Source organism: Stenotrophomonas sp. G106K1, from assembly GCF_037969685.1.
Lineage (GTDB): Bacteria > Pseudomonadota > Gammaproteobacteria > Xanthomonadales > Xanthomonadaceae > Stenotrophomonas > Stenotrophomonas lactitubi.
Genome location: NZ_JBBPFR010000028.1, coordinates 1 through 57,385 on the forward strand (window position 1 = coordinate 1; position 57,385 = coordinate 57,385).

A 57,385-nucleotide genomic window follows, 5' to 3' on the forward strand; every position below is an offset into this window, starting at 1 on the left:
TCGCACTTCGTCTTCTCGTTCCAGGCTGCCGCGCAACGACGACAACGCTTAGCCTGCCGAGAGTTCCGGCTGGGTGGTGTCACAACGTCCATTGCAGCGGCCCGCCAACTCCAGACGATCTTCCAGCTCGATGATCTCGAACTCGTCAACCAGCAGGACTTCAGTCTGGGAAGTGGTTTCATTGTTCATGATGCAGGATTCCTCAAGTTCCATTCAAAGGATGGCGGGACGGAGCCGCCCCACCGCTGGTGGCACACTCACCTCGACCCTCCCTCGCCTCTGCGTGCCCTGAGACGGGGACTTCGCTGCCGTTGCAGGCAGCAAACCTGTTCAACGTCGCGCGCTCAGCACCAGCAGGTCGCGGCCGACCATGGCTCGCAGCCACGCGGCGCCTCGGGCCGCAACTTCCTGCGGAATGCCATCGCCCCGGACCGCCTGCGACATGTCTTCGTCAAAGAATTCTGCGGCATCGGCCGGAACCTTGTAGCCCCGCATGCTGAGCGCGTCGAGCAGCATCACATCACCCGAGCTTCCCAGTGCGGTTGCGCGTCTCGGATTGACGGCCACGCGCGCATGCCCTTCAAGCACCTGGCGCACGATGATCTCCGCCGCCCCCGCATCCATCTCGCCGTGCGGTTCGGGCACACGCCACTGATGGAAGAGGTCCCCACCACACCACTCTCCGGCGAATTCACTCAGATCATCGGCCAGCAACCCGTACAGCGACTGGGCAGCGTCAGCCACGAACACTGTCGCTTCGCGTCCGGACAGACGACCGCCCGGATCAAGCACCGTGCCGAATCGACAGACGCGACTGTCTCCCTCGGAATGTGCGATGACGGGAAGGATCGGCGTGCCAAACTTTGCCGCCATGGTCAGCAGGCCATCTTTGACCATGACGTTGCGGCCATGCATGGTCACCTGCGTTCGACGCTCAGTGCCCCGCGGGCCATCCATGCCTGTATTGCCGTCCAGAGTGGAGTACACCAGCCCCTTACGCCCCAAAGCTCGTGCAATTGCCAAGGCGCCACCAGGCACTTCAACGTTGATGTAATGGAAGTACTGCCACATGGCCGCCCCCGGCGTCGCGGCCTGGGCAGCGTGATAATCCCGCCAGGCGTCTGTAGCCAGCGGCAAATGCATGTGCAGCCCCGCGTTGGCAAGGTCCGAGGCGATGTGCCGCATATGCCCTTGATGAAATGAGGCGACCAGCAGACCACGTCCGAGTGCAAGCAGTGATTGGACGCGTTCGACCAGGCCACCCTGCAGGTGCGGCGGCGGAGGCAGCACACCCTGCCCAGGGAGATAGTGCTGGTAATACTCCCATCCAAGCCACAGCTTGGACAGCACCGCGGACCGTGCGGTGGCCTCGACGCGCTGCGGCGACCAAAGCGTGCCGAACAACGATATCAGGTTCATCCGGTAGGCATTCAGACCATAGGATGCAAGGTCGGTATCGGTCATCGCGTGGATGGCCGCGTGCATCATCGAGTGTGTCGCGCCCTTGGCAAGCAGGTCTTCGTAGTGCGTCCGTGCATCGCTCATAGTACGTTCCTTCGCCATGGCGTCAGTTGGCCGCATCAACGAGCTCGCGCTCGGGTGTGGCGCCCGCATAAGTGGGAAGAGGCAGCGGCAGCAGATCTACCGCACTGCGCTGCTGCGCCTGCTTGGCCTCGAAGAAATCCACCATCTCCTGTTTGGCGGTCCTGCGAATGCCCGGACAGGGACGGCGGCCGGTATCGAAGCGGATCTGGGGACAGTGAATACCCTGACATGCCGGCAACATATGGCAGCTCTGACAGCCGGTGTCGCGTTCGAAAGCCGGCTCGGTCCACAACGCGAACTTGTCCTGATCCAGTTGCAGCGTGCCGTCGCGTGACAGCGTCCCGACGATGTTGCGGTCGCGCTTGTCGAGGTCGATGGTGCACTTCATCAGATCGCCATGGGCACCCACGATGAAGTTGTATGGTCTGGCGGCATAGCAGACCTGCGATCCAACACCAGCTCCGGGCATCCAGCCGCTGGTCACCCTCAGCCCGAGCGTGCGCGCGGCCGCTTTCAACTTCATGCGGTAATGCTGCGCCTCATCGCGCCCGCAAACGGCCAGATCCGCGTCGTTGTCACCGCCCCAGCGCCCGACCGAATGGAACGAAATGGTAAAGCGGTTGTCGCCGGCGAAGGCTGCACGCAGTTTCTCGAGCATGGGCTCGAGTTTCGGAGCATTTTCGCTGGTGAAATTGACCCGGATGACGACGCTGTAATCTTCCGGGCGCCGTGACAGGCTGACCAGGTTTTTGTAGATGGTATCGAAAGTCCCGCTCCCATCGCGAGCCGGTCGCATCTTGTCGTGGTCCTCGGCCAGACCGTCCAACGTGATCTGGAAGTCGGTGATCTCCGCCGCCAGCAGCCGCTGTGCCACGTCGTCAGTCAACAAGAAGCCGTTGGTCGTCATGTGGCTGAAGTATGAAATCCCATGCTCCTGCGCGATTTCGGCGAAGAAGGGCGCGAGCTCGTCGATGGCCTCCATGCCATACAGCGGTTCGCCGCCGAACCAGTTGACGGTCAACTCGCGCAAGGTCTTGGCGCGGGCTCTTACAAGATTACGGATTCCTTCACGCACCTCGGGCAGCATGGTGCCGCGCCGGAAATCCTCATAGCAGTAAGTACACCGGAAATTGCAGTCTTCCGATGGCAGCAGGATCAGCTCGAGCTTGTCGGTGCGGTGACTTTCTTTGCCGAACGCGTGTTGCACGCGCCGAAGTTCGTCCGCACTCTCAGGGACGAGGTAGCCTCGGTCAGTGAGATAAGCAACCAGCCGCGACGCATCCGATGCAACACCCCGGCGCGAGATGAGCTCGAGCACGGCGTCACGTTGCGTTGGCTTGAACGCATTCATGTTGCCTGTGTAGGTATTCCAAAGCAGCAACCAGCCCTCAGCCGTGGTGGCCTGGACATTGAATCTGGACGGGCTACAACGCTCCACGCTTGAAGCGATCGCATCGCTGACTAGCAGGATGGGAATCGCGTCAAGGGGCGACTTGACAAGTACGTTGACCGGATTGCTCATGGAAGTCCTTTCTCGTTGCGTCCGACACGCGCACGCAAAAGCGACGCGGACAGGGGCTGCGGTCGACTACCAAACACATTTTATTCACGGCGTTGCTGGCCAAAGCACGCAGACGGCGACGATTCTGGGCAAGCCGTCGGGCGTTATCGCGGCGTGAAGGAGAAACCTAAGGAATTACGACGATTTGTAACGGATACTGCGGGACGTCCCGATCATGTTCAACCGTTCCATGGCTCGTAAAGCTGAGCAGTGACTGAATTTATACATATATTTCGAACGGTGTAAACCCTGTTGCCTCGCTTTTTTTTTGGGGGGGGTGACACGGGGCACTTCACAGATTCCCGCAGCAGGAATGAGGTCCTCGATCACCGATGAATACCCACGACGATTGGATACGCATGCATTCTGCGCGGGAGCAGGACGATTCCGGCATCACCTGTCAAAGCATCTGCACTGGATGCGTAATACGGCGTCCGATCTCGCTGAGGCCACTCAGCAGGCGAACGCAACGGCTTGATCTCCGAGCCGCCAACTCTGCGTTCTGCGCGACCGTCATCATCGCGCCCAGCGCCTTCAGCCTTTGCAGCCCCAGTTGTCCGCTAAATAAGTTGTTGCCACCAAGGAAAAGAAGCAGCTCGCCAGCGAATCCACGTGACAGGTGAGCTCGCCACCAAGCGTTTCGCTTGCCGGCTCATCTTCGGTTTCCCATCACCAGGGTTCATGCCAATGTGCGTGTGTTCGCCGGATCTCATCGCCCCTCGGACTGATACTCTGGCTGCCAAGCATCACCGCCAGGTCACAGTTTTATGCGTCTTTCGATAAACACCATGATGCTGTTTATGGCCCTGACGGCGGCGCGATCGAACATTGGGCACGAGTCGACCACCGCCATGTCCTCCATACAACTTCCCGATGCAGTTGTACCGGCTGCACTGGATCGCGTGCTGCGCGACTACGAGAAGGCGTGGCGCAACGGTGATGCCAAGGCACTGGCTGCGCTGTTCGCCGAGGACGGATTCATTCTGCAGGGCAACCAGCCGCCCGTGCGTGGGCGCGCGGCGATCGAGGCGGCGTATGCCGGCCAGGGAAGCAGCCCGTTGCGGCTGCGTGCGCTGGCCTATGCCGCTGAGGAAACCACCGGTTACATCATTGGTGCCTACACCTACGGCAACAACGTGGGCGATACCGGGAAGTTCACGCTGACGTTGAAGCGCGTGGGCGATGGACCATGGCTGATCTTCTCTGACATGGACAACACCAACGCGCCGCCGCGGTCGCGATGATGGGCGCTACGGGTTCCACAGTAGATCCACGCCATGCGTGGATGGGTTTCGCGCACGCAAAAAAAAAACCCGGCGCTGGGCCGGGGGTTTTTCGATTCACTTGAACAGCGTGTCCGGATATTCCGGTTTCTGTTCGCGTGCCAACAGCGCACGCAATCCTTCTTCCGGAGTCTGCTCGCCATGCAGCACCGCGCGCACGCGGTCGGAGATGGGCAGGTCGATGCCATGACGGCGCGCCTGTCGCATCACTTCGTCGGCGGTCTGCACCGACTCGACCACCTGGCCGATCTCGCGGATGGCGTCCTGCAGCGTCTGCCCGCGGCCCAGGGCCAGGCCCAGGCGGCGGTTGCGCGACAGGTCGCCGGTGCAGGTCAGCACCAGGTCGCCCAGGCCCGCCAGGCCCATCAGCGTTTCCGGCTTGGCGCCAATCGCTGCCGCCAGGCGCAGCATCTCGTTGAGGCCACGGGTGATCAGGCCGGCACGGGCGTTGAGGCCCAGCTGCATGCCATCGGCGACGCCGGTGGCCACGGCCAGTACGTTCTTCATCGCACCGCCCAGTTCGGCACCGACCATGTCGTCGCCGGTGTAAGCGCGGAACGCCGGGCCGTGCATCGCCTCGGCCACGGTCTGCGCGAACTCGGGCACCTCGCCGTGCACAGTGATCGCGGTCGGCAGGCCCAGAGTCACTTCCTTGGCGAACGACGGCCCGGTGACAACGGCCAGCGGCACGTCCTCGCCCAGCACTTCGCGCGCCACTTCATGCAGGAAGCGGCCAGAGCCAGGCTCGAAACCCTTGGTGGCCCAGGCCACACCGGCACCGGCCGGACGCAGCGGTGCCAGCGCGCGCACGGTTTCACCGAATGCATGCGACGGGGTCACCACCAGGATCCAGGCGGCACCCTCCACCGCCGACGCGAGGTCGGTAGTGGCGCGCAGCGATTCCGGCAACGGAATGCCTGGCAGGTAGCGCGGATTCTCGTGGCGCTGGTCGATGGCCTCGACCACGGCGGCATCGCGCCCCCACAGCACGGTCTGGCGACCGTGGCGGGCGAGCAGCGTCGCCAGCGCGGTTCCCCAGGAACCGGCGCCGAGTACGGCAATCTTGTCAGCGGTAGTGCTCATCCGTGACGTCGCGGCCGGGATCAGGCGTTGCCGGCCGGCTCGGAGTCAGCCAGCGACGGTGCGTCGCCCTGCTCCTGGCGCTGGCGCAGGGTTTCTGCGTACAGGCCTTCGAAGTTGATCGGCTGCAGGAAGAACGGCGGGAAGCCGCCGGCCTGGATCAGGTCGCTGACCAGCTGGCGCACGTACGGGAACAGGATGTTCGGGCACTGGGTGCCGAGCAGCACGTCGATCGACTGCGGGTCCAGGCCGACCAAGCCAAACACGCCGGCCTGCTTCACTTCGGCCACGTACGCGGTGCGCTCGCCGGCCTGGCAGGTCAGGGTCACGGCCAGCACGACTTCAAAGGCATTCTCGCCCAGACGCTGGACCTGCTGGTTCAGGTTGAGCTGCAGTTCCGGCTGCACCTGGTCGTTGAAGATCGACGGAGCATTCGGCGACTCGAAGGAAACGTCCTTGACGTAGATCTTCTCGACGGTGAACGCGGGGCCGGTGGCGGCATCGACCGGCGCGACAGCGCCGTTGGTGGTCTCTTCGGACATTTCCAGTAACTCCAGTGAATGCAATGAAAACGATGGTCGAATTACTGCGATGGGGGCGGCGGAGGGCGCAAACAAGGCCACATCCGCCACCGCCTGCGATCAGTTGCGGCCCTTGACCAGCGGCAGTTCTGCCTGCTGCCACGCAGGGATGCCGCCGTCGAGCACGAAGACCTTCTCGAAGCCGGCCTTCTTCAGCGCCTTGGCGGCGGTCTCGGAGGCGTTGCCGCTGCGGCACACCAATACCACCGGGGCCTGCTTGGCGTTGGCCACCAGCTTGTGTTCGGGGCCGAACGCGCTGGCCTGGGCACTGCGGCTGCCGGCGATGTGGCCCTTTTCGAAATCGGCGCTGGGCGACAGATCCACCACCACCGTGCCGCCCGCGTTGATCAGCTGGGTCAGTTCGGCGGGCTTGATGCCCTTGAAGCCCCGGAACAGGCGGCGGATTTCGGTGACGATGAGGGCCACGGTCAGGCCGACCAGGGCCGCGGACAGCATCGGGTTTCGGCCTGCGAAGGCCAGCAACTCTTCGTAATTCACTCAGGTCACGGGTCGATTAAGCGGGCGCCGATTGTCGCACAAGCCGGACGCGCCCCGTCACTGCCCCTGCCAGAGGTCCGGCAGGCCCGCGCTTTGCCACCAGCGCTTGGCTTCCGGATCCCAGCGCCAGCGCTCGGTGACCACCACGGTGCGCTCGGCCTGGGTGTTCTGGTTGATCACCCCGATTTCCACCCGGCGCTCGACCACGCCACCCTCCAGCGCTGCCGTGCTGCGCTCGCGGTAGGACGATACGCGCAGCTGGGCATAGCGGTTGAGCTCGAATTCGGTTGGCGGCTTGGACTTGCGCAGCTGCGGGTCCAGATAGGCGATGGCGTCATCCATGCTGCCCCAGCGGATGGTGGCGCCGTAGGCGATCTGGGTCTCTTCCAGCAGCTTGCGCTGCTTGCGGCTGAGGTCGTCGGCGGCAGCACCGGCAGCGGCGCTGAGCAGCAGCAGGGAACACAGGAGGATCTGGATGAGGCGGCGCATCGGTGGGTTCCGCAGGGCGTCAGCCTGCCATCCTACCCTTTGGCGAAGGCAACGAAACGACCGCTGAATTCAGCCGCGGCCTTGCCATCGGCGCCGGGCTGGGTGGCGACGATGCTGATGCGGGCCTTGCCGCGCTGGCGGAAGGTGGCCAGGAAGGTGTCCCAGGCGCCGCTTCCGGTGGCTTCGGCGTGGGCATGCAGGTCTTCATAGACCGGCGCCAGGTAGCGCAGGTTGCTGTCGGCCACGTAGACCTCGGCGTCGTGGCCGGCCAGGCGCAGGCGCAGGCTGACCAGCGCCCAGCCGGACAGGGTCAGCACCGAGGCCAGGCTGCCGCCGAACGCATTGCCCTTGTCATTGACGTTGGCCACCAGCGGCGCGGTGATGCGCAGCACGCCGTCGGCATAGCCATCCAGGCGGATCTGCATCGCGCGGACCGCTGGCATGCAGTCCAGCACGTCCTGCAGGGCAGCCAGCGAAGAGGTCAGGGCATCAACAGCCATCAGCAGCAACCACGACAATAAAGGGCCCGCATAATGACGGGAATGGCCAACCATACGATACCCACTGGCTGGACCCTGATCTCGCTGCGCCCGCAGGGTCAGCAGGCGGCGCTGCGCCGTGCCGCAGCAGGGCTGGGAGGCCGCACTGTCGCGCTTTCGCCCTGGCGGCTGCAGCGTCTGCAGGGCAGCGCTGCGCACCAGCAACTGCAACGGGCGCTGACCAGCGATCGGGTGGTGTTCACCAGCCCGGCGGCCGTCGCGGCGGCGGCCAGCCTGATACCGCTGGCAGCAGCGCAGCGCAGCCCGTGGCTGACGGTGGGCGAAGGCACCGCGCGTGCGCTGCTGGCGCATGGCGTCGCCGACGTCCATGCGCCCCAGCGGATGGACAGCGAGGGCCTGCTGGCGCTGCCGGTGCTGGGCGATGTGCGGGGCATGCGGATCGGGCTGGTGACCGCACCGGGAGGCCGTGGTCTGATTGCTGCCGAACTGCAGGCCGCGGGCGCACAGATCATCCGCGCCGATGTTTACCGACGGCTGCCGCTGCGCTTGTCGCGGCGCATGCTGGCGCGTTTGGCCCGTTCTCCGACACCCTGGCTGCTGGCCATCAGCAGCGGCGAGGCCTTGCAGCGCTTCTGGCAGCAGCTGCCTGCGCACTGGCAGCAGCGGCTGCAGGCGAACGCGATCGCGCTGGTGGCCAGCGACCGGCTGGGCGTGCAGGCGCAGGCGCTGGGGCTGACCCGGGTAGTGCGCAGCGAGGGGCCCACCCATCTTCAGTTGATTGCCGCTGCACACGCTGCGCTCACCGGCCCGGCAGCGACCTGAACAGGCACCCGGCAGCGGCTTGCCGGTGTCGTCGGCAACAGTGATGCTGTGCACAACGCTGCCTGCCGGATCTGTTCCGGTGTTGCCGCCGACAAGGAAGCCCGATGAACGACACTCTGCCGCCCGCTCCATCGCCCCATCGCCCCATGCGCTGGCTGCTGCCGCTTGCCGCGCTGGCGGTGCTGGGCGCGGGCGGCTATGCCGGTTACCGCTATTGGCAGAAGCAGCAGAGCGACCAGCTTGCGCTGGCGCAGACCACCGCCGTGCAGCTGAAGGGGCTGGAGGACACGGTCGAGGCCCTGCGCCGCGACCAGCGCGCCGCCAGCCAGCGCCTGCAGGATGCGGCCACCACCAACCGGGTGCTGCGCGACGAAGTGCTGGGCCTGTCACAGCGCAGTGCCCTGCTGGAGGAGAATCTGGCCAAGCTGGCCGACAGCGCCAACCAGGGCCGCCAGGCGGTGCAGCGCGATGAGGCCGAACTGCTGCTGACCCAGGCCGCGCAGCGTCTGGCCTTCGCCGATGACGTGGACGGCTCGCGTCGGCTATATGCGCTGGCCGCCACCGCACTGGCCGATCTTCCCGACAGCGACGGGCTGAACCTGCGCCAGGCACTGGTGCAAGAACGCAACGCACTGGATGCGTTGGGCGCGGGCCCTCGCGTGCAGTCGCTGCAACGCCTGGACGCGCTGGGCAAGGCGCTGCAGGGCCTGCCTTCGCAGATCGCGCAGACGCCGGCCGACAACACCGCAAAACCGTGGTGGCAGGCCGCGCTGGCGCCCTTCGTGGACATCACCCCGAGCCACTTGAACGGTCCGTTGACCTCGGCCGAACGCACCACCATCGACACGGCGCTGCAGCTGGAACTGACGCTCGCCCGCGCCGCGATCGAGCGCGGCGACGGCAGCGGCCGCGATGCCGCGCTGAACAGAATCGATCTCTGGGCGCAGCGGCGGTGGCCGGATTCACCGGACCTGCGCGCGCAACGTGCTGAACTCCATGCCCTGCGCACGCTGCCATTGCAGGCCGATGACACCGTGCTTGGCAGCACCCTGCAACAACTGCGTACCCAGACCGACCGGAGGTAAGCCCGTATGAAACCCCTGCAATCACTGGTCGTGCTGTTACTGGCAGTGGCCATTGGCGTGGTTGCCGCGCAATGGCTCGGCACCGATGACCTGAACCGCTACGGCGAAGTAACACTGCGCTACGCCGGCTACGACTACCACAGCAACCTGCCGAAGGTGGCGCTGCTGTCGGTGATCGGCGTGCTGGTGCTGTGGCTGCTGTGGAGCCTGATCGCCGCACCCTTCCGTGCCTGGGGCCGCTACCGCCGCAAGCAGGGCCGGGTGCGCCTGATCGATGGTCTGCTGGCGTACGAACATGGCCAATGGCAGCGCGCGGAGAAGCTGCTGGACGGCGCCGCCAAGGATCCAGAAGTCAGCGGGGTTGCCCTGGCCAATGCCGTGCGCAGTGCGCAGGTGCGGGCCGATGCACCCGCTGCCGAGGCGCTGCTGCAGCGTCTGGGCGAAAGCGATGCGACGTTGCAGGCACTGCTGCGTGCCGAGCAGCTGCTGGCCAACGATCTGCCGGTGGATGCGATCAACGCGCTGGACGTGGCGGCGATCCAGCCGCTACCGCCGCGCGGTCTGTGGCTGCGTACCGAAGCGCTGGCACGCGCTGGCCGCGCGCACGAGGCTTATGGCCAGCTGGGCGCACTGCGCCAGACCAAGGTGCTGCCGGCCGAGGCCAGCAGCGAACTGGAAGCACGCCTGGCCGCGCAGGCACTGCTGGAAGCAGGCGACGTCAACGCACTGGCTACGCAATGGGAAGCCACGCCGAAGGCGCTGCGACCGACCCCGGACGTAGTTGCCGCCTACGCCACCCGTGCGGTTGCACTGGACTGGGACGAACCGGCACTGCTGGCGCTTGAGCAGGCGCTGGACCATCGCTGGAATGACGAACTGGTGGCGTTGTACGGTCGCCTGCCGGCCGAGCGTCTGGCTACACGCCAGGCGAACCTGCAGCGCTGGCGTAACGTGCACGACGATTCGGCCGCCCTGCGCCTGGCCCAGGGCCGCATCGCGCTGGCGCAGCAGCAATGGGACGCCGCCGACGCGTTCCTGCATGAAGCCATCGCCGCCGGTGCCGGTGCACCTGCATGGGAAGCGCTGGGCGAAGCCTTCGTACAACGTGGCGAGCACGCGCTGGCCGCTCAGTGCCTGACCAACGCACTGCGCCTGCAGCGCGGCGAAGACAGCGTGGCGCTGGTGCGGGCATCGGCAGCAGTGGTCGACCCGCCGCTGCATGCAACCGTCGAAGAGCAGCCGATTGCACCGTTGCCGCCGGTGTATGACGCCAACGAGGAACGCGACGCGTTCGGCAACCCGCGATTGCCGTAACCATGGCTGGTGGGTGCCGACCAACGGTCGGCCCCCCCAGAGGATGCAATCAACGAAAACGCCGCCCATCGGGCGGCGTTCTTGTGTGTAGATCCACGCCATGCGTGGATGCTCTTCGAGCAGTGCCAAGCGAGCTTGGCATCTACCAGAGCAGTCGCATCAACGTTCGACGATCGCCACCACGCCCATGCCACCAGCGGTGCAGATCGACACCAGCGCACGGCCACCGCCGCGCTCGGCCAGCTGTTTGGCCGCCGTGGCGATCACGCGTGCGCCGGTGGCGGCGAACGGGTGACCGGTGGCCAGCGACGAACCCAGCAGGTTGATCTTGTCCGGATCGATGCGACCCATCGGTGCATCCAGACCCAGGCGGTTGCGGCAATAATCCTCGCTCTCCCACGCACGCAGGGTGCACAGCACCTGTGCGGCGAAGGCTTCGTGGATCTCGTAGATGTCGAAGTCCTGCAGGGTCAGGCCGTTGCGCTTGAGCATCTCCGGCACGGCCACGGTCGGTGCCATCAACAGGCCTTCGCCGTGCACGAAATCGACGGCCGACACGTGTGCATCGCGCAGGTAGGCCTGCGGCTCGTGGCCATGCGCCCGCGCCCACTCTTCGCTGGCCAGCAGCACGGCGGCGGCGCCGTCGGTCAGCGGGGTGGAATTGGCAGCAGTCAGGGTGCCGCGGCCGGACACCTTGTCGAAGGCCGGCTTCAGCGTCGCCAGCTTTTCCAGCGAGGTATCGGCGCGCAGGATGTTGTCGCGCTCGACGCCGCGGAACGGTGCGATCAGGTCGTTGAAGAAGCCGCGCTCATAGGCGGCAGCCAGCTTCTTGTGCGAGGACACCGCCCACTCGTCCTGCGAGTCGCGCGAGATGTTCCACTCCTTGGCCATGTCCTCGCAATGGTCGCCCATGCTCTTGCCGGTACGCGGCTCGGCCACGCCCGGGAACTCCGGCTTGAGCTCGGCGAACTTGAAGCCGGAGGTCAGCGCGCGGATCTTGTCGCCGGTGCTCTTGGCACGGTTGGCCGCAAGCAGGCGCGCACGCAGCTTCTTGCCGTACACGATCGGCACGTCGGAAGTGGTATCCGAACCGCCGCCGATGCCGGACTCGATCTGGCCCAGCGCAATCTTGTTGGCAACCGTGATGATGCTGTCCAGCGAGGTGCCGCAGGCGCGCTGCAGGGTGATGCCGGGGGTCAACGGCGACAGGCCCGAGGACAGCGTCGCTTCGCGGCCCAGGTTCCAGTCGCTGGAGTGCTTGATGACCGCACCCATCGCCACTTCGCCCAGCTGCTGGCCGTGCAGGCCGAAGCGCTCGACCAGCGCTCCCAGCGTGCGCACCGACATGCCGAGGTTGCCGACATCCGAATACGCGGTGTTCTGGCGGCAGAACGGAATGCGGACGCCACCGAGTATGGCGACGGGACGAGCGTTGGGCATGGAGATACCTGGCATGGATGAGGGTGTCTGCAACATGGCCTGCACGACAGAGCAGGCATAATGGGGCCAAGTGTAGCTGCCGCCCTGTGATGGGCCAACCGTGGAACCATGAGCAAACCCGACCCTGCGATGAATGCCCTTGGCGTGCTGGCCCTGGAACTGGCCGGCGGCGAAATCCCCCGCCGGGCAGTGCTCAGCGCTGAACAGGCCGGTGAACTGGCCGAACGCGTCGGCCGCGACCTGTCCAAGCTGGTGCCCCAGGTGGCCGAGCTGGACCTGGTGTTCGCCGCCGCCCATTTCGATCCGGCCGAAGTGCTTCGCCCGGGCTGGCCGATCCATCGCCGCCTGGAAGAACTGCAGATGCGTGCGCCCGGCCGCAACCAGGGCCCGCGCGTGCTGGCCTTCGGTGCCGATGCCAACGGTGATGTGCCGCTGCCGTTCCAGGCCGACGCCAGCTTGGTTGGCGGTGGCCTGCGGGTGGTGCCGTTCCTGCTGACCGGCAGCGAGGTGGCAACCACGGCGGCCGTGGCCGATGCACTGGAAGACGTGCTGCTGGCCAATGGCATGGCCCATGCCGATACCGCGCTGATGGCGCAGAACACGTTCGGTGCGCGCGTCGAGCACGCGCGCTATTTCACCGTGAACGACCTGGCCGCAATGATGTCGATGCAGTACGACAACCAAGGCCTGGCCGCGCTGTGGCCGCTGATTGAAACCGCGATCATGGCCCCGGGCCAGGACGAGTGGCTGAGTGACGCGCCCGAGCCGTTGTTGCGCTATACGCAGGGCGAAGCGCGCATGGCGCTGTTCGACCCGGCCGGCTGGTGCGCCCATTACAACCACGGCAAGGGCGACTGCGAGCGACTGCAGGGCATCTACGAGCAGTTCCTGATGCGCCAGCGGCAGATGGCCGCAGTGCTGGAAGCGCACGGTGTGCCGGTGCTGTTCGTGCATTGCGAGGCTGGGCAGAACGCGCGCGAACTGCTGGCGCGCTGATCTGGTGGTAGTGCCGGCCGCTGGCCGGCAGCCACCAGAATTTCGAATTCCGGCCACCGGCCGGCACTACCCCAAGGGAAAACGCCGGCTTGCGCCGGCGTTTTCCGTTTTCTTACGGGGCCTTGCTGATCACCGCACAGGCCAGTCGCGCACCGGCGTTGCCGGTCGGCTGGGTCTTGTAGTCGTCTGCGTCGGCGTGGACGATCAGGCCGCGGCCGATGATGTCGAAATCATCACCCTTGCCGATGTTGACGTTGCTCGACACCGGGCTGTCGATGGTGGCTACGCCCTTGTCGTCGGCCTTGATGTTGGGCATGTCACCGCCGTGGTGCGGATCGGTGGCCACGTTGCCGTGGTCCTGCTTGCCCGGATTGAAGTGGCCGCCGGCGCTCATGCCGTCGGGCGCGCTGCAGTCACCCTTCTCGTGGATATGGAATCCGTGCTCGCTGCCCGGCTTCAGGCCGGTGATCTGGCCGGATGCGTGCACCTTGCCGTCGACCAGCTTGAAGGTGATCGAGCCCTTGGTTTCATTGCCCTGGGTCGGTGCCAGTTCGGCAGTGGCCGAGGTTTCGGTGGTTGCTGCCGGGGCTGCGGCCGGCTCAGCCGGGGCGGCCGTGCCTTCGGCCGGGGTGGCCGCCGGGGTTTCGGTGGCCGGTGCTGCCGGCTGCTGGTTGCAGGCGGCCAGGCCCAGTGCAGCGATGGCTGCGAACAGCGAAGTGTGGATCAGACGCATGGAAACTCTCCTTGGAAAATGCCGGTGACGTGATCAGCGGGTTACCCGGATCACGCCGCAGGCGATGCGGACGCCGGCATTGCCGGCGGGCTGGCTGCGATAGTCGTCGGCCTTGGCATGCACCACCAGTGCACGTCCGGCGATATCCGTGGCGGCGCCTCCGCCCAGGGTAACGCCCTTCAGATGCACATCGATGTTGGCACGGCCCTGCGCATCGGCCTGCAGGTTGTCGATGTCGCCCAGGTGATGCTTGCCACTGCCGGCACGACCGTGCGCGACACCGGCGGGATTGAAGTGGTTGCCGGCGCTGCTGGCGTCCACCGCGCTGCAGTCACCGCGCTCATGGATGTGGAAACCGGCCTGCTGCATCGGCTGCAGGCCTCCCACCAGACCGGTGAGGTGCACGCCGCCGGGTTCCACCATCAACGCCAGGCGGCCACTGACGATGCTGGCCGAGGCAGGCGCCAGGTTGGCTTCGGCCTGCTTGGCGGTGCTGACCACCGTTGCCGGAGGCGGTGTGGGCTGCGGCTTCTTCGGTGCGCTGCCACAGGCAGACAGGAGCACGGCGGCAGACAGCGGCAGAAGGGCGAAGGACAAACGCATCGAGGACTCCTTGCAGGTAACACTACGGACGGCATCGTCCATGGAGGATCAACAGTTCGGCAAGCGGGTGCGAGGATCACGTGCAGGCACCGTTCAATGGCCGCCGCGACGGCGACCGGCGCCCAACTTGCGGGTAAGCGTATTGCGGCCGAGGCCCAGCCGCGCGGCAGCTTCGGCGCGACGACCGTGGGTGATCTGCAGCGCGGCCTCCAACAGGGCGTGGTCGACCCGTTCGCGTACCCGTGCGTGCAGGCCCTCGGTGCCTTCGGCCAGCTGCCGGCGTGCCCATTCGGACAGCAGCGCTTCCCATTGGCCCGGATCATCGGCGGCTGTGCTGCTGCGCCGGCTGCGGGTGCGGTTGAGTGCGGTATCGACATCGGCCACGCCAATCGTGTCTGCAGCAGCCAGTGCAGCCATGCGCCAGCACACGTTCTCCAGTTCGCGGACGTTGCCCGGCCAGTCGTGCTCGCGCAGCGCCTGCAATGCGGCTGCGGTCAAGCGCTTGGGCGGTGTATCGAGCTTGCGTGCAGCCGCGGCCAGGAAGGTGGTGGCCAGCTGCGCGATGTCCTCGCGGCGTTCGCGCAGCGGCGGCAGCTGCAGGCGCACCACGTCCAGGCGGTGCAGCAGGTCGGCACGGAATTTTCCCTGCGCGACCAGGCCTTCCAGATCCTGGTGGGTGGCGGCGACCACGCGCACATCGACGCGGATCAGTTCGCGTCCACCCACACGGAAGAATTCCCCCTGCGCGAGCACACGCAGCAAGCGCGTCTGCAGCGGCAATGGCATGTCGCCGATTTCATCGAGGAACAGGGTGCCGCCGTTGGCCTGCTCGAAGCGGCCGATGTGGCGCCGTTGCGCGCCGGTGAACGCACCCGCCTCGTGGCCGAACAGCTCGCTTTCCAGCAACTCGGCGGGAATCGCGGCGGTGTTCAGCGCGACGAACGGATGCTGCGCACGCGGTGATTCGCGGTGCAGCGCATTGGCCACCAGCTCCTTGCCGGTGCCGGTCTCGCCGATGATCAACACCGCAAGCGGCGCCTGCGCGAGGCGGCCGATGGCGCGGAACAGCGCGCGCATCGGTGGCGTGTCGCCCACCAGCTGCGGCGGTTGGTCGCTGGGCGCGTCTGCGGCCGGAGTGGGCGCGGCCAGGGCTGGCGCCACTGCAGGCAGCACGCGCTGGGCCAGCGCCACTGCATCGTCCAGGTCGAACGGTTTGGACAGGAACTCATGCGCACCGCCACGGAATGCACCGGCAGTACTGGCGACATCGGTGTAAGCCGACATCACCACCACCGGCAGCTGCGGCAGCGCAGCCTTGAGCTTGTCCAGCAGCACCAGGCCATCGTCGCCGGGCATGCGCACGTCGGTGAACAGCAGCGCCGGCGGCGGGCTTTCGGCCAATGCTTTCAATGCGGGTGCAGCGCTGTCGAAGTCGACCACCTGGTAGCCCGCCTCGCGCAGCGCAGTGCACAGCACGAAGCGCACGGCACGGTCATCATCGACCACCCAGATGCACGGCGGGGACGACGAGGAAGACTCAGACATCGCGCGGGGTCTCCTCGGCGGCAACGGTGCCGCTGCCGATCGGCAGCAGCAGGGTGAATACGGTATGGCCCGGACGCGACCGGTAGGTCAGCGTGCCGCGATGTTCGCGTGCGACCTGCTGGGCCAGCGCAAGGCCCAGGCCAGTGCCTTCGGCGCGGCCACTGACCAACGGCAGGAACAGGTGTTCGGCCAGTTCCTCGGGCACGCCACGACCGTCGTCGGCGATTTCCAGGCGCAATGCCAGGGTGTGCAGCTGTTCGGCGATGCGCACCCCGTGTTCAACACGGGTACGCAGGGTGATGTTGCTGGCGCCGGCCTGGATGGCATTGCGCACCAGGTTCCATACCGCCTGGGTGAGGCGGTCGGCGTCGCCGTCGAACTCGGGGATGCTGGGATCGTAATCGCGCTGCAGGCGCACCGCCCAGCCGGCCTCGTTTTCGGCCAGGCGCAGTACGCGCTCCAACGCGGCGTGGATGTTCAGTGCCGCATGCGGTGCGGCCGGCGCCGGTGACAGAAGCTGCTCCAGCAGGCCATTGAGCCGCTCGATCTCCGAGCCGATCAGATCGATCAGTTCGCGTTCGCTGGCGTCGCGCTGGGCCGCGCGGCGCGCCAGCAGCTGTGCGGCCCCCTTCAACCCGGCCAGCGGATTGCGCAGTTCATGCGCCAGGCCCTTCAGCGCCGCACTGAGCGCACTGGGCAGGGCCTGGGTCGGGTCCAGCCCGGGAAACTCATCGACCGGATGCGCCTCCAGCAGCCAACCGCCATCGTCGCGGCGGCTCATCCAGCCTTCGGCGAAACGCGCCGCCTCGCCGGGCAAGGCCAGCGCCAGCCGGTTCAGGCGCAGGCTGTCGCGCTCGTCGCGAGCCAGGAAATGGGCCAGCGCCTCGCCCTGCACTTCCAGCGCGGCCAACGGCTGGCCGAGCAGGCGCCGGCCGCTGACGCCCAGCCAGCGCGCGAAGGCCGGATTACAGCCGGCGATGCGGCCATCGGGCCCGGACCAGGCCAGCGGCGTGCCGAGGGCATCGAGGGACGGCGGGGGTGCAGGGTCGGACATTGCACCAATGTAGTGCAAAACAGGGGCACGGGGTCAGCGCCCTTTCCTTGCGTAAAGGGATCTGACCCCTTGCGCAGACCACTTGCGCTGGTCGAGCAAGCTCGACCGCTACCAGCGTTGCGGTTACAGCTTCATGTTGAGGCCGATGAAGACTGCGCGGCCCGGGGCGGGCGAGAACATCGGCCGGGCGCTGTCCCAGAAGAAGCTGTCGTACCACGCGTAGGCATACTCGCGGCCGGTGACGTTCTTCAGCTGCAGGTCCACGCTCCAGGCCGGGGTGATCTGGTACCTGGCGCTGAGGTCGAGCACGGCGAAGCCACCGAACTTGCCCGTGACGTTGCGCTCTTCCAGGTAGTAATCACTCTGCGCACGCGCCTGCAGGCCCAGCTGCAGGGCATCGCTGGCCTGGTAGTCCAGACCGAGGTTGCTGATGTGGCGCGGCGTGGCCGCGACTTCGCGTCCCTGCAGGGACACGCCGGGCGCGCGGTCGTCGCGGGTGATCTTCGCTTCCTGGTAGGCATGCGAAGCCCACAGCGTCCACGCGTCTCCCAGCTGCGCGCTGAGCTGCGCATCCACACCGCGGCGGCGGGTCTTGCCCAGCGTGACCGTGGTGCCGGTGGCCGGCATGTTGGACACTTCGTTTTCCGCGTCCTGCTGCCATACCGCCAGGCGTGCCTGGCTGCCAGCGAAGGGCTGGAATTTCAGGCCCAGTTCCATGCCGGTGTTGGTGGACGGCTGCATCGGTGCCTGCCCTGGAGTGAGGTAGGCCGGCGCGGTGGAACCGGTCAGCACCTGGAACGTGCGGCCCCAGTTGGCATAGACGTGGGTGTGCTCACCCAGGCTGTGGATGACGCTCAGCTTGGGCTGGCCGATGCTGCCGTAATCCTGCAGGCGACCGGTGGTGCCGTTCATCAGCCGGGTGTGGCCGCTGAAACGGTCCACGCGGTAGGCCGGCACGATCTTCCATGCGTCGGCTGGCTGGTAGATCGCCTGCACGTAAGCGCCCGAGTTGTCGAAGCTGTGGCGGTCGTTGTTCTGCACGCGTGCCGGTGGACGGCTGAAATCGGTGGGTTCTGCGTAGGCGTAGCGCTCGCGGAGGTAGCCGTTGTCCTGCTGCTCGTAGTTCAGCCCGCCCTCCACGGTGAGCGTGGGGCTGGCCTGCCAGGTGAGCGTGCCGAGCAGACCGGTCTGGCGCTCATCCCACACACGGCGCTGGCGCGGCAGATTGCCGCTGGGCAGGTCGCTGAAGGTCACCCGGCGGTCGTCTTCATAGCGGTTGTAGTACAGCCGCGTGCCGAAGGTGAGCGCGTCGGACAGCTTCATGTCCAGGTGCGCGGCGAACTGGCGCATGTCGCGGTCATCGCCGTCGTTGGCGTTACGCAGGTCGCTGCGGCGGCGGCCGGCGTGCAGCTCTTCCGCGGTCATGAAACCGGGTTCGTCGGCCTCATGGTGGTAGGCGCGCGCGGTCAGGCCGATGCGCAGCCCGTCTTCCAGCGAACCGAAGAACCACTTGCCGCCCAGTGAGTATTTCTTCGAGCTGTCGTGGTCGCGGTAGCCGTCGCTGGCCTGGGTGCCGACGAAGTAGTTCTGCGCGAATCCGTTGGCTTCGCGGCCCACCGCCAACTGCGCGTCGCGGGTGTTGTAGCTACCGTAGGCCAGTCGTGCATCGGTGTAGGTGCCGCCCTGGCGCGTGCCGAAGTTCACGTTGCCGCCGATGTTGTGCAGGCCATAGCGCGGGTCGTTGGTACCGCGCACCACTTCGATATAGCTGATTTCCAGCGGAAACAGCATGTCGATGAAGCGCTGGTTGCCACTGTTGACGTTGCTGGGGATGCCGTCGATCAGCGTCTTGATGGCATTGAGGTAGCCCTCGCCGTTGAAGGCGCGGAAGCTGACCTTGCCCGACTCGGCACCCTGCCGGGTTTCGGTCAGCTGGATGCCGGGCATCTGCCCGAGCAGTTCCCAGCTGTGTGACACGTTGCGGCTTTCGATCTGGTCCGCGCCCAGCACGTCCACCGAAGTCAGCACCTGGTGCGCGCTCAGTTGCCCCTCGCTGTGCTGGTGCACATCGACCTTGCCCAGGGTGAGCGCGGCGTCGGCGGACTGGGCGAATGCTTCAGGGGCGAACGGGGCGGCCGCGAGCGCGGCCACCAGCGTGGAAGTCTTCATCGGGAGGCAGGGGGGAGGCTGAAAATGAAACTTTATAACATTTCGATTTCACCAGCCATCCAGCGACTGCAGGCCCCTCGACCTTAAACGGGGTAGCCGGTGGCTTCCCGGGCCTTCTTCCAGGCGATCTCAAACTCGCGCGCGCTGATCTCGTCGTCTTCGTCGAAATCCATGAACGACACCGGCTGGTCAGCCAGCACGAAGCGGTCATCGCTCTGGCCGGTTTCATCGGCCCACACGACCTTGGCCCCGTAGATTTCCACCTGGCGCACGATCTTCTCGCCACGGGCTTCCATCAGCACGTTGCCCTTGCCCAGGCCCGATTCGGCCCAGTGCTTGTAGTACTTCTTCGTGTTGGATTTTGCGTTGTTCTTTGCGTATTTCATTGCGTTTGTCCTGGCCGCAGGTGCGGCCGGAGAGATCGGGAGGGCGCCATTATCAGGCATATGGGGTCAGATCCCTTTCCTGCAGAAGGGGATCTGACCCCTGCTGACCTACTGCGGCAACGGCACGCCCTTCGGCCACAGCATCCAGATATTGCCCTGCTGCTTCATGTCGCCGGCCAGCTTGCCGGCGGCATCGCCACTGCCCCAGTACAGGTCGGCGCGTACCTCACCGGCAATGGCACCACCGGTATCCTGCGCGGCCACCGGGCGCACCACCGGCGTGCCATCCGGGCGCGTGGTCGACAGCCACAGCAGGCTGCCCAGCGGCACCACGGTGCGATCCACCGCCACGCTGTAGCCGGCGGTCAGCGGCACGTTCAATGAACCCCGCGGACCTTCCGGGCTGTCCGGGCTGCGCACGAAGAACACGTAGCTGGGATTGCTGCGCAGCAGTTCCGGTACGCGTGCCGGATGCGCCTTCGCCCACGCGCGGATCGCGTCCATGGTGACGTCTTCCTTCTTCAGCTCGCCCTGCTCCACCAGCCAGCGGCCGATCGCGCGATAGGGATGGCCGTTCTGTTCGGCATAGGCCAGCCGCACCTGCTTGCCATCGGCCAGGCGCACCCGCCCCGAACCCTGGATCTGCAGCAGTTGCAGGTCCATCGGATCGGTCAGCCAGGCCAGCACCGGAGCCTTGGCGCCCTTTGTCGCAATGCTGCCGGCATCGTCGTAGGGCTTCAGCACCTTGCCCTCCACGCGACCGCGCAGGCGCTTGCCCTTCAATTCGGGATAGACACTGTCCAACTGCACCACCACCAGATCATCGGGTGTGCCATAGACCGGCACCGTGGCCTTGTCGGTGCGGGTGAGGCTGCCCGGATAGATGGGTTCGTAGTAGCCGGTGATCAGGCCGTCGGCGCGATGGCCCCCGGCGCGCAGGGAATAGACATCGAGATCGCGCTGCAGGAATGCGCGGATCGCGGCGGCGTCCTTGTCGGACACGGTGCTGGCGGTCGCGCAGGGCCTTGCCCAGATCGCATCGTTCTTCAACCGGGTGCAGCTGCTGCGCCACGCGGCGAAACCTGCCTGCAGGTCGGCATTGGATACGGCCGGCAACGTCTTCCAGTCCACCTTGGTGTAGGTGGCGGCAGGCGTTGCTGCGGCAGGGGCTTCAGGACGGGTGCCGGTGGTGGAACAGCCGGCAAGCAATGCCACGGCCAGCAACGGCCAACGCATGCGTGGGAACGACGGGATGGAATCGGTCATGCCGTCATGGTGTAGTGCCGGCCGCTGGCCGGCAACCACGCGTCCTGTCCACGTTCAGCCGACGGCCCGGTCATGGCGTCTGCAGCAACAGCGAATGCAGGATGCGGGCGTCTTCGGCGTCGAGTGTTTTCGGCAGGGCGTCGCTGCCACGGAATCGGCGGTGGAACGCGGCGGCGGCGGCCTCGCGGTTGTCGAGCGGATAACCGAAGCGCGCCAGCGCGGCCCATGCATCGAAGCCTTCCGGCGCAGCCCCATCGGCCGCGCGCGGCCATACGCCGAAACCTGCTTCGGCCAACTGTTGCCACGGGAAGAAGCGACTGGGATCTTCCTTGCGCGTCGGCGCCAGGTCGGCGTGGCCGATCACCTGCCGCGGCGGGATGTTCAGCCGCTCAGTGAGGTCGCGCAGCAGCACGATCAGCGATTCGATCTGCGCGGGGCTGAAGGGCGTACGGCCGTCATTGTCCAGCTCGATGCCGATGGACGCGGAGTTGAGGTCGGTGATGGTGCCCCAGCGCCCGGAACCGGCGTGCCAGGCGCGGCGCTCATCGGCCACCAGCTGGTAGCGATGGCCATCGGCGCCGATCAGGTAGTGCGCACTGACCCGCCCGCCGCTGTTGGCGGTACGCAGCGTGTGCAGGCTCTGCTGCACCGATTTCTGTTCGGTGTGGTGGATGACGATGATGACCGGCGTGCGCGCGTTCTGGTTCGGCGACGGCACCCAGGTGGCAAGCGGGTTGCGGATCTCCTGCGGCGTGGACGCGCAGGCGGCCAGCAGCAGGCAGGCCGAGAGCATCAGGGAGGTGCGGATCGGGTGCATGCCCCGATTGTGCGTGATAAGCCTGGACGATGCAGTAGAGCCACGCCATGCGTGGCTGGGCCACCCGATGTGCCAAGCAAGCTTGGCACCTACCAGAGCGGGAGCAGTGCCGACCAACGGTCGGCACCCACCATGTAGATGACATGGCGGCCCCTTGGGGGGGCCGCCTGTCATGCATCAGGCCTCGTAGGCCGATTCACCATGCGAGGTCACATCCAGGCCGGTACGCTCGGCCTCCTCGGTCACCCGCAGGCCCACCACCACCTTGACCAGCAGCAGGATGGCCGCGGTCACCACCGCCGACCAGACCACGGTGAGGCCGACGCTGACCACCTGCACCCACACCTGGTGGCCGATATCCAGATCGGCCTTGGTGCCGCCCAGCGACTGCGCGCTGAACACACCGGTGAGGATCGCGCCGACGATGCCGCCCACGCCATGCACACCGAACACGTCAGCGGTGTCGTCCACCTTCAGCAGACGCTTGAGGCCGGTCACGCCCCACACGCAGACCACGCCGGCAACCAGGCCGATGACGATCGCGCCGAGCGGGCCGACAGTACCGCACGCCGGGGTGATACCGACCAGGCCGGCCACCGCACCCGAGGCCGCGCCCAGCGCCGACGGTTTGCCCTTGCTGATGGCCTCCACCAGCGTCCAGCCCAGCACCGCTGCGGCCGTGGCCAGCACGGTGTTGAGGAAGGCCAGCGAGGCGACGGTGTCGGCGGCAGCGGCCGAACCGGCATTGAAGCCGAACCAGCCGACCCACAGCAGCATCGCGCCGATATAGGTGAACGGCACGTTGTGCGGCTTCAACGCGGTCTGCCCGTAGCCCAGGCGCTTGCCGACGAACCATGCAGCCACCAGACCGGCCACACCGGCGTTGATGTGCACCACGGTGCCACCAGCGAAATCGATCGCACCCATTTCACCCAGGTAACCACCACCCCAGACGATGTGCGCCATCGGGATGTAGCTGAGGGTGAACCACAGCGCCGAGAACAGCAGCACTGCGCGGAACTTGATGCGCTCGGCGAAGGCACCGACGATCAGCGCGGTGGTGATGCCGGCGAAGGTCGACTGGAAGGCGACGAACAGGTAATCCGGCAGTCCCTTGATCGGCGTGTTGCCCACCGACTCCGGGGTAAAGCCCTTGAGGAAGGCGAATTCGGTGAACGAGCCGAAGAACGGATTGCCGGCGCTGAATACGGCGCTGTAGCCATAGGCCACCCACAACAGCAGCACCAGCGAGAACACCACCAGGATCTGGCTGAGTACCGACAGCACGTTCTTCGAGCGCACCAGGCCGCCGTAGAACAGGGCCAGGCCCGGCACCACCATCAGCAGCACCAGCAGGGTGGAGGTGAGCATCCAGGCGACGTCGCCATGGTCATAGGCGGGCGCAGCCACCGCTTCGGCAGCAGCCGGCGCAGCGCCGGCCGGGTCCTGCAGGGGCTCGACGGCCACGGCCTCGCTCTGCAGCGGCGTGACCTGGGCCTGGGCATGTGCATTGCCTGGCCAGATACCGGCGGCCAGCGCGCTGAGCAGCATCAGCAGGCACACCAGATGGAACCGGGCTTGCCACCCGGTGAGAAGGCGCATCTTCATGGGGGAGTCTCCGGAAGGGGGCTTACAGCGCGTCGGCGCCGATTTCGCCGGTGCGGATGCGGATGACCTGCTCGACAGCGGTCACGAAGATCTTGCCGTCACCGATCTTGCCGGTGCCTGCAGACGACTGGATCGCTTCGATCACAGCGTCGGCACGCTCGTCGGTGACGACGGTTTCGATCTTGATCTTGGGCAGGAAGTCGACGACATACTCGGCACCGCGATACAGCTCGGTGTGGCCCTTCTGGCGGCCGAAGCCTTTCACTTCGGTCACGGTGATGCCCGACACGCCGGCATCGGACAGGGCCTCGCGGACCTCGTCGAGCTTGAACGGTCGGATGATGGCGGAGATCAGTTTCATGCGCATGTCCCGATGGTGGATGGGGCCAGCGCGCCAACGCGCGATGGCATCAGGCAACCACGGGCCATCGTGGTGATGGCCGTGGCTGTTGCACCGGACACGAACCGGGCCGGGACAGCCGTGCCTCTCTCCTTGCACGGCCGACGCGGGAGGGAGGGCGGCCCATGTCGCGTGTCCGGTCTCTCTCTTGCCCCTGGGTTGGGGTCAGAGCCCTTTCGTGGACGAAAGTGATCCGACCCCGATCTGACCGCGGCTCCCCAGCCGCAAAAACGGAGGCGATGGCGGTGGGTGGGAGGGGGTACCCACCGCCATCGCCTGCCGGTCAACTGGCGTAGTACAGCTGGTATTCCAGCGGGTGGGTCGCCGCGCGGAACTTGGTCACTTCCTGCATCTTCAGCGCGATGTAGCCATCGATGAAGTCGTCGCTCATCACGCCACCGGCCTTGAGGAACTCGCGGTCCTTGTCCAGCGCTTCCAGGGCCTGGTCCAGCGAGGAGCAGACCTGCGGGATCAGCTTCTCTTCTTCCGGCGGCAGGTCGTACAGATCCTTGTCGCTCGGTGCGCCCGGGTCGATCTGGTTCTTGATGCCGTCCAGGCCAGCCATCATCAGCGCGGTGAAGGTCAGGTAGCCGGACTGGATCGGATCGGGGAAGCGCATTTCAATGCGGCGCGCCTTCGGGTTGGACACCCACGGAATGCGGCACGAGGCCGAACGGTTGCGCGCCGAGTAGGCCAGCATCACCGGGGCTTCGAAGCCCGGCACCAGGCGCTTGTAGCTGTTGGTGCCCGAGTTGGCGAAGGCGTTGATCGCCTTGGCGTGCTTGAAGATGCCGCCGATGTACCACAGCGCCAGCTGGCTCAGGCCGCCGTAGCCGTCGCCGGAGAACAGGTTGGTGCCGCCCTTGGACAGCGACTGGTGCACGTGCATGCCGCTGCCGTTGTCGCCAACGATCGGCTTGGGCATGAAGGTGACGGTCTTGCCGTTGCGGTGCGCCACATTCTTGATGACGTACTTCATCCGCAGCAGTTCGTCGGCCTTCTGCACCAGGGTGCTGAACTTGGTGCCGATCTCGCACTGGCCGGCGGTGGCCACTTCGTGGTGCTGCACTTCCACTTCGATGCCGACCTGCTCGAGGGTCTTGCACATCTCCGCACGCAGGTCGTGCAGGGTGTCGGTCGGCGGAACGGGGAAATACCCCCCCTTCACGCCCGGACGGTAGCCGCTGTTGGCGCCGTCGTACTTGGCGCCACTGTTCCAGGCGGCTTCTTCCGAATCGACCTTGAAGAAGGTGTTGCCCATTTCATTGGCGAAACGGACCGAATCGAAGATGAAGAACTCCGGCTCCGGGCCGAAGAACGCGGTTTCGGCGATGCCCGAGGACTTCAGGTACGACTCGGCGCGCTTGGCGATGCCGCGCGGGCAACGGCCATACGGCTGCATGGTGGCCGGATCGAGGATGTCGCAGCTGATCACGATGGTCGGATCGGCGTAGAACGGGTCGACGTAGGCGCTGGCGGTATCGGGCAGCAGCACCATGTCCGACTCGTTGATGCCCTTCCAGCCGGCGATCGAGCTGCCATCGAACATCTTGCCTTCTTCAAACAGCGACGGCTCGACGATGCTGACCGGGAAGGTCACATGCTGTTCGACACCACGCATGTCGACGAAGCGCAGATCGACGAACTCGATCTGGTTGTCCTTGATCAGCTTCTCTACGGTTTCCACGGACATCGGTACGACCTCGGATGGGAATGAATGCCTGCTGAGGTACAGCAATGACCGTGCCAACTTTTCGCCCTTCACAAGTCGTTGATTTCAAAGCACCTGCCCCAGCGCGGTGCAGAACCATGCGCACCAAACGGGTGCGCCGATGACCGGACGCACCCGTTTGGTGCGGCATGGATCGTCTATTCTTTCGAGCTTCTTCCGCCGCCCGCGCCCGCACCGTCCATGTCCGATCTGCTCTCCGCCCTGCTGCTGGGCATCCTCGAAGGCTTGACCGAATTCCTGCCGATCTCCAGCACCGGCCACCTGCTGATCGCCCAGCACTGGCTGGGCGCGCGATCGGATTTCTTCAACATCATCATCCAGGCCGGTGCGATCCTGGCGGTGGTGCTGGTGTTCCGCCAGCGCCTGCTGCAGCTGGCCACCGGCTTCGGCCAGCGCGAGAACCGCGAGTACGTGTTCAAGCTCGGCGCGGCCTTCCTGGTGACCGCCGTGGTCGGCCTGGTGGTGCGCAAGGCCGGCTGGTCACTGCCGGAAACCGTCAGCCCGGTGGCCTGGGCGCTGATCATCGGCGGCATCTGGATGCTGCTGGTGGAGGCCTACACCGCGCGCCTGCCCGATCGCGACCAGGTGACCTGGACGGTGGCCATCGGTGTTGGCCTGGCGCAGGTGCTGGCCGGCGTGTTCCCCGGCACCTCGCGCTCGGCGTCGGCGATCTTCCTGGCCATGCTGCTGGGCCTGAGCCGCCGCGCGGCCGCCGCCGAGTTCGTGTTCCTGGTCGGCATTCCCACCATGTTCGCCGCCAGCGCCTACACCTTCCTGGAACTGGCCAAGGAAGGAAACCTCGGCAGCGAGAACTGGACCGACGTCGGCGTGGCCTTCCTTGCCGCAGCCATCACCGGCTTCGTCGTAGTGAAGTGGTTGATGGGCTACATCAAGTCGCACCGCTTCACGGCCTTCGCCCTTTACCGCATCGCCCTGGGCGCTGCGCTGCTGCTGTGGTTGCCCTCCGGCAGCTGAACAGCGCCGGGGCACGGTAACCCCGTTGCCGGCCCCGGTCCGTTTCCCCCTCGGTTCCCCAAGGAGAATCACCATGAACCGCAAGCTCACCCTGCTCCTCCCGCTGGCCCTTCTGGCCGCCTGCAGCCAGACCCCCGCCCCGGCCGGTACCGGTGGTGACGATCTGGCCCCGGCTGCGGCCAAGGCCGGCGACCAGAAGGCGCTGGCACACCTGGATGCGCAGCGCCTGCAGAGCCAGCACTGGCTGCTTCAGCAGGCCACCGCGGCCGATGGCAAGCGCATCGATGCGCTGTTCGCCCGCGAAGACAAGCCGGTCACCCTGGACTTCGCTGATGGCCGCCTGTCGGTCAGCAACACCTGCAACCGCATGGGCGGCGGCTACACCCTGGCCGACGGCAAGCTGAGCGTCAGCGCCATGGCCTCGACCCTGATGGCCTGCACCGACAAGGCGCTGATGGCGCTGGACGAAGCCGTCTCCAGCCGCCTGCAGGGCGAACTGAAGGCCGAACAGGACGACAACGGCGTGCTGACCCTGACCACCGCCAAGGGCGACGTGCTGGTGTTCAACCCGGAACCGACCGCTGAAACCCGCTACGGCGGCGCCGGCGAAACCGTGTTCCTGGAAGTGGCGGCGAAAACCGAGAAGTGCTCGCACCCTCTGATCCCGGATTACCAGTGCCTGCAGGTGCGTGAGGTCAAGTTCGACGACAAGGGCCTGAAGCAGGGCGAACCGGGCAAATTCGAGAACTTCTACGGCAACATCGAGGGCTACACCCACGAAGACGGCGTGCGCAACGTGGTGCGCGTGAAGCGCTACGAAGTGAAGAACCCGCCGGCCGATGCGCCGTCGCAGGCGTACGTGCTGGACATGGTGGTCGAGTCGGCCATCGAGAAGAAGTAAGAAAACAGGAGGGCGGCCGCGAGGTCGCCCTTCTTCGTTGCTGCTGCACACCGCTCCGGCGACATACGGAACATGCCGACCAGCGGCCGGCACCACCCACATGCATCAGGGAGATCGGCATGAAACGGACGTACATGCTCGCACTGGCGTTGCTGACCATCGGTAGTGGCAGCAGTGCATACGCCGCCAGCACACCCACCACCGAGCAGCTTGAAGCCCATCTGTGGCAGCTCGCACGCGCCACCGACGCGCAGGGCAAGCGCATCGACGCGTTGTTCGTCAAGGGCCGTGAGCCGTACACCCTGCGCTTCCAACCCGGCTACATGAGCGAGTTGAACCTGTGCAACTACGCAAGCAGCCAGTATCAGCTGCAGGGCGACCGGCTGATGCTGGAGAACGGCGTCGTTACCACAGCCGGCTGCATACCTGCCGAGGTTGTCGAGCAGCAACGGCGTGCCAGCGTGCTGGTCAATGGCCGACCGGCTCCGACGCTCGCACTGGACGACAACGGCAGCCTGATCCTGCGCAACAAGCAGGGCGACACGGCGATATTCAACCCCGCGCCGCTGCCGGCGAAATGAAAAGGGCGGCCTTGGGCCGCCCTTCCTCGTTGACGGGTAAAGCCGGCCGCTGGCCGGCTGCCACGTACAGCGGATGCCGGCCAGCGGCCGGCACTACCTGAAGCCTGGCCTCAGGCCAATGCCGGGTTCAACGTGTAGGTGCCGTGTAGCGCCGCTTCGGCCAGTACGTGGCCGTGCATCGCACGGTATGCATCGGCGGCGGTGAAGCGCTCCGGCAGCTGCAGCGCGGCCACGTCCAGCGCGAACACACGGAAGAAGTAGCGGTGCACGCGCTCGTCGTTGAACGGCGGGTACGGGCCGTCGTAGCCCAGGTAGTCACCGGCCATATCCGGATTGTCGGCGAACCAGCCGGTGAAATCGTTCAGACCCTGGCGGCTGCCGGCCGGGCCGGCCGGCGCGGTCTTGCCCTTCACCACAAAGCCGTCGCTGCAGCTGCCCGCGGCGATCTCCTGCACCGAGGCCGGGATGTCGGCCATCACCCAGTGCACGAAATCGCAGCGCGGCTGATCGCGCGGCACGCGCATGTCATCGCGGCCGACCGTCTCCGGCACCGTCGGTACGTCCGGGTCCACGCACACCAGCAGGAACGAACGGGTGCCGTCGGGCGCGCCGCTCCAGGCCAGGTGCGGGTTGCGGTCGGGGGCGAAGCCGTTGGCATCGCCAGCGGCGAACTCACGGTCGATCGGCGCACCGTTGACCAGGCTGTGACTGCTCAGTTGCATCTGATGCTCCTCACTCTTCCGGGTAACCCAATCGCACCGCGACCGGGGTGAGCTGGGCGAAGGCGGCGCCCATCACGTCGCGATACCGGCGCCAGTGGCCGGCGGGCAGACGCGGTGCACCCAGCTGTGCAGCCGGCGGCATCGGACGTCCGAACACGCGGCCCAGCAGGTCAGCCATCGCATGTGCATCGTTGCCGATGTCGTCGATGCGCAGCAGCACGTGCGGATACAGGTCCTCCTCGTGCAGCGCGGCGATCTGGGTCAGCGAACGCACCAGCCACTGGCTGGCTTCGGCCATCGAGGTCATCGCCAGCGGTGCAGCGGCGCCATAGGCGATCCAGTCCAGCAGCATGTCGCGCGGGTCGCGCAGCACCAGCAGCAGGCGACCCTGCGGCAGCTGCGGGCGCAATGCCCACAACAGCGCGTTGTCCCACCACAGCAGCCAGTCGATCACGGTGTCACTTTCCAGGCCGCGCGCCGGCAGGTGTTCGCGCCAGCGCTCGACCAGGCGTTCCGGGCTCAGCACGCCCGACGCCAGGTCCTGCAGCGTGTTGTAGTTCTGGAAGGCATCGTCGGGTGGATTGGCGGTGTAACGATCGCTGCGCAGTACCGGGCTGGCAGCGGCCAGGCCGGTTGCCACCCGCTCCACGCCCGAACCCGGGGCGCCCCACAGGAAGATCGGTGCCGAGCCACTGTCGCGCGTCGCTTCGTCGATGCTGGCCATCTCCGGCCAGCTCGGCGGTGCCTTGGCCTGCGGCGGCAGCGGCAGCCGCTGCGAGGCCTGGTCGGTCTGCAGCGCCATCCACGTACGCAGCGCTTCTTCCGGCTGCCCGGCGCGATCCTGGATCTCGCCCAGCCAGGTGCGCAGGTCGGCGCGGTGTCCCTCCGGTGCCTGTGCGATCAAGGCCTGCACGCGCTCCACGGCGGCGGCCGGGTCACGCTGCAGCAGACCCTCGACACGGCGGCTCTCACCGCTGACGCGGCCCGGTTCCAGGGTGGTGATGCGCTCGGCGATGGCTTCGCCCTGCTCGTGCTCGCCGGCCATGTCATGCAGGCGCATGCGCGCTTCCAGCGCCGGCAGGTGGCCGGGCATCGCTGCCATCCAGCGCTCCACGGCGGCCACGGCGCCGGCACTGCCGACATCTTCCACGGCCAGCCGCGCCAGCCACAGGTCATGCAGCTGGTCATTGCTTTCCAGTGCGTCATCCAGGCGTGCACGGGCTTCATCTTCGCGGCCCAGGCGCTGCCAGGACATCAGCAGCAGCTGCAGCACCTGGCGCTCACCCTGCAGCGATTCCAGCAGCGGCAGCAGGTGCTCCAGCGCCTGCAGCGGCTGGCCACTGCGCAGTGCCAGTTCGCCGGCCAGGCGGCGCATCGGCGGCACGTCCAGCTCCGGCTGCTGCAGCGCCTGCTGCATTGCCTCGGCGGCGGCCTCCACGTTGCCCTGGCGCAATGCCAGCTGCACCACCATGCCGTGCAGCGAAGACATCTTCGGGTTCAACGCGAGTACGCGACGGAACGCCTGCTCGGCGAACGCCAGCATGTCCTTGCCCAGATAGGCAAAGCCCAGTGCGTACAGCACGCGGGTATCGTCCGGCAGCGCCTGGCTGGCCGCCGACAGCAGGGCCAGCGCGCGGTCCGCGTCGCCACGACGCAGCGCGACCATGCCATCGATGGTCAGCAGTTCCGGATGGTCCGGCTCCAGCCGCGATGCCAGGGTCGACAGTCGCTGGGCCTCGTCGAAATCGTTGCGGCCCACCGCCAGGTGCGCCTGCATCAGGTAGGCGGGGAAGGCGTTGGGGTCCAGCCCGGTGGTGCGCAGCAGGGCTTCGTCGGCGCCGTCGAACTGGCGCAGTGCCAGCAGCAGGCCGGCGTGCTGCAGGTGCAGCTGCGCATCATCGGGAGCCAGCTGCAGCGCCTGCTGCAACGCCTCCATCGCGGCCTCGGCCTGGCCCTGCTGCTGCAGCGCAAGCGCCAGCCAGCGGTGGGCCCCGGCCTTGCCGGGTTCGTCACGGGTCCACGCCTGGGCCAGTTGCACGGCCTGGCCGGCATCGTTCTGGCGCAACGCTTGGAGGATCTGGTCTTGCATGGCCGTCCGGTTCAAGGTCAAACCCGCATTGTAGCGGGCCGCGCGCCGGTGCCGGTTCAGCCCGGCAGGACCCGCCGCAGGCGCTGTGCGACCCAGCGTTCGGAGAACCCATCGCCGCGCCAGTTTTCCAGGAAGCCACAGTGGCCGCCCCAGCAGGCGGTTTCCAGCCGCGCCTGCTGCGGCAGCTGCCAATCGCGGAAGGTCGCGTAGGGGATCACCGGATCGTCCTGCGCCATCAGGATGTCAGCGGGCACCTGCAGCGTGGACAAGCGGTTGCCGGCGATGGAGTAGCCATCGAAATAGGCCTGCAATGAACCGAACGTGGTGTGCCGCTCGACCAGCCAGGCGGTCAGCGAACGGATGTCCATGTTCAGCACGCGGTCGTCGCAGTCGCTCAGTTCGGGGAACAGATCGCGCTTGCGACGCAGCGAGCCGGCCCACTTGCGGCGGAAATACCAGTCGTACATCGCCGGGCCGTTCTCGATGTTCTCCATGGTCAGCCCGGGGTCGAGCACCGGGCAGACGGCCGCTACGTGCTGCAGCGGCACACCGGCGGCCGGCGCGCGCAGGGCCAGCCGCAGCACGAAGTTGCCGCCCAGCGAATAGCCGGCCGCAACCATCGGCAGATCGGGCCAGCGCTGGGCGACATCGCCCGCGGCATGCACCACTTCGTCGATGAGGTTGGAGTGGAAGATGCCGGGATTGAGGTGATGGGTATTGCCATGGTCGCGGAAGTTCAGCCGAACCACGTCGAACCCCTGCTCCAGCATGCGGGCAGCGGCCATGCGCATGTAGCTCGATTCGGCGCTGCCTTCCCAGCCGTGCAGCAACAGGGCGATGCCGCGCGGTTCGCGCCCTTCGACATGGCTGTGCCAGCCCTGCAGCCGCACACCTTCGCCACCATCGAGGATCAGCTCCTCGCTGACCGCGCCGGTGGCGGCCAGCAGCAGCAGGCCGCGCTGCAGGCGCATGCGGCTGGAGCTGAGCATCGACTGCAGGTGCGGATTGCGCAGCCAGCGCGGCGGCTGATAGTCGGACGCGGTGAGCATCGGCGCATCAGCGTCGAGGGTCGGTGGCGGAAAAACGGCCACCATCGCCTCAATCCCCGCTCATGGCTGCCACGATGCGCGCGCGCGAGGTTTCCGCGATGCGCCGACGGCCTTCCAGGTCCTGGGTGCCGATCGGCTCCAGGAAATGCACTTCGGTATGCCGCGCCGGCTCACCGAGCAGGCGCAGGAAATTGGCGAAGAAACTCTCGCCCGGGCCGAAGGCCACGATGGTCTGTGCATCCCCGCGCACGCCATAGACCAGCGCCACCGGCTGCACCGGCACGCTGGTTTCGACTGCCGCCTGGAAGATGCGTGCATGGAACGGGCCAACGTCGTGGCCGCCGCGGGTACGCCCTTCCGGGAATACGCCCACGGCCTTGCCGGCGCGCAGGCGGTCGGCCATCACCTGCATCACCCCACCGAGTGATTCGGTGTTGCCACGCTGGTGGAAAATGGTCTGGCCGCGCGCGGCAAGCCAACCAACCACCGGCCAGCTGGCGATCTCGCGCTTGGCGACAAAGCCCATCATGCGCTGGCTGTGCAGGATGGAGATATCGACCCAGCTGACATGGTTGGCAACGAACAGCACCGCACCCGGCAGCGGCTGGCCGACACGCGACAGGCGGAAGCCGAAGATCCACATCAGCCCGCCCTGCCACCAGTTCACCACCTTGGCGCCGAAGGTATCGTCGCCCACGCGCAGCTCGCCCCATGGCGGAAGCATGCCGATCAGGATCAGCGGCAGGAACACGGAGATGTGGACCAACAGCAGCGGTACGCGGTACAGGTAACGGCACACACGCGCCACGCCGCCGCGGGGGGCCGGAGTGGGGGAAGTCATCCACGCACGATACCGGAGGGCTGCCATCGCTGCCAGCCGAATTCGGCCATAAGTCTCATTGACGGCGGCCATCGGCAGGGAACGCTGGGTTCCGCCGCCGTCACTGCTGCCGCCAAGGCTCAACCGTGGCCGGCCGCCACCACGGCCAGGGTCAGCCGCGAGATGCAGACCAGCCGGCCCTGCTCGTCCTCGATGCGGATTTCCCACAACTGGGTGCTGCGGCCCACGTGCACCGCGCGCGCGGTACCGGTGACCGTCCCCGAACGCACGGCGCGTACGTGGTTGGCGTTGATCTCCAGGCCCACGCAGATCTGCTTGGCGGTATCCACGCAGAGGTTGCCGGCGCTGCTGCCCAGGGTTTCAGCCAGCACCACCGAGGCGCCGCCGTGCAGGATGCCGTACGGCTGGCGGGTGCGCTCGTCCACCGGCATGGTTGCCTGCAGCCAGTCTTCGCCAGCGGCACTGAAGACGATGCCCAGGGTGCTGATGGCGGTGTTATGGCTGAGTGCGTTGAGCTGCTCGATGGAAACGGCTTCGCGGAATACCTGGGTCATGCGGCTACCTTCAGAGGATGGGAACGAGGCCGGCGCCGAATGCGGTCAGCATGCGTACCAGCAGCCACTTCGGCCCGACATTGACCTCGGGGAAGTCACCCACCGCGACATAGCACCGGTGGAAATCAGCGCTCTGCCGCGGCAGTGGCTGCGGACACTCCGGGCCCGGCTTGAACTCGTAGTCGGTGGCGTAGCGCCATGGCCAGAAGTCAAGGATCGGCAGCGCCTCGGAGGCCTTGCCGACGCTGTAGTTCAGGCCGGACAGGACCGGCGGCTTGGCGCGCGGAGCCACCGTCCAGGAGTTCTGCGGATGGGTGTCGCGCAGGATGCTCTGCGCCAGCTGCTCGGCGAAGGCCGGATCGTCGATGATCACCGCGCCTTCGGTGTTGTAGTTCTCGCTGCGCGGATCGAAGTTGTGGGTACCGACCACGCCGATGCGACGGTCGACCACCAGCGACTTGGCATGCAGCCCCATGCGCGCGCCCTTGCGGGTAACCGGCAGTGGTTTGTTGACCGCCTTGCTGCCCAGGAACGACGGGCGCGTTTCGGTCCGCAGCAGGCGGGTCTCGACTTCGCTGCCGGCGGCACGCCGGCGCGCACGACCGTTCTCATAGGCGCTGCCGGTACGCGGATGGATCACCCTCGCCGGCGGGTCGTCCACATCCGCAGTAGCCACCACATCACCACCGCCGCCAGCATTGCTGCCTGCTGCGCTGCCACCGATCAGCGGATTGCGGCCGGTATCGCTGCCCGGCGCCGCGATCGGGTCGGGCAGCAGGTTGCGGTAATCGACCGGGGCATCCAGCGGGAACGGCTTGAATTCAAAGATGTTGAAGCCCAGCTCGCGCATGTTGCGCCGCTTGTACTTGTAGGACAGCGCATACACGATCGGGTTGTCGGTGGCGGCCAGGCTGTTGCTGGATACCACCACGCGCGGCGGCTGTGGGCGCTTGCGCAGCTCGCGGAACAGCTTCTGTGCCGGCTTGGACAGCACCAGGTAGGGCGTCTGCAGGATCACTTCGTGCTGCGCACTGTAGATCAGTGCGTCCAGCTGCGGCTCGGTGACGTGTTGCCCGGCCAGCGGCGCGTCGGCGCGCTCGCGCCGGTGCTTGCGCGGCAGATCGGCCACATAGCGCACCGAGGCGACCGGCAGGGCGGTGTCCACGAACGAACGGGTGACGAAGGCGACGTCGTTGGCTTCTTCGCTGACCCGCTCCACCCGCTCGGGCCTGCGGAACTGTGCCGGCGGCAGCACCGGCACACCCTGCTTGAGCAGGGTACGGCCGACATCGTTCAGGCGCTCGGCCGGCACGCTGCGCTGCGCGCGCCAGAAGGCATCGAAGTTGGCGGCCATCGCCCGTGCTTCGGGCCCGGCGATCAGCACGTCACGGTCGCGGAAGTTGTACTCGCGGTCCCAGTCGTAATAGTCGTCCTGGTAGTTGCGCCCACCGACCACGCCGATCGCATCGTCGATCACCAGCAGCTTGTTGTGCATGCGCTGGTTGAAGCGGCGGAAGCAGCACAGCACGCTGCCGGCATAGTCGAAGTAGTTCAGCCGAGCCTTGCCGAAGGTCGGGTTGTAGACCCGCAGCTGGAAGTTTTCGTGGGCGCCGACCAGTGCGCCGAGGATCTGCAGGTCGGAGATCGCCGAAAGCTGGTCGATCAGCAGCCGCACCTTCACCCCGCGCCGCGACGCCGCCAGCAGCTCGTCGATGACCAGGCGGGCGCTGTCGTCCTTGTCGAAGATGTAGGTCTGCAGATCGATGCTACGGGTGGCGCTGCGCAGCAGGTTCAGGCGCGCGACCAGCGCGCCTTCGCCCTCGTCCAGCAGGGTGGCGTAGTGCCGCGGCTGTTCCGGCGTCGATTCGCTGAACGCCCGGCCGGCCAGGGCCCGCAAGGGCGAGTCCAGTGCGCAGCGGTCGGCCTGCTGGCAATCGACCTGGGTCGAGCGCGCCTGCACGGCGATCGCCTCGGCGCGATCACGCTGGGCATGCGACAGCGACGCGCAGCCGCTGCCCAGCAACACGGTTGCCAGCACCAGTACACGCAGCAATGGATTCACGGTTTCGACGCCTCGCTGAGACGTGCACGCAGTACGAAAGTCACTCGGTCACTCAAGGCAAGCTGCCAGCTGTCCATGCCGTACCGGCCTCGTTGCACGGTACCGCGGCTGACGACGTCGCAATCATAGCCGGGTCGGGCACATTCCGCTTTCTCGACCTTGAGCGTCTCCGGATGGCTGACCCCGCGCAGGGTCAGCCGGCCATCGATGCCGCCACCGTCGGCGACCGTCTCCGGCCAGTACGGCAGCGAGTCGAACTCGACGAAGGGGTAACGGCCGGCGTCGAAGAACTCGGGACCGCGCATCCAGCCGGTATAGCGTTCCTTGCCGGGGATCTCCACGGTGCGGGTGAACATCTTCAGGTGGACCTGGTGACGGCCATCGGACAGCACCTCGATGCGCCCCTCGAAACGTGGGAACACGCCCTCGATGCGCTGGCCGAAGCGGGTGCGGACTTCGAAACCGATTTGCGAGCGCACCACATCCAGCTGCAGCGTACGCGGCGACTCGGCCACGACCGCCGGCAGCGCGGTCGGTGGCGGTGCAGCGGCCCAGGCCGGACCGATCGCCAGAACGACTGGCAGCAGGCAGCGGCCCGGCAACGCCAACCTCATCGGCTCACGGCCACCAGAAGGCGTTCAGGCTGGCCACGCCCGGCTCGATCGTTGCCTCACGGGCGAAACCGAGCACGGCCACGCCGCCCGGCGGCATGCCGCGGTAATCACTGCTGGTGCCATCGGTCATCAGCGCCACCAGCTGCTCCAGCCCGGGGTTGTGGCCGACGATCAGCACCCGGTCCAGGTCACGGCGCTCGTCCACCAGTGCCGCCAGGGTGCCAGGGGTGGCCTCGTAGATGCGGTCTTCCAGGCGCTTTTCGACATAACCGATGGCCGCCATCACCGCTTCCAGGGTTTCGCGGGTCCGCCGCGAGGGGGAACACAGCACGCAGTCCGGCAGCAGGTTGTTTTCCTTCAGCCACTTGCCGGCGGCTTCGGCTTCGGCGAGCCCCACCGGCGACAACGGCCGGTCAAGGTCGGCCTGGCCGGTGGTGGCCGGTTCGGCGTGGGCGTGGCGGAGCAGGATCAGTTCGCGCATTGCGGGATTCCAATAATGGGATGGAGACCTACGGCTCTTACAGCTTCAGCCAGGACAACAGAGGTTCCCAGTCGGCCTGGTGCTCGCGTACCTGGGCGGAGCGGTAATCGAAAAGGCTGCGACCCAGCCCGGTCATGACCACATAGCTCTGGCTGTCGCGCAGTTGGGCGACCACTGGATACGGCCAGTCAGCCAGCATCTGCAGGGCCTGCTGCGAGGTCTGGGTCCAGGGCTTGGTGCGGTTCAGCACCAGCCCGACCGGCAGCTTGCGGCTGTGCACGCGGGGTACCTGGGCCAGGCTGTTGAGGAAGCCGACGATGGCTTCGATGTCCAGTGCCGAGGGCAGCACCGGCACCACCACGGCATCGGCAGCGTCGAGGAAATGCGGGATATCGTCGGCCAGTGCGCCGGCTGGTGCATCGATCACCACGGTATCGGTACCGTCGGGCAGCTTCTGCGCCCATTGCTTCTTGCGGTACACATCGATCGGCAGCACCGCGCTTTCCAGCCCGGCGCGGCGCTGTGCCCAGCGGGTGCTGGAGCCCTGCGGGTCGGCATCGGCGATCACCGTGGCCTTGCCTTGCAATGCCGCGTACGCGGCCAGGTGGGTGGCGATGGTGGACTTGCCCACCCCGCCTTTGGAACCGGCCACCAGGATCGTCTTCATGCCAGCCTCGCTTCCGGGTACGTGCCCCGAGCGTACACCGCCGATGGTGACGGAAGGTAGAGCCGTGCTGAACCAGCGCCCCCGGCCTTTGCTATCGTGGCGCCCCCGAAGGACCGAACCGCCATGAGCGAACTGCAGGACCTGAGCGCACTGATCCGTGCCAACACGCCGTTGATCGTGGTCGAGACCCAGGATGAGGGTCGCATCGTCGAGCTGTTCCGGCAGACGCTGATGCATGTCTGGCGGGCCCTGCACCGCTGGTCGATCACCGAGGGCCTGCGCCGCATCGACCTGGAGCGCGAGGACGAGCCGGTCGGCCCGCCCGACGCCAGCGCCGCACTGCAGATGATCCGCCAGGCCGACCAGCGCGGCGTGTACCTGCTGCTCGATTTCCACCCTTACCTGGGCTATGCCAGCCACCAGCGTGCGCTGCGCGATCTGATCCAGCGCCGCCACAGCGAACCGCACGTGCTGGTGCTGATCGGCGCCAAGGTGGAGCTGCCGGCCGAACTGGAAGCGCTGGCGGTGCGCTTCAACCCGCGCCTGCCCGACGCCAATGCGCTGTTGAAGATGCTGCGCGAGGAAGCCGATGCCTATGCACGCGAGCACGGCGGGCGCCGGGTGGAAGTGGACAGCGAGGCGGTCAAGAAGATCCTGAAGAACCTGCAGGGGCTGAGCCTGGTCGATGCGCGACGCATCGCCCGGCAGCTGATCTATGCCGATGGCGCGCTGCGCGATGACGACCTGCCACAGTTGGCGCGGCTGAAGTTCGAGCTGCTCAACCGCAGCGGCCACCTGTTCTTCGAGCACGACAGCGCGCGCTTCGGCGACGTGGCCGGGGCCAACCGGCTGAAGCGCTGGATCAACCAGCGCCGCGTCGCCTTCATCGCCGGCTCGGCACCGGCCGGGCTGGACCCGCCACGGGGCATGCTGCTGCTGGGCGTGCAGGGCTGCGGCAAATCGATGCTGGCCAAGGCCACCGCCGCCGGCTTTGGCGTGCCGCTGCTGCGCCTGGACGTGGGCGCGCTGTACAACAAGTACCACGGCGAAACCGAAGCCAACCTGCGCCAGGCACTGGCCTCGGCCGAGCAGCTGGCGCCATGCGTGCTGTGGATGGATGAGATCGAGAAGGGCCTGGCCACCGGCACCGAGGATGGCGGCGTGTCGCGCCGCGTGCTCGGCTACCTGCTGACCTGGATGGCCGAGCGCAAGGCACCGGTGTTCATCGTGGCCACCGCCAACCAGGTGCACGAGCTGCCGGCCGAGCTGCTGCGCAAGGGCCGCTTCGACGAGATCTTCTTCGTCGACCTGCCCTCGGCCGATGTACGCGTGGAACTGCTGCGGCTGCACCTGGGGCGGCGCCAGCTCAATGCCGACGACTTCGCGCTGCCGGCACTGGCAGCAGCGGCCAACGGGTTTTCCGGTGCGGAGATCGAGCAGGCGATCGTGGCGGGGCTGTATTCGGCGCACGCCGAAGGCCGGCCGCTGGATACCGAGCTGCTGATGGGCGAGATACGGGCGACGCGGCCGTTGTCGGTGTTGATGGCCGAGCAGGTGGCGGCGTTGCGGGAGTGGGCGTCGGGGCGCACGGTGTCCGCGGACGACTGAGGGTTTCCTGCGAACGGCGAAACCCCTCGCGGCTGCTGGTTGACCGCGAGAATCAAAAGCCGCGCTTGGTCGGGCGGGGTGGATTCGCGGGGGACGCCGTGAATCCGTCCCTGGAGGCTTGGCCGCGGCATCCATGCCGCGGACACCCCCGCGAACCCACCCCGCCCAACCTCTGACAGTTTCCGGGGGCCATCAGCCACGGAAAAGGCCACGGAAAAGAAAGAAGAAGAGCAAAAGCAAAAGCGGTTGGCTGGCCGCTTTTTGTAGCGCCGAGCCCACGCTCGGCTGCATTTCGATCAGATATCGAATATTCGATTCCAATGCAGATTCATCCACGCATGCCGTGGATCTACGTGTCGACCAAGGTCGACACCTACCAACAGCAGCGGGAACCTGTCAGAGGTGGGGCGGTGTGGGCAGGCAGGACCATTGGCGCCATGGATGGCGCCATCGAGCCCCCAAGGATGGGTTTACGGCGTGTCCTGCCTGTCCACACCGCCCCGCCCCCCCCCTCAGCAAACCCGCTTCTGCAGTTGCTTCGGCTTCGGCCTCTGCGGGTGCCGGGTGCAACCCGGCCGCCCCCCCACCCTCAGGGCCAGGCCGGTGGCGCGGCCGCCCAGGCCTGCTGTACTTCGGCCAGCGTCGCGCGTTCGTCATCGCGCCAGCCCGGCAACAGCTGTGCGTAACGACTGCTGTCGCGCCATTGCCCCGGCTCGGTGCGTACGGCGGCGGCATACCACTTCACCGCTTCCTGCTGCTGGCCGGCGCGCCACAGCGCCAGCGCATAGCTCGGCGGCACCCAGGCGGGATTGCTGCGCAGGGTGCTGGCAGCGGCCTGCCACTGTTCCAGCGCGGCCAGCGCCTGGCCCTGCCGCAACAGGTCCCAGCCATAGTTCCAGCGTACGCTGCGTCCCAGCACACTCTGCACCGGTGCTTCGGCCAGCGCTTCGCGGTAAAGCTTGTCGCCCAGTTCCGCACGGCCCTGCGCGATGGCCACCGACGCCAGCTGCGCCGTAGCTTCCAGCCCCTTGCGGCCACGCTCGCGATGCTTCAGCAGCTGTGCCACCAGATCTTCGCCTTCACCCTGCACCACCGTAATCGGCGCGGCAGCGGCGTCGCTGTCGAAATAGAACTCCTGCGGTGCCGGCAATGCCGGCGCGGCCCACGCGGAGGCCGCTCCCGAGACCAGCAACACGCCGGCCAGGAACTGTCCTGCAACTGACATCCGAATTCCCCCAGGTTGAAACACCAACCCTCCCTCTCTCCCCGATCCTAACCCCAGCACGGCCTTGGCGCGAGTGCCGGGGCCTTCGCCCCCCACTGTTACAATTCGCGCCTTTCCCGCCGCGTGTACCTGCGCGGCCGGTGCCAGCCGATCCTGACCAGGCCAGCCATGACCAGTACCGCGCAACTCACTTCGCCCGCCTCCGCCGACCTGCTCGACCGTGATTACACGCTCGACCACAAGTACACCCGCAACGAAGGACGGATCTACCTGAGTGGCGTGCAGGCGCTGGTGCGGCTGCCGCTGATGCAGCGCCTGCGCGACGAAGCCACCGGCATCGACAGCGCCGGTTTCATCAGTGGCTATCGCGGCAGCCCGCTGGGCGGCTTCGACCTGGAGCTGTGGCGCGCGCGCAAGCACCTGGAAGCGGCCAAGGTGAAGTTCACCCCGGGCCTCAACGAGGACCTGGGCGCGACCATGGTGTGGGGCACCCAGCAGACCAACCTGTTCCCCGGCGCCAACGTGCAGGGCGTGTTCGGCATGTGGTACGGCAAGGGCCCGGGCGTGGACCGCTGCGGCGACGTGTTCAAGCACGCCAACGCCGCCGGCACTTCGCGCCATGGTGGTGTGCTGGCACTGGCCGCCGATGACCACGCCTGCCGCAGCTCGACGTTGCCGCATGGCAGCGAGGACGAATTCGTCAGCGCGATGATGCCGGTGCTGAACCCGGCCGGCGTGCAGGACATCCTCGACATGGGCCTGCTCGGCTGGGCGATGAGCCGTTACACCGGGCGTTGGGTCGGTTTCAAGACGATCGCCGAGACGGTGGAATCGTCGGCCTCGGTCGAGGTCGATCCGCTGGCCCGGCGCATCGTGCTGCCGGAAGACTTCGACATGCCCGCCGGCGGCCTCAACATCCGCTGGCCCGATCCGCCGCTGGACCAGGAGATGCGCCTGCACCGCTACGCGGTGAAAGCCGCGCAGGCCTTCGCACGTGCCAACGGCATCGACAAGGTGGTGATGGACGCACCGCGTGCGCGGCTGGGCATCGTCACCACCGGCAAGAGCTACCTGGACGTGCTGCAGGCGCTGGAATACCTGGGCCTGGACGAGCAGGCCTGCGCCGACATCGGCATCCGCGTGTACAAGGTCGGCATGACCTGGCCGCTGGAGCCGGAAGGCATCGCCCGTTTCGCGCAGGGCCTGGAAGACATCATCGTGGTGGAGGAGAAGCGTGCCTTCATCGAGCGCCAGATGAAGGAGCAGTTCTTCAACTGGCCGGCCAGCTGGGGCCAGCGCCCGTCCATCGTCGGCAAGTACGACGAGGCCGGCGAGTGGATCCTGCCGTCCACCGGCGAACTGACCCCGGCCACCATCGCCGGCGTGATCGGTCGCCGCATCCAGAAGTTCTTCAACAACGAATCCATCGAGCAGCGCCTGCAGTGGATGCAGGAAAAGGAAGCCGAGCTTGCGTTGCCACGCGCCAGCTTCCCGCGCGTTCCGCACTACTGCTCCGGCTGCCCACACAACACCTCCACCACCGTGCCGGAAGGCTCGCGTGCGCTGGCCGGCATCGGTTGCCATTACATGGTGACCTGGATGGACCGCAGCACCGACACCTTCACCCACATGGGTGGCGAAGGCGTGACGTGGGCCGGGCAGGCCGCGTTCACCGATACCCAGCACGTGTTCCAGAACCTGGGCGACGGCACCTATTTCCACAGCGGTTCGCTGGCGATCCGCCAGGCGATCGCCGCCGGCGTCAACATCACCTACAAGATCCTCTACAACGATGCGGTGGCGATGACCGGCGGGCAGCCGGTGGACGGCCCGCTGAGCGTGCCGGACATCGCAAGGCAGATGCGTGCCGAGGGCATCCACACCATCATGGTGCTGTCGGACAACATCGCCAAGTGGACGCGCCAGCGCGAGCATTTCCCCAGCGACGTGGAGTTCCACGACCGCAGCGAGCTGGACGCGGTGCAGAAGCGACTGCGTGACGTGAAGGGCGTTTCGATCCTGATCTACGAACAGACCTGCGCCACCGAGAAGCGCCGTCGCCGCAAGCGCGGCAAGCTGGAGGATCCGGCCAAGCGGGTGATGATCAATTCGCTGGTCTGCGAAGGCTGCGGCGACTGCGGCAAGAAGAGCTTCTGCGTGTCGGTGCTGCCGAAGGAAACCGAGTTCGGGCGCAAGCGCGATATCGACCAGTCCAACTGCAACAAGGACTATTCCTGCGTCAACGGCTTCTGCCCGAGCTTCGTCACCGTGCACGGTGGCCAGCCGCGCAAGGGCAGCAAGCGCGATGCCTCCACCCTGCTGGACAACCTGCCGGCACCGGGGGTGCGCGGCACCCTGGAGCAGCCCTGGAACATCCTGATCACCGGCGTTGGCGGCACCGGCGTTGTGACCATCGGCGCCCTGCTGGGCATGGCCGGCCATCTTGAAGGCAAGGGTGCCTCGGTGCTCGACCAGACGGGGCTGGCGCAGAAGGGTGGCGCGGTGACCACGCACATCCGCATCGCCCGTCGCCCCGAGGATATCCACGCCGTGCGCATTGCCGCCGGTGAAGCCGACCTGGTGCTGGGCTGCGACATGGTGGTGGTCAACGATTACTGGGCGCTGTCGAAGGTGCGCGCCGGCCGTTCGCAGGTGGTGCTCAATACCTACGAAGCGATGCCGGGCACGTTCACCACACGCCCGGACATGCAGTTCCCCGCCGCCGACATCATCGCCGGCGTGCGCGTGGCCCTGGGTGGCGAGGAGCCGCTGCTGCTGGACGCGACCCAGTTGGCCACCGCGCTGCTCGGCGATGCGATCGCCGCCAACCTGTTCATCCTCGGCTACGCCTGGCAGCAGGGCCTGGTGCCGCTGTCGTTCGAGTCGCTGATGCGCGCCATCGAACTCAACGGCGCGGCCGTGGCGATGAACCAGCAGGCCTTCGCCTGGGGCCGCCTGGCCGCGGTCGATCCGCAGGCCGTGCAGCAGGCCGCCGGGCTGGTGCGCAACCGCCACACCGACACCGAGAACACGCCCGGGCCGCTGCACGCCTTGCCGCCGGGCGAATGGGAAGGCAACGAATGGGGCGCTACCGCCGCACCGCGCAACACCGGCGACGAGCGCGAGCTGCGCGGGCTGCCGACGCACGGTGGCGATGTCGCCTTCCTGCCGCTGGACGATGCGCGCCTATCGCGCTCGCTGGACGAGATGATCGAGCGCCGCTCGGCATTCCTGACCGACTACCAGGATGCGGCCTACGCCAACCGCTACCGCACGCTGGTCGAGCGTGTACGCGCGACCGAGGGCGAGCGCATCGGTGGTTCCACCGCGTTGACCGAGACCGTGGCCCGCTACCTGTTCAAGCTGATGGCGTACAAGGACGAGTACGAAGTGGCGCGCCTGTACACCAGCGGCGATTTCCAGCGCCGCCTGCAGCAGCAGTTCGAAGGCGATTACCAGCTGCGCTTCCATCTGGCACCGCCGCTGTTCGCGAAGAAGGACGAGCAGGGCCGGCTGCTGAAGAAGGAATACGGCCCGTGGATGTTCAAGGCGTTCGGCCTGCTGGCGAAGCTGAAGTTCCTGCGTGGCGGTCGCTTCGACGTGTTCGGCCGCACGGAAGAGCGCCGCATGGAGCGCCAGCTGATCACCGATTACGAAGCGACCGTGCAGGTGCTGCTGGATGGCCTGGACGATGACCGCCTGGCGCTGGCGGTGGAGATTGCCAGCGTGCCCGAGCACATCCGCGGCTTCGGTCACGTCAAGGAAGCGCACTTCGAAAAGGCCAAGGCGCGCGAAGCGGCGCTGCTGGCGCAGTGGCGTAACCCGAAGGCGCTGCATATCGTGCAGGTGGCGTAATAGCGGCAGATGGTAGTGCCGGCCGCTGGCCGGCATCTGCACTTCCCGGACAATGTGTTGCCGACCAGCGGCTGGCACTACCGGTGGTTCATCCCAACCGCCACAGAAGCAGCCGGTTGTTGGCCGGCATCGCCACGTCGCCCAGGCGGGTAAACCCGTTGTCGGCCGCCAGCGCCTGCATCGCCTCGATATCGCGGATGCCGCTGCGCGGATCACGCGCCTTCAACCACGCATCGAACTGCGCGTTGCTGTCACTGCTGTAACGGCCGCCGTAATTGAAGGGGCCATACACCGCCAGCAGCGCGCCGTGGCGCAGCAGTGGCGGCAGTGCGGCAAACAGGGCCTGCACGTGTTCCCAGCTCATGATGTGCAGGGTGTTGGCACTGAACGCGACATCGAACGTGCTGCCTTCCGGCAGGCTCAGGCCGGTGGCAGGCGGCAGCTCGACCTGAAGCGCCACCGGCGGCAGCAGGTTCAGCAGCGCAGCCTCCGCGCGCCAGGCCTCGATGCCGGGCAGATGATCAGGATGGTCGCTGGGCTGCCAGCGCAGCCATGGCCAGCGCTCGGCGAAGAAGACCGCATGCTGGCCGGTGCCGCTACCGATCTCCAGCACCCGGTGGCGGTCGCCCATCCACGGGTCGAGCGCAGCGGCGATCGGTTCGCGGTTACGTTCGCAGGCTTCTGAATACGGCTTGCTCGACATCGAGACGGCGTCCAGGCAGGGTCGGCCTCATTGTGCACGAGGGGGGTAATGAGCAGGGCTGCGCCCTGCACCTGCACCTGCAGAGGCAACGGCAACGGCAACAGCAACAGCAGAAGCTGGCTTCCTGCGGGGTGGCGGGGTGGGTCCGGTGGCGGGGGACGCCGTGAATCCGTCCATGGAGGCTTGGGCGCGCCATCCATGGCGCTTACACCCCCGCAACCGGACCCACCCCGCCTTCGACAGTTTTCTGCGATCTGCTGGAACGGCTTTTGGGGTCAGATCCGTTTTCCTGCGGAAAACGGATCTGACCCCAGATTTATTTCGATACCTGACAGATGTGTCGACCAAGGTCGACACCTACCAACAGCCGCGGAGATCTGTCAGGGGTAGGGCGGTGTCGGAGTGCGGGGTGTCAGCCGCATGGATGCGGCTGCCAAGCCTCCATGGACGGATTCACGGCGTCCCCGCACTCCGACACCGCCCCGCCCACGCACAGATAGCCCGCTTTTGACGTTGACGTTGCCCTGGCTTGAAGCAGGTGCAGGGCTGCAAGCCCTGCCGAAACCCACCCCTACCATGACTGCAGTCACTTGCCCGAATGCCCGCCGCTGGCGAAAGTCGAGGAGTTGACGTGATCGGATCGGTCCTTTGCCGGCCGCACGGAAGTGAGAGAGAGACGCAGTGCAACGACGTGAGTTCCTGGCATTTTCCGGTCTGGGCCTGGCGGGCCTGGTCCTGCCGCATTCGCGGCTGATCGCCGCCGAGCAGCTGCTGGCTCCGGTCGACCCGGCCAAGCGCCGACGCCTGGCCGAGGTCGCCCTTGGCGCCGCACGCGCGGCCAAGGCCAGCTACTGCGACGTGCGCATCGGCCGCTACCTCAACCAGTCAGTGATCACCCGCGAACACCAGGTCGGCAACGTGACCAACCGCGAATCGTCCGGTGTGGGCGTGCGGGTGATCGTCAACGGTGCCTGGGGGTTCGCCGCCACCCACCAGCAGACCGAAGCGGCGGTGCGCACCGCCGTCGAGCAGGCCACGGCCATCGCCCGCGCCAATGCCAGCATCCAGACCCGGCCGGTGCAGCTGGCGCCCACCCCGGCGGTGGGCGAGGTGCGTTGGCAGACGCCGATCCGCCGCAATGCGATGGAAGTGCCGATCCAGGACAAGGTCGAGCTGCTGCTGGCGCTCAATGCGGCCGCGCTGAATGCGGGTGCCGACTACATCAATTCCACCCTGTTCCTGGTCAACGAGCAGAAGTACTTCGCCTCCAGCGACGGCTCGTTCATCGACCAGGACATCCACCGCATCTGGCTGCCGTTCACTGCCACCGCCATCGACAAGGCCAGCGGCAAGTTCCGCACCCGCGCCGGCCTGTCCTCGCCGATGGGCATGGGCTACGAGTTCCTCGATGGTGATGCCAGCGGCAAGGTGCAGCTGCCCGGCGGCATCACTGCGTACCGTGATTCCTATGACCCGGTCGAAGACGCCATTGCCGCCGCCCATCAGGCGCGCGAGAAGCTGAAGGCGCCCTCGGTGAAACCCGGCAAGTACGATCTGGTACTGGATCCGTCCAACCTGTTCCTCACCATCCACGAAAACGTGGGCCATCCGCTGGAGCTGGACCGCGTGCTCGGCTACGAAGCCAACTACGCCGGCACCAGCTTCGCCACCCTGGACAAGCGCGATGCCGGTTTCCGCTGGGGCAGCGACATCGTCACCTTCTTCGCCGACAAGACCCAGCCGGGCAGCCTTGGTGCGGTCGGCTACGACGACGAAGGGGTGAAGACCCAGCGCTGGGACCTGGTGCGCGACGGCATCCTGGTCGATTACCAGGCCACCCGCGATGAGGCGCACATCCTCGGCCGCGACGCCTCGCATGGCTGCAGCTATGCCGACTCGTGGTCCAGCGTGCAGTTCCAGCGCATGGCCAATGTCTCGCTGGCCCCGGGCAAGGCGCCGCTGAGCGTCGAGGACATGGTCAAGGACGTGGAGAACGGCATCTACATCCACGGCCGTGGCTCCTATTCCATCGACCAGCAGCGCTACAACGCGCAGTTCGGCGGCCAGCTGTACTACCAGATCAAGAACGGAAAGATCACCGGCATGGTCGAGGATGCGGCCTACCAGATCCGCACGCCGGAGTTCTGGAACGCCTGCAGCGCCATCTGCGATGAACGCGACTTCCGCCTCGGCGGTTCGTTCTTCGACGGCAAGGGCCAACCCGGCCAGGTGTCGGCGGTCTCGCACGGTTCGTCCACCACCCGTTTCAACGGCATCAACATCATCAACACCGCGCGCAGTCTCGGCGCTTGAGCCACCCGTCCTTCATGGAGAGCAGCCTTGCACAGACGTGACTTCCTGGCCCTGACCGGGCTTACCGCTGGCGGCCTGATCGTGCCGTCGTTCTTCGGCAAGGCGATCGCCGCCGAGCAACTGCAGTCCAGCCTCGACCCTGCGCTGAAGAAGCGCCTGGCCGACGCCGCCCTGCAGGCCGCGCGCAGCGCCGGCGCCACCTACTGCGACGTGCGCATCGGCCGCTACCTGCGGCAGTTCGTGATCACCCGCGAAGACAAGGTGCAGAACGTGGTCAACACCGAGTCCACCGGTGTCGGCATCCGCGTGATCGTCAACGGCGCCTGGGGCTTTGCCGCCACCAATGCGCTCAGCACCGCGGACGTGGCCCGTGCCGCGCAGCAGGCGGCGGCAATCGCCAAGGCCAACGCGGGCGTGCAGACCGCGCCAGTGCAGCTGGCCAAGGCGCCGGGCGTGGGCGAGGTCAGCTGGAAGACGCCGATCCGCAAGAATGCGATGGAGGTACCGATCAAGGAGAAGGTCGACCTGCTGCTGGACGTCAACGCCGCGGCGATGGGCGCTGGCGCCAGCTTCGTCAATTCGATGCTGTTCCTGGTGAACGAGCAGAAGTACTTCGCCTCCACCGACGGCTCGTACATCGACCAGGACGTGCACCGCATCTGGGCACCGATGACGATCACCGCCATCGACAAGGCCAGCGGCAAGTTCCGCACCCGCGAAGGCCTGTCCGCACCGATGGGCCTGGGCTACGAGTACCTGGATGGCGCTGCTGCCGGCAAGGTGCTGACGCCCAATGGCGTGGTCAACTACGGCTCCTCCTACGACATGAAGGAAGACGCCATCGCAGCGGCCAAGCAGGCGCAGGAGAAGCTGAAGGCGCCGTCGGTGAAGCCCGGCAAGTACGACCTGATCCTTGATCCGTCGCACACCTGGCTGACCATCCACGAGTCGATCGGCCACCCGCTGGAACTGGACCGCGTGCTCGGCTACGAAGCCAACTATGCCGGTACCAGCTTCGCCACCCTGGACAAGCGCGAGCAGCGTTTCCAGTACGGCAGCGAACACGTGAACATCTTCGCCGACAAGACCCAGCCGGGCAGCCTCGGCGCGGTGGCGTACGACGATGAAGGCGTGAAGTGCAAGCGCTGGGACCTGATCAGCAACGGCAAGCTGGTCGACTACCAGACCATCCGCGACCAGGCCCACATCCTCGGCAAGACCGAATCCGATGGCTGCTGCTACGCCGACTCCTGGTCCAGCGTGCAGTTCCAGCGCATGGCCAACGTGTCGATGGCGCCGGGCAAGGCGCCGTTGAGCGTGTCGGACATGATCAAGGACGTGGAGAACGGCATCTACATCATCGGTGACGGTTCGTTCTCGATCGACCAGCAGCGCTACAACGCGCAGTTCGGCGGCCAGCTGTTCTACGAAATCAAGAACGGAAAGATCACCCGCATGCTTGAAGACGTGGCCTACCAGATCCGTACACCGGAATTCTGGAACGCCTGCAGCGCCGTCGCCGACGAGCGCGACTACCGCCTGGGCGGTTCGTTCTTCGACGGCAAGGGCCAGCCCGGCCAGGTCTCGGCGGTCTCGCACGGGTCTTCGACCGCGCGCTTCAACGGCATCAATGTCATCAACACCGCACGCAGCCTCGGCTGACCGGTCAGGAGCCCTTACACCATGAGTATCTTCACCGAAGCCCAGGCCAAGGCCATCCTCGACAAGGTCATCGCCCTGTCCAAGGCCGATGAGTGCACCGCCGTACTGGCAGGGTCGATCAACGGCAACATCCGTTTCGCCCTGAACAATGTGTCCACCAGCGGCATCGTCGACAACACCGAACTGGCCGTCACCGTGGCCTTCGGCAAGCGCGTCGGCACCGCCTCGATCAACGAGTTCGACGACGCCGCGCTGCAGCGCGTGGTCCGCCGCGCCGAAGACCTGGCCCGCCTTGCCCCGGAAAACCCGGAGTTCATGCCGGCCATCGGCAAGCAGAGCTATCGCGCCAGCCCGACCTTCAGCGAATCCACTGCCGCCATCGATCCCGCCTTCCGTGCCAAGGTCGCCGCCGATTCGATCGCGCCGTGCCGTGGCAACGGGCTGATCGCTGCAGGCTTCCTCGAAGACGGCCAGGGCTTCTACGCTACGGCCAACAGCAACGGCAACTTCGGCTACCAGCGCACCACCAACTTCGACTACACCTGCACCGTGCGCACCGAAGACGGCCGTGGTTCGGGCTGGGTGGGTCGCAACCTGAAGGACGCGGCCGACTTCAAGGCCGACCAGGATATCCGCATCGCGATGCGCAAGGCCACCGAGTCGCAGGAAGCCAAAGCGCTGGAACCCGGCAAGTACACGGTGATCCTGGAGCCGGCGGCGGCCGCGGGCCTGATCAGCTTCATGATGAACTTCTTCAGCGCACGCTCGGCCGATGAAGGCCGCAGCTTCCTGTCCAAAAAGGGCGGCGGCAACAAGCTGGGCGAGCAGGTCTACGATCCGCGCGTGAACATGCATGCCGACCCGTGGCATCCGGATGCGCCGGTGCTGCCGTGGGACAACGAGGGCATGCCGCGCGAGCGCATCGCCATCATCGAGAACGGCAAGGTCGCCAACCTCGACTATTCGCGCTTCTGGGCGCAGAAGCAGGGCAAGACCGCCAAGGCCACGCCCGGCAACCTGCTGATGAGCGGTGGCGACAAGAACACCGCCGAGCTGGTGCGCGGCACCCAGAAGGGCATCCTGGTCACCCGCACCTGGTACATCCGCATGGTCGATCCGCAGACCGTGCTGCTGACCGGCCTGACCCGCGATGGCACCTTCTACATCGAGAACGGGCAGATCAAGCACCCGGTGAAGAACTTCCGCTTCAACGAATCGCCGGTGATCATGCTCAACAACATCGAAGAGCTGGGCAAGCCGGTGCGCGTGGCCGGTGACGAGTCCAGCTTCGTGATGATGATTCCGCCGATGAAGCTGCGCGATTTCACCTTTACGTCGTTGTCCGACGCGGTCTGATGGATCGTCGGGCCTGCCTGCGCTGGTTGGCCACTGCCGCTTCGGCGGCGGCGCTGCCGGCTTGGGCGCAGGCAGGCCCGCGCAGTTCGCGCTACGACTTCTGGTTCACCCGCCTGCAGTACGACTCCGGCGACTGGGACGTGGATGCGCGCATGCCGTCCAACCTGATCACCTCGCTGATCGACTACACCTCTTTGCGTGTGGACCCGCAGGAACGCGTGGTGGCCCTGGCCGACCCACGCATGCTGGAAGCGCCGTTCTGCTACCTGGCCGGGCACACCCTGGTCGAGTTCAACGCCGCCGAACGGCAGAACTTCGTGCGCTACGTGCGCAACGGGGGCTTCGTCTTCGTCGACGACTGCAACCACGATATCGATGGCCTGTTTGCCACCTCGTTCGAGGCGCAGATGGGCCGGCTGTTCGGGCCGAAGGCGCTGCAGAAGCTACCCAACAGCCACGCGCTGTACCGCAGCTTCTTCCGCTTCCCCGACGGCCCGCCAGCGACCAGCTTCGAGCTCAACGGCTGGGGCGATGACCTGGTGCACGACTACCTGAAAGGCATCGACGTCGAGGGCCGGCTGGGTGTGCTCTACAGCAACAAGGACTACGGCTGCGAGTGGGACTACGACTGGCGCAACAAGCGTTTCCTGGCCGAAGACAACACCCGCTTCGGCGTCAACATCGTGATGTACGCATTGAACAATTGAACGGACCACGCCCATGACCTCCCCCGACCTCGATTCCCTGCTGCCGCGCCTGCACGATCTGCGTGCTGCGCTCGCCCACGCCGTGGTCGGCCAGCACACGGTGGTCGAGCAGCTGCTGATCGGCCTGCTGGCCGGTGGCCACTGCCTGCTGGAAGGCGCGCCGGGGCTGGGCAAGACCCTGCTGGTTCGCTCGCTGGGGCAGGCACTGGAACTGCAGTTCCGGCGCGTGCAGTTCACCCCGGACCTGATGCCCAGCGATATCCTCGGCACCGAACTGCTGGAAGAAGATCACGGTACCGGCCATCGCCATTTCCGCTTCCAGCAGGGCCCGATCTTCACCAACCTGCTGCTGGCCGACGAGCTCAACCGCACCCCGCCCAAGACCCAGGCGGCGCTGCTGGAAGCGATGCAGGAACGCACGGTCAGCTACGCCGGCACGACCTACACGTTGCCGGCGCCGTTCTTCGTGCTGGCCACGCAGAATCCGATCGAACAGGCCGGTACCTATCCCTTGCCCGAAGCACAGCTGGACCGCTTCCTGCTGCACGTGCTGGTTGATTACCCCAGCGAAGAAGAAGAGCGGCAGATCCTGGAACAGACCACCGGTAGTGTCGCTGGAAGCGTGCCGAAGGTGATGGATGCCGAAGCGGTGATCGCGCTGCAGGCGGCGGTGCGCCAGGTGCATGTCAGCCCCGACGTGCTGGCCTGGATCACCCGCCTGGTCCGCGCCAGCCGTCCCGGCGGGGGCGCACCGGCGGCGATCAACCAGTGGGTGAAATGGGGTGCGGGCCCGCGTGCCGGGCAGTCGCTGGTGCTGGCCGCCAAGGCGCGCGCACTGCTGCAGGGACGTTTCGCCGCCACCCGCGAGGATGTGCAGGCGCTGGCCGCACCAGTGATGCGTCATCGCCTGCTGTTGTCCTTTGCCGCCGAGGCCGAGCAGAAGCGGGCTGACGATGTGGTCGCCGCACTGCTGCAGGCCGTTCCATTCCCGGGTTGATCCACTGGTGACCGCCGGCACGCCACTGCTGCTGCCACCCGACCTGCGTGCGCGCTTGCGTGCGCTGCGGCTGTGGCCACGCCTGGCCAGCGGCGCGAGCGGCATCGGTCAACATGCCAGCCGCAGCCGCGGTGCCGGCCTGGAATTCGCCCAGTACCGCGCCTACGAACCCGGTGACGAACTACGCCAGATCGACTGGAAGCTGTACGCGCGCTCGGACCGCTTCTTCGTGCGTGAATCCGAGCGCGAAAGCCCCATCACGGTCTGGCTGCTGCTTGATGCCACCGCCTCGGCTGGCCAAGCCGACCGCGCGGCACCTGGACGCAGCCGCCTGGACCACATGCGGCAGCTGGCGGCCTGCGTGGTCGAGCTGGCGCTGCAGCAGGGTGATCGCTTCGGCCTGCTGGCCATCGATGGCGAAGGCCTGCAGCTGGTGCCGGCCGCACATGGCGCGCGCCAGCGCGACCGCGTGCACCTGCACCTGCAGGCCCTGCAGGCGCGTGGCGGATGGCCGGCCGCCGAGCGCCTGCGGCCATTGTGGGAGCGCGTTCGCCCCGGCGATCTGCTGCTGGCCATCGGCGATGGCTTCGATGACGCGGGCATCGTGCTGCTGGAGCAGCTGGCCAGCGCGCGCCGCGAGGTGATGCTGCTGCAGGTGCTGACCGCCGACGAGCGCGATTTCCCGTTCGACGCAGGCCATCGTTTCCGCGACCCGGAAACGGGCGAGGAACTGCTCGGCGATGGCGCCGCGATCCGCGCTGATTACCTGCAGCGCTTCGCCGAGGCCCATGCCGCGCTGCGGGCGCGGTTGCAGTCCAGTGGCATCGCCACCGCCACCGGTTGGCTCGACCAGCCGCTGGACCAACCGCTGCAGGCGCTGTTCGGCCGCAGGGCCGGCGCATGAGTCTGCTGTTTCCGCTGGGCCTGGCCGCGCTGGCCGCATGGCTGTTGCCACTGCTGATCCACCTCGCCCGTCGTCATCCCTATACGCCGCTGGATTTCGCCGCGCTGCGCTGGCTGCGCGCCCAGATGCGACCGCGCCAACGCATCCGCTTCGATGATTGGCCGCTGTTGCTGGTGCGCCTGCTGTTGCTGGCCGCACTGGCCCTGCTGCTGGCGCGCCCGGCGCTGACCGGGCCTGCACCGGTGCCAGCGGCGTGGACGGTGGTGGCACCGGGCCTGGACGCGACCGCACTGCGCGGCAGCGCCGATGCACGCAACTGGCATTGGCTGGCGCCGGGCTTCCCGCCCATCGACCAGCCCACGCCGGTGGACGCTGCCTCCCTGCCCAGCCTGCTGCGCGAGCTGGATGCGCAGCTGCCCGCCGGCACCGCGCTGACCGTACATGTACCCGATCCCTTGCCCGGCCTTGATGGCGCCCGCCTGCAGTTGTCGCGCGAGGTGCAGTGGCAGCTGCACACACTGGCCGTCACCGCGCCAGCGCAAGCCTCCATAGCACCACGCCTGCGTACGCGCAGCGATGCGCCGGCGGCAGCGCGGCAATGGCTGGGCGCGTTGCAGCGCGCATGGAGCACGCAACCACTGGCGGCGCCCTTGGCAAACGATGCGTTGCCGGGTCGCGGCGAGATCGGCGTGTGGACCGGCACCGATGTACTGCCTGGCACCTGGCAGAGCTGGCTGCAGCAGGGCGGCACGGTGCTGACCGCCACCAAGCCGCCCGCGGGTGCAGCCGTCCTGCTGCGTGATGCAGACAATGCACCGCTGCTATGGCAGCAACGCATCGGCCAAGGCCGCCTGCTGCATCTGCGCGGCGAATGGAACGCGGCCCGCAACAGTGCACTCCGCGATGACCGCCTGCCCCGCGACCTGCTGCAGGCCCTGCAACCGCCATCGACCCCGCACCTGGGTGATGCGCAGGACCAGGCGCCACGTCGCGCGACGCTGCCAGCGGCAACGCCACCCCTGCGTGAACCAACCTCCTGGCTGCTGTTGATGATCGTGCTGCTGTTCGCGCTTGAGCGCTGGATGGCGAGCAGCGCGCGACGCAGGGCTGCACCATGAAGACGCTGCAACAGGCATGGCAGCGCGCACGCCGGCGCCGCGCCGCGATAACTCTGCTGCTGGGCCTGCCATGGGCGTTGGCAGCGGCGGCACTGGCGCTGCGCCTGTCGGGTTTCGATATCGCCTGCGTCGTGGCGACCGTGGCCCTGCTCCTCACTGCGGCCGTGGCAACCACGCGCGCCCGGCAGCTGGACCGGCGCTGGCTGCAGCGCAAGCTGGATGCCAGTGGCGCCAGCGAGGACAGCGCCGACCTGCTGTTCGCCGACGCCGGCACGCTCAATCCACTACAGCAGCGCCAGCGCACGCACGTGCTGGCGGCGCTTGACCGCAACCTCCCCGAGTTGCGACCACGTTGGCCGCGCAGGGCAGTGGTGCTGTGCTGGATCGGCGGCATCGCCGTCGCTGGGCTGGCGCTGGGCTGGCCGCACAACACGGTACCGCGCACTGCCGCCCTTGCGCCACCGCAAAGCAACGCAAAACCCGGTCCGCTGCGCCTGCAGTCCACCCGCCTGCGCATCGATGCACCGACCTACACCGGCCAACCCACGCGTACGCAGAACGCGCTCGACGCGAAGGTCGCCGCCGACAGTCGCCTGTCCTGGTCGCTGCGCTTTGACCGTGCGCCCCGCAGGGCCTGGCTGCAATTCCACGACGGCCGTCGCCTGCCATTGCGCGAGCACGACGGTGAATGGCAAGCGCAGGACATGGCGCGCACGCCGCTGCTGTATCGCGTGGTCAGCGAACCGGCGCTGGCAGACACCCGCCTGCATCGGCTCGACGTTGTGGCCGACCGTGCGCCCACGGTGCGCGTGATCGCCCCTGCTGCCAGCCTGGTGCTTGGCACACCCGGGCAGCGGCAGTGGGCGCTGCGCTTCGAGGCCAGCGACGATCATGGCGTCAGCCCGCAGGCGGCGCTGTCGATCACTACCACCCAGGGCAGCGGCGAGAACATCACCTTCGTCCGGCGCAGCGTGACCCTCAACGGCAATGGCGAGTCGACCGCACGACGCTTTGCCCACACCCTTGACCTGGCCGCGCTTGGCGCACAGCCCGGCAACGATGTGATCGCCCAGCTGGAAGTGCGCGACAACCACACGCCGACTGCACAGCTCGGCCGCAGCAGCAGTGTGATCCTGCGCCTGCCCAGCACCGAAGCGGTGCTCGGTGCCGAACTGGAAGGCCGCATCAAGAAGACCCTGCCTGCGTACTTCCGCAGCCAGCGGCAGATCATCATCGATGCCGAGGCGTTGATCCGCGAACGCCGGGGCCTGGCCGCCGATACTTTCGTCAAGCGCAGCGATGCCATCGGCGTCGACCAGCGCATCCTGCGCCTGCGCTACGGCCAGTTCCTGGGCGAGGAAAGCGAGGGCGCGCCGAAGCCGCCGCCGACCAGCGACCTGCCCACCAGCGATACGCCCGCGGCCGACGCGCACGATGACGACCATGACCACGATCACGAGGCGCAGGCAGGCGCACATGACGAGCACGGCCACGACCATGGCGGCGCCGCCAGCGGCAGCGACACGCCGCCGGTGTTCGGCAGCGCCACCGACGTGCTGTCCGAGTACGGGCATACCCACGACCACGCCGAGGCGGCGACGCTGCTTGACCCGCAGACGCGCGCCACGCTGAAGGCAGCACTGGACCAGATGTGGTCGGCCGAAGGCGAGCTGCGCCAGGGGCGCCCCGAGCAGGCCCTGCCGTTTGCCTACAAAGCGCTGGCATTCATCAAGCAGGTGCAGCAGGCCGAGCGCATCTACCTGGCCCGCGTCGGCCCGGAGCTGCCGCCGATCGACGAGGGCCGACGCCTGAGCGGCGACCGTGCCGGGTTGGCCAACCGCGAGCTGCCGCTGGCCGCGCGCACGCCCCCGGACCCGGCCGTCGTCGAGGCCTGGCAGCGATTGGGCGACGATGCCAGCACGCCCGACCTGGACATGCTGTCCGCCTGGCAGCAACGCAACAGCGCCTTCCTGCCCGACGCACTGGACCTGGCTGCCGCCATCGAGCAACTGCGCATCGAACCCGGCTGCACCGAGTGCCGGCAGCGCCTGCGTGCGCAGCTGTGGCGCGCACTGCAGCGGCCACTGCCGCAGGTGATGCGACGCAGTGCAGCCGATGCCATGGGGCAGCGCTACCTCGACGCGCTGGAGGCGCAGCCATGAGCACATCGGCAGTGAACGTGTGGATCGCGCTCGTGCTGGGGCTGATCGTGCTCGTCGCCAGTGCGCGCCAGCTGCGTTCGCCGACGCGGGGTCGCCGCCATCTGATCGCCGTACTCACGCTGCAGGCCGCCGCCGCTACGCTGCTGTACGTCTGCCTGCTGCCGCCATCACAACGCGCTGCCTCGACCGGCCTGGTGGTGATTGGCGCCGAGGCCGACAAGGCGGGTGCACTGCCGGCCGGCGCCACCCGGGTGCTGCTGCCGGAAGCAACGGACGTGGCGGGTGCAGCGCGCGTTCCGGACCTGGCCACCGCATTGCGCCGTTATCCGTCTTCCACGATGATCCTGGTCGGTGCCGGCCTGGCCGCGCGTGATCGCGATACCGCACTGCCCACCGCTACGCGCTGGCAGGCAGCGCCTGCACTCAATGGGTGGATCGCTCTGCAGCCGCCTGCGGACGCAGCTCCCGGCGCACGCTTCGATGTGCACGCACAGGCACGCGGCGTGCAACGCGCGCAGGCCGAACTGCTGGACCCGGCTGGCGCGGTGGTTGATCGTGCACCACTGGCGGCCGATGGCCGTGTACAGCTCAGCGGCATCGCCCGCGCCGAAGGCCGTAGCGTGTTCCAGCTGCGTCTGCTGGATGCGCAGGGCCATGTGGCCGACACTGTGCCGGTGCCGCAGCAGACACTGGCTGCCGCTCCGCTGCGCCTGCTGGTGCGCGCTGCTGCACCGGGCGCCGAACTGAAGTACCTGCGCCGCTGGGCCACCGATGCCGGCATCCGCGTGCAGGTACAGGCCGAGACCGGCGCAGGTCTCAGCCTGGGCGATGGCAGCGTGGCGTTGGACGCAGCCACTCTGGCGCGCAGCGACCTGCTGCTGCTCGACGAACGCAGCCTGGCCGCACTCGGCGCCGGTCAGGTGGCGGCCGTGCGCCAGGCCCTGCGCGACGGCCTGGGCCTGCTGGTGCGCAGTACCGGCACGCCATCGGCCAGCGCACGGCAACGCCTGCGCGATCTCGGCCTGTCTTTGCAGGGCGATGCCAGCAGCCAGGTCGCGGCAATGGCCGCCGAGGGTGACGCCACGATGTTGCAGGCACGTCGTGGGCCCGTTGCCGCCGGCACCCTGCCCACCGGTGATGGCGAAGAAGCGGACCGCGCGTCCCACGCGGCGGCGCTGCCGCCGCTGGAGTCCCTGGCACTGCAGGCTGCCGACAGCCGCCCCCTGCTGCAGGATCGCGACGGCAAGCCCGTCGGCGGTTGGCACGCCGTCGGCAAGGGGCGCATCGGCCTGCTGCCGATCACTGACAGCTGGCGCTGGGTACTGGCCGGTCGCGAGGATCGCCACGGCGAGTTGTGGAGCACGGTGTTCGCCACCCTGGCACGCGCGCAGGCTGGCACCGAAGGCCCATGGTCGCCACAGGCACTGGCCTGGGCCGGCGAACGCCAGTCGCTATGCGGCGTGAAGGCACCGTTGCAGGCCTTCGACACACACGGCAAGAGCGTGCCGCTGGTCGTCGACGGCGGTACCGGCACAGCGCGATGTGCGGGCTGGTGGCCGCGCCAGGCCGGTTGGCAGCGTCTGCAGCACGGCGACCGCACGCACTGGCGCTACGTGTTCGATCCGAAGCAGGCCCCAGCGCTGCACCGGCAAGCGATGATCGATGCCACCGCGCAGCGTCTGGCTGCTTCCGCACCGGCTACCGCGCCAGCGGACCAGCGCGTACCGGGATC

General features: G+C 67.1%; 50 protein-coding genes (1 of these 50 cut by a window edge). 19 read left to right on the plus strand and 31 right to left on the minus strand.

Features of this window, described 5'->3' with window-relative positions:
• Positions 1–48 precede the first annotated feature (48 nt).
• The 3 genes from WKB25_RS18690 to WKB25_RS18700 all read right to left on the minus strand — a co-directional run bounded on the left by WKB25_RS18690 (position 49) and on the right by WKB25_RS18700 (position 3,067).
• Positions 49–189 (minus strand): hypothetical protein, encoded by a 141-nt coding sequence (locus WKB25_RS18690; RefSeq protein WP_329892326.1) that lies wholly within the window; start codon positions 187–189, stop codon positions 49–51.
• A 141-nt stretch (positions 190–330) separates the two neighbouring features.
• Positions 331–1,545 carry a hypothetical protein gene (locus WKB25_RS18695; protein ID WP_340572278.1) on the minus strand — a complete coding sequence of 405 codons (1,215 nt, stop codon included), beginning with the start codon at positions 1,543–1,545 and terminating at the stop codon, positions 331–333.
• A 22-nt stretch (positions 1,546–1,567) separates the two neighbouring features.
• A complete protein-coding gene (locus WKB25_RS18700; protein WP_340572279.1) occupies positions 1,568–3,067 on the minus strand; it encodes a radical SAM protein in 1,500 nt (499 codons plus the stop codon).
• Between the two features lie 890 nt (positions 3,068–3,957).
• Here WKB25_RS18700 and WKB25_RS18705 point away from each other — a divergent pair.
• Positions 3,958–4,350: a nuclear transport factor 2 family protein gene (locus tag WKB25_RS18705; protein ID WP_340572281.1), complete on the plus strand. Its 393-nt coding sequence runs from the start codon at positions 3,958–3,960 to the stop codon at positions 4,348–4,350.
• A 96-nt stretch (positions 4,351–4,446) separates the two neighbouring features.
• On the opposite strand, the gene WKB25_RS18710 is transcribed toward WKB25_RS18705, so the two are convergent.
• The 5 genes from WKB25_RS18710 to WKB25_RS18730 all read right to left on the minus strand — a co-directional run bounded on the left by WKB25_RS18710 (position 4,447) and on the right by WKB25_RS18730 (position 7,537).
• On the minus strand, positions 4,447–5,472 hold the full coding sequence (locus tag WKB25_RS18710) for an NAD(P)H-dependent glycerol-3-phosphate dehydrogenase (protein WP_340572283.1): 1,026 nt from the start codon (positions 5,470–5,472) through the stop codon (positions 4,447–4,449).
• Positions 5,473–5,492: 20 nt separating this feature from the next.
• Complete coding sequence (gene secB, locus WKB25_RS18715) at positions 5,493–6,011, minus strand: protein-export chaperone SecB (RefSeq protein WP_025875931.1); 519 nt, start codon at positions 6,009–6,011, stop codon at positions 5,493–5,495.
• A gap of 99 nt (positions 6,012–6,110) precedes the next feature.
• Positions 6,111–6,548 (minus strand): rhodanese-like domain-containing protein, encoded by a 438-nt coding sequence (locus WKB25_RS18720; protein WP_025875933.1) that lies wholly within the window; start codon positions 6,546–6,548, stop codon positions 6,111–6,113.
• Positions 6,549–6,605: 57 nt separating this feature from the next.
• Positions 6,606–7,037: a hypothetical protein gene (locus tag WKB25_RS18725; RefSeq protein WP_340572285.1), complete on the minus strand. Its 432-nt coding sequence runs from the start codon at positions 7,035–7,037 to the stop codon at positions 6,606–6,608.
• A gap of 32 nt (positions 7,038–7,069) precedes the next feature.
• Positions 7,070–7,537 (minus strand): YiiD C-terminal domain-containing protein, encoded by a 468-nt coding sequence (locus WKB25_RS18730; protein WP_089242022.1) that lies wholly within the window; start codon positions 7,535–7,537, stop codon positions 7,070–7,072.
• 33 nt (positions 7,538–7,570) lie between these two features.
• Between WKB25_RS18730 and WKB25_RS18735 the strand changes: the two genes are divergently transcribed.
• The 3 genes from WKB25_RS18735 (at position 7,571) to WKB25_RS18745 (ending at position 10,758) form a co-directional block, all read left to right on the plus strand.
• The gene (locus WKB25_RS18735) at positions 7,571–8,359 is read left to right on the plus strand and encodes a uroporphyrinogen-III synthase (RefSeq protein ID WP_340572287.1); all 789 of its coding nucleotides are present in this window, start codon (positions 7,571–7,573) and stop codon (positions 8,357–8,359) included.
• 104 nt (positions 8,360–8,463) lie between these two features.
• Positions 8,464–9,444, plus strand: a complete 981-nt coding sequence (locus WKB25_RS18740; RefSeq protein ID WP_340572288.1) for a uroporphyrinogen-III C-methyltransferase — start codon at positions 8,464–8,466, stop codon at positions 9,442–9,444.
• Between the two features lie 6 nt (positions 9,445–9,450).
• Entirely contained in the window at positions 9,451–10,758 is a 1,308-nt protein-coding gene (locus tag WKB25_RS18745; protein ID WP_340572290.1) for a heme biosynthesis HemY N-terminal domain-containing protein, read from the plus strand.
• A gap of 159 nt (positions 10,759–10,917) precedes the next feature.
• On the opposite strand, the gene WKB25_RS18750 is transcribed toward WKB25_RS18745, so the two are convergent.
• Complete coding sequence (locus tag WKB25_RS18750) at positions 10,918–12,213, minus strand: acetyl-CoA C-acetyltransferase (protein WP_088100805.1); 1,296 nt, start codon at positions 12,211–12,213, stop codon at positions 10,918–10,920.
• Positions 12,214–12,306: 93 nt separating this feature from the next.
• Between WKB25_RS18750 and WKB25_RS18755 the strand changes: the two genes are divergently transcribed.
• On the plus strand, positions 12,307–13,194 hold the full coding sequence (locus WKB25_RS18755; RefSeq protein ID WP_340572292.1) for a hypothetical protein: 888 nt from the start codon (positions 12,307–12,309) through the stop codon (positions 13,192–13,194).
• Positions 13,195–13,306: 112 nt separating this feature from the next.
• Here the strand turns inward: WKB25_RS18755 and WKB25_RS18760 are convergent, their stop codons facing one another.
• The 11 genes from WKB25_RS18760 to glnA all read right to left on the minus strand — a co-directional run bounded on the left by WKB25_RS18760 (position 13,307) and on the right by glnA (position 25,468).
• Positions 13,307–13,927: a superoxide dismutase family protein gene (locus tag WKB25_RS18760; protein ID WP_340572294.1), complete on the minus strand. Its 621-nt coding sequence runs from the start codon at positions 13,925–13,927 to the stop codon at positions 13,307–13,309.
• 33 nt (positions 13,928–13,960) lie between these two features.
• A complete protein-coding gene (locus tag WKB25_RS18765; protein ID WP_229980014.1) occupies positions 13,961–14,530 on the minus strand; it encodes a superoxide dismutase family protein in 570 nt (189 codons plus the stop codon).
• Between the two features lie 93 nt (positions 14,531–14,623).
• On the minus strand, positions 14,624–16,075 hold the full coding sequence (gene ntrC, locus WKB25_RS18770; protein ID WP_340572297.1) for a nitrogen regulation protein NR(I): 1,452 nt from the start codon (positions 16,073–16,075) through the stop codon (positions 14,624–14,626).
• Positions 16,068–17,129 (minus strand): ATP-binding protein, encoded by a 1,062-nt coding sequence (locus tag WKB25_RS18775; RefSeq protein WP_340572298.1) that lies wholly within the window; start codon positions 17,127–17,129, stop codon positions 16,068–16,070. Before WKB25_RS18775 ends, ntrC begins: the two co-directional genes overlap by 8 nt.
• A gap of 123 nt (positions 17,130–17,252) precedes the next feature.
• Positions 17,253–19,298, minus strand: a complete 2,046-nt coding sequence (locus tag WKB25_RS18780; protein ID WP_340572300.1) for a TonB-dependent receptor — start codon at positions 19,296–19,298, stop codon at positions 17,253–17,255.
• A gap of 83 nt (positions 19,299–19,381) precedes the next feature.
• On the minus strand, positions 19,382–19,684 hold the full coding sequence (locus WKB25_RS18785; protein WP_033832709.1) for a hypothetical protein: 303 nt from the start codon (positions 19,682–19,684) through the stop codon (positions 19,382–19,384).
• A gap of 108 nt (positions 19,685–19,792) precedes the next feature.
• A complete protein-coding gene (locus WKB25_RS18790; protein ID WP_340572302.1) occupies positions 19,793–20,950 on the minus strand; it encodes an MltA domain-containing protein in 1,158 nt (385 codons plus the stop codon).
• 70 nt (positions 20,951–21,020) lie between these two features.
• The gene (locus WKB25_RS18795) at positions 21,021–21,767 is read right to left on the minus strand and encodes an N-acetylmuramoyl-L-alanine amidase (RefSeq protein ID WP_340572303.1); all 747 of its coding nucleotides are present in this window, start codon (positions 21,765–21,767) and stop codon (positions 21,021–21,023) included.
• A 177-nt stretch (positions 21,768–21,944) separates the two neighbouring features.
• On the minus strand, positions 21,945–23,375 hold the full coding sequence (gene amt / locus WKB25_RS18800; protein WP_340572304.1) for an ammonium transporter: 1,431 nt from the start codon (positions 23,373–23,375) through the stop codon (positions 21,945–21,947).
• Between the two features lie 22 nt (positions 23,376–23,397).
• Positions 23,398–23,736, minus strand: coding sequence for a P-II family nitrogen regulator (locus WKB25_RS18805; RefSeq protein WP_004134334.1), 339 nt, complete (start codon positions 23,734–23,736; stop codon positions 23,398–23,400).
• A 322-nt stretch (positions 23,737–24,058) separates the two neighbouring features.
• Positions 24,059–25,468 carry a type I glutamate--ammonia ligase gene (gene glnA, locus WKB25_RS18810; protein WP_340572306.1) on the minus strand — a complete coding sequence of 470 codons (1,410 nt, stop codon included), beginning with the start codon at positions 25,466–25,468 and terminating at the stop codon, positions 24,059–24,061.
• Positions 25,469–25,687: 219 nt separating this feature from the next.
• Between glnA and WKB25_RS18815 the strand changes: the two genes are divergently transcribed.
• The 3 genes from WKB25_RS18815 (at position 25,688) to WKB25_RS18825 (ending at position 27,964) form a co-directional block, all read left to right on the plus strand.
• Positions 25,688–26,482, plus strand: coding sequence for an undecaprenyl-diphosphate phosphatase (locus WKB25_RS18815; RefSeq protein WP_340572308.1), 795 nt, complete (start codon positions 25,688–25,690; stop codon positions 26,480–26,482).
• A gap of 73 nt (positions 26,483–26,555) precedes the next feature.
• Complete coding sequence (locus tag WKB25_RS18820) at positions 26,556–27,383, plus strand: META and DUF4377 domain-containing protein (protein ID WP_340572309.1); 828 nt, start codon at positions 26,556–26,558, stop codon at positions 27,381–27,383.
• 119 nt (positions 27,384–27,502) lie between these two features.
• Positions 27,503–27,964, plus strand: a complete 462-nt coding sequence (locus WKB25_RS18825) for an META domain-containing protein (protein ID WP_340572310.1) — start codon at positions 27,503–27,505, stop codon at positions 27,962–27,964.
• Positions 27,965–28,074: 110 nt separating this feature from the next.
• On the opposite strand, the gene WKB25_RS18830 is transcribed toward WKB25_RS18825, so the two are convergent.
• The 9 genes from WKB25_RS18830 to WKB25_RS18870 all read right to left on the minus strand — a co-directional run bounded on the left by WKB25_RS18830 (position 28,075) and on the right by WKB25_RS18870 (position 37,043).
• Positions 28,075–28,686, minus strand: a complete 612-nt coding sequence (locus WKB25_RS18830) for a YbhB/YbcL family Raf kinase inhibitor-like protein (RefSeq protein ID WP_340572312.1) — start codon at positions 28,684–28,686, stop codon at positions 28,075–28,077.
• A 10-nt stretch (positions 28,687–28,696) separates the two neighbouring features.
• The gene (locus WKB25_RS18835) at positions 28,697–30,775 is read right to left on the minus strand and encodes a tetratricopeptide repeat protein (RefSeq protein ID WP_340572313.1); all 2,079 of its coding nucleotides are present in this window, start codon (positions 30,773–30,775) and stop codon (positions 28,697–28,699) included.
• A gap of 56 nt (positions 30,776–30,831) precedes the next feature.
• Complete coding sequence (locus tag WKB25_RS18840; RefSeq protein ID WP_340572358.1) at positions 30,832–31,866, minus strand: alpha/beta fold hydrolase; 1,035 nt, start codon at positions 31,864–31,866, stop codon at positions 30,832–30,834.
• Between the two features lie 7 nt (positions 31,867–31,873).
• Complete coding sequence (locus tag WKB25_RS18845; RefSeq protein WP_340572315.1) at positions 31,874–32,665, minus strand: lysophospholipid acyltransferase family protein; 792 nt, start codon at positions 32,663–32,665, stop codon at positions 31,874–31,876.
• A 119-nt stretch (positions 32,666–32,784) separates the two neighbouring features.
• Positions 32,785–33,219 carry a hotdog fold thioesterase gene (locus WKB25_RS18850; RefSeq protein ID WP_108266502.1) on the minus strand — a complete coding sequence of 145 codons (435 nt, stop codon included), beginning with the start codon at positions 33,217–33,219 and terminating at the stop codon, positions 32,785–32,787.
• A 10-nt stretch (positions 33,220–33,229) separates the two neighbouring features.
• Positions 33,230–35,281, minus strand: coding sequence for a phospholipase D family protein (locus tag WKB25_RS18855; protein WP_340572317.1), 2,052 nt, complete (start codon positions 35,279–35,281; stop codon positions 33,230–33,232).
• Positions 35,278–35,895 carry a YceI family protein gene (locus WKB25_RS18860; RefSeq protein WP_089241730.1) on the minus strand — a complete coding sequence of 206 codons (618 nt, stop codon included), beginning with the start codon at positions 35,893–35,895 and terminating at the stop codon, positions 35,278–35,280. The genes WKB25_RS18855 and WKB25_RS18860 overlap by 4 nt, the downstream gene beginning before the upstream one ends.
• Positions 35,896–35,899: 4 nt before the next feature.
• The gene (locus WKB25_RS18865; RefSeq protein WP_032977995.1) at positions 35,900–36,376 is read right to left on the minus strand and encodes a histidine phosphatase family protein; all 477 of its coding nucleotides are present in this window, start codon (positions 36,374–36,376) and stop codon (positions 35,900–35,902) included.
• Positions 36,377–36,413: 37 nt separating this feature from the next.
• A complete protein-coding gene (locus WKB25_RS18870) occupies positions 36,414–37,043 on the minus strand; it encodes a ParA family protein (protein WP_099819504.1) in 630 nt (209 codons plus the stop codon).
• Positions 37,044–37,166: 123 nt separating this feature from the next.
• Between WKB25_RS18870 and WKB25_RS18875 the strand changes: the two genes are divergently transcribed.
• Positions 37,167–38,651 carry an AAA family ATPase gene (locus WKB25_RS18875; protein ID WP_340572321.1) on the plus strand — a complete coding sequence of 495 codons (1,485 nt, stop codon included), beginning with the start codon at positions 37,167–37,169 and terminating at the stop codon, positions 38,649–38,651.
• A 589-nt stretch (positions 38,652–39,240) separates the two neighbouring features.
• On the opposite strand, the gene WKB25_RS18880 is transcribed toward WKB25_RS18875, so the two are convergent.
• Positions 39,241–39,876, minus strand: a complete 636-nt coding sequence (locus tag WKB25_RS18880; RefSeq protein WP_340572323.1) for a tetratricopeptide repeat protein — start codon at positions 39,874–39,876, stop codon at positions 39,241–39,243.
• A 168-nt stretch (positions 39,877–40,044) separates the two neighbouring features.
• Between WKB25_RS18880 and WKB25_RS18885 the strand changes: the two genes are divergently transcribed.
• Positions 40,045–43,731 carry an indolepyruvate ferredoxin oxidoreductase family protein gene (locus WKB25_RS18885; RefSeq protein WP_340572325.1) on the plus strand — a complete coding sequence of 1,229 codons (3,687 nt, stop codon included), beginning with the start codon at positions 40,045–40,047 and terminating at the stop codon, positions 43,729–43,731.
• Positions 43,732–43,819: 88 nt separating this feature from the next.
• On the opposite strand, the gene WKB25_RS18890 is transcribed toward WKB25_RS18885, so the two are convergent.
• Positions 43,820–44,434: a DUF938 domain-containing protein gene (locus tag WKB25_RS18890; protein WP_340572327.1), complete on the minus strand. Its 615-nt coding sequence runs from the start codon at positions 44,432–44,434 to the stop codon at positions 43,820–43,822.
• Between the two features lie 681 nt (positions 44,435–45,115).
• Here WKB25_RS18890 and WKB25_RS18895 point away from each other — a divergent pair.
• The 9 genes in view from WKB25_RS18895 to WKB25_RS18935 are tightly spaced (at most 27 nt apart) and all read left to right on the plus strand, a layout consistent with a single transcriptional unit that may run on beyond the window.
• The gene (locus WKB25_RS18895) at positions 45,116–46,747 is read left to right on the plus strand and encodes a TldD/PmbA family protein (RefSeq protein ID WP_340572330.1); all 1,632 of its coding nucleotides are present in this window, start codon (positions 45,116–45,118) and stop codon (positions 46,745–46,747) included.
• 27 nt (positions 46,748–46,774) lie between these two features.
• Entirely contained in the window at positions 46,775–48,409 is a 1,635-nt protein-coding gene (locus WKB25_RS18900; protein ID WP_340572331.1) for a TldD/PmbA family protein, read from the plus strand.
• Between the two features lie 21 nt (positions 48,410–48,430).
• Positions 48,431–49,765, plus strand: a complete 1,335-nt coding sequence (locus tag WKB25_RS18905) for a TldD/PmbA family protein (protein WP_340572333.1) — start codon at positions 48,431–48,433, stop codon at positions 49,763–49,765.
• Complete coding sequence (locus WKB25_RS18910) at positions 49,765–50,472, plus strand: DUF4159 domain-containing protein (protein WP_340572335.1); 708 nt, start codon at positions 49,765–49,767, stop codon at positions 50,470–50,472. The genes WKB25_RS18905 and WKB25_RS18910 overlap by 1 nt, the downstream gene beginning before the upstream one ends.
• 13 nt (positions 50,473–50,485) lie before the next feature.
• Positions 50,486–51,469 (plus strand): MoxR family ATPase, encoded by a 984-nt coding sequence (locus tag WKB25_RS18915; protein ID WP_340572336.1) that lies wholly within the window; start codon positions 50,486–50,488, stop codon positions 51,467–51,469.
• Between the two features lie 7 nt (positions 51,470–51,476).
• Positions 51,477–52,373, plus strand: coding sequence for a DUF58 domain-containing protein (locus WKB25_RS18920; RefSeq protein ID WP_340572337.1), 897 nt, complete (start codon positions 51,477–51,479; stop codon positions 52,371–52,373).
• Positions 52,370–53,491: a BatA domain-containing protein gene (locus tag WKB25_RS18925; protein WP_340572339.1), complete on the plus strand. Its 1,122-nt coding sequence runs from the start codon at positions 52,370–52,372 to the stop codon at positions 53,489–53,491. Before WKB25_RS18920 ends, WKB25_RS18925 begins: the two co-directional genes overlap by 4 nt.
• Positions 53,488–55,653: a hypothetical protein gene (locus WKB25_RS18930; RefSeq protein WP_340572341.1), complete on the plus strand. Its 2,166-nt coding sequence runs from the start codon at positions 53,488–53,490 to the stop codon at positions 55,651–55,653. The genes WKB25_RS18925 and WKB25_RS18930 overlap by 4 nt, the downstream gene beginning before the upstream one ends.
• On the plus strand, positions 55,650–57,385 hold the 5' portion of the coding sequence (locus tag WKB25_RS18935; RefSeq protein ID WP_340572343.1) for a hypothetical protein. 70 nt of this gene lie beyond the right edge of the window; the window shows 1,736 of its 1,806 coding nt (coding positions 1–1,736); it begins with the start codon at positions 55,650–55,652; its stop codon lies off the right edge, out of view. Before WKB25_RS18930 ends, WKB25_RS18935 begins: the two co-directional genes overlap by 4 nt.

Bases quoted from the DNA above. Each gene is read 5' to 3' on its own strand.
- WKB25_RS18690 (WP_329892326.1), bottom strand. From the start codon at position 189: ATGAACAATGAAACCACTTCCCAGACTGAAGTCCTGCTGGTTGACGAG.
- WKB25_RS18695 (WP_340572278.1), bottom strand. From the start codon at position 1,545: ATGAGCGATGCACGGACGCACTACGAAGACCTGCTTGCCAAGGGCGCG.
- WKB25_RS18700 (WP_340572279.1), bottom strand. From the start codon at position 3,067: ATGAGCAATCCGGTCAACGTACTTGTCAAGTCGCCCCTTGACGCGATT.
- WKB25_RS18705 (WP_340572281.1), top strand. From the start codon at position 3,958: ATGTCCTCCATACAACTTCCCGATGCAGTTGTACCGGCTGCACTGGAT.
- WKB25_RS18710 (WP_340572283.1), bottom strand. From the start codon at position 5,472: ATGAGCACTACCGCTGACAAGATTGCCGTACTCGGCGCCGGTTCCTGG.
- secB (WP_025875931.1), bottom strand. From the start codon at position 6,011: ATGTCCGAAGAGACCACCAACGGCGCTGTCGCGCCGGTCGATGCCGCC.
- WKB25_RS18725 (WP_340572285.1), bottom strand. From the start codon at position 7,037: ATGCGCCGCCTCATCCAGATCCTCCTGTGTTCCCTGCTGCTGCTCAGC.
- WKB25_RS18730 (WP_089242022.1), bottom strand. From the start codon at position 7,537: ATGGCTGTTGATGCCCTGACCTCTTCGCTGGCTGCCCTGCAGGACGTG.
- WKB25_RS18735 (WP_340572287.1), top strand. From the start codon at position 7,571: ATGACGGGAATGGCCAACCATACGATACCCACTGGCTGGACCCTGATC.
- WKB25_RS18740 (WP_340572288.1), top strand. From the start codon at position 8,464: ATGAACGACACTCTGCCGCCCGCTCCATCGCCCCATCGCCCCATGCGC.
- WKB25_RS18745 (WP_340572290.1), top strand. From the start codon at position 9,451: ATGAAACCCCTGCAATCACTGGTCGTGCTGTTACTGGCAGTGGCCATT.
- WKB25_RS18750 (WP_088100805.1), bottom strand. From the start codon at position 12,213: ATGCCAGGTATCTCCATGCCCAACGCTCGTCCCGTCGCCATACTCGGT.
- WKB25_RS18755 (WP_340572292.1), top strand. From the start codon at position 12,307: ATGAGCAAACCCGACCCTGCGATGAATGCCCTTGGCGTGCTGGCCCTG.
- WKB25_RS18760 (WP_340572294.1), bottom strand. From the start codon at position 13,927: ATGCGTCTGATCCACACTTCGCTGTTCGCAGCCATCGCTGCACTGGGC.
- WKB25_RS18765 (WP_229980014.1), bottom strand. From the start codon at position 14,530: ATGCGTTTGTCCTTCGCCCTTCTGCCGCTGTCTGCCGCCGTGCTCCTG.
- ntrC (WP_340572297.1), bottom strand. From the start codon at position 16,075: ATGTCTGAGTCTTCCTCGTCGTCCCCGCCGTGCATCTGGGTGGTCGAT.
- WKB25_RS18775 (WP_340572298.1), bottom strand. From the start codon at position 17,129: ATGTCCGACCCTGCACCCCCGCCGTCCCTCGATGCCCTCGGCACGCCG.
- WKB25_RS18780 (WP_340572300.1), bottom strand. From the start codon at position 19,298: ATGAAGACTTCCACGCTGGTGGCCGCGCTCGCGGCCGCCCCGTTCGCC.
- WKB25_RS18785 (WP_033832709.1), bottom strand. From the start codon at position 19,684: ATGAAATACGCAAAGAACAACGCAAAATCCAACACGAAGAAGTACTAC.
- WKB25_RS18790 (WP_340572302.1), bottom strand. From the start codon at position 20,950: ATGACCGATTCCATCCCGTCGTTCCCACGCATGCGTTGGCCGTTGCTG.
- WKB25_RS18795 (WP_340572303.1), bottom strand. From the start codon at position 21,767: ATGCACCCGATCCGCACCTCCCTGATGCTCTCGGCCTGCCTGCTGCTG.
- amt (WP_340572304.1), bottom strand. From the start codon at position 23,375: ATGAAGATGCGCCTTCTCACCGGGTGGCAAGCCCGGTTCCATCTGGTG.
- WKB25_RS18805 (WP_004134334.1), bottom strand. From the start codon at position 23,736: ATGAAACTGATCTCCGCCATCATCCGACCGTTCAAGCTCGACGAGGTC.
- glnA (WP_340572306.1), bottom strand. From the start codon at position 25,468: ATGTCCGTGGAAACCGTAGAGAAGCTGATCAAGGACAACCAGATCGAG.
- WKB25_RS18815 (WP_340572308.1), top strand. From the start codon at position 25,688: ATGTCCGATCTGCTCTCCGCCCTGCTGCTGGGCATCCTCGAAGGCTTG.
- WKB25_RS18820 (WP_340572309.1), top strand. From the start codon at position 26,556: ATGAACCGCAAGCTCACCCTGCTCCTCCCGCTGGCCCTTCTGGCCGCC.
- WKB25_RS18825 (WP_340572310.1), top strand. From the start codon at position 27,503: ATGAAACGGACGTACATGCTCGCACTGGCGTTGCTGACCATCGGTAGT.
- WKB25_RS18830 (WP_340572312.1), bottom strand. From the start codon at position 28,686: ATGCAACTGAGCAGTCACAGCCTGGTCAACGGTGCGCCGATCGACCGT.
- WKB25_RS18835 (WP_340572313.1), bottom strand. From the start codon at position 30,775: ATGCAAGACCAGATCCTCCAAGCGTTGCGCCAGAACGATGCCGGCCAG.
- WKB25_RS18845 (WP_340572315.1), bottom strand. From the start codon at position 32,665: ATGACTTCCCCCACTCCGGCCCCCCGCGGCGGCGTGGCGCGTGTGTGC.
- WKB25_RS18850 (WP_108266502.1), bottom strand. From the start codon at position 33,219: ATGACCCAGGTATTCCGCGAAGCCGTTTCCATCGAGCAGCTCAACGCA.
- WKB25_RS18860 (WP_089241730.1), bottom strand. From the start codon at position 35,895: ATGAGGTTGGCGTTGCCGGGCCGCTGCCTGCTGCCAGTCGTTCTGGCG.
- WKB25_RS18865 (WP_032977995.1), bottom strand. From the start codon at position 36,376: ATGCGCGAACTGATCCTGCTCCGCCACGCCCACGCCGAACCGGCCACC.
- WKB25_RS18870 (WP_099819504.1), bottom strand. From the start codon at position 37,043: ATGAAGACGATCCTGGTGGCCGGTTCCAAAGGCGGGGTGGGCAAGTCC.
- WKB25_RS18875 (WP_340572321.1), top strand. From the start codon at position 37,167: ATGAGCGAACTGCAGGACCTGAGCGCACTGATCCGTGCCAACACGCCG.
- WKB25_RS18880 (WP_340572323.1), bottom strand. From the start codon at position 39,876: ATGTCAGTTGCAGGACAGTTCCTGGCCGGCGTGTTGCTGGTCTCGGGA.
- WKB25_RS18885 (WP_340572325.1), top strand. From the start codon at position 40,045: ATGACCAGTACCGCGCAACTCACTTCGCCCGCCTCCGCCGACCTGCTC.
- WKB25_RS18890 (WP_340572327.1), bottom strand. From the start codon at position 44,434: ATGTCGAGCAAGCCGTATTCAGAAGCCTGCGAACGTAACCGCGAACCG.
- WKB25_RS18905 (WP_340572333.1), top strand. From the start codon at position 48,431: ATGAGTATCTTCACCGAAGCCCAGGCCAAGGCCATCCTCGACAAGGTC.
- WKB25_RS18910 (WP_340572335.1), top strand. From the start codon at position 49,765: ATGGATCGTCGGGCCTGCCTGCGCTGGTTGGCCACTGCCGCTTCGGCG.
- WKB25_RS18915 (WP_340572336.1), top strand. From the start codon at position 50,486: ATGACCTCCCCCGACCTCGATTCCCTGCTGCCGCGCCTGCACGATCTG.
- WKB25_RS18925 (WP_340572339.1), top strand. From the start codon at position 52,370: ATGAGTCTGCTGTTTCCGCTGGGCCTGGCCGCGCTGGCCGCATGGCTG.
- WKB25_RS18930 (WP_340572341.1), top strand. From the start codon at position 53,488: ATGAAGACGCTGCAACAGGCATGGCAGCGCGCACGCCGGCGCCGCGCC.